Below are 53,870 nucleotides of genomic sequence, written 5' to 3' on the forward strand. Positions count from 1 at the left end.
GATGAGTCGGTGCTGATCTACAACGGGGAGCGGCCGCACTTATCCCTGAAATACAAAACGCCCGATGCGGTGCATCAGGCGTTTTGAGACTCAAACAGGTGTAAACCTATTTCAGGACTAGACAGCCGATTTATCGATATTGCAACTTCGCGGGCACGTCCACATCCCACAACACGCCTGGATCCTCCACCTGCACCTCCCGCAACGCTGCCTGGTCAAACAACAGCTTGGCACCGCGATCACCGGTCAGCGCCATCAGGTGCGGCCCGAACGCCCGGCCAAACGCGACGGGATGCCCATACTGCCCCACCTGCACCGGCACACTAATACGCTCTGCCGACACCGCGCCAATCACCTGCTCAATACTCGCTGGCTGGATAAACGGCATATCGCCCAAGACCACCAGCCAACTCTCGGCTGATGCACTGGCCGCAACCGCAGCCGCGATGCTGTCGCCCATCCCCGCTGATTGCAACAGCAAGACCTGACAGCCATAAGCCTCGGCCAAGCGGATAACCTCCACACGCCCCGGCGAGGTCACCACCCAGCGATCCACTACACTCGCCGGCAAATTCATCAGCACCTGCTCGATCATTGGCCGCGTCACGCCGTCCAGGCCGATACATTGTGCCAAGAGTTTGTCCTGACCCGTCTCGGCACGGAACCGGCTGCCCTGCCCCGCCGCCAGCACAATAGCCGTCACGGTCACTCAGCCACCGCCGGCAACGGTTTTTTCTGCATCGGCGCCACGCCGTTCTTGATCGCGACAATTTCCGCCAGCAGCGACAGCGCAATTTCCGCCGGCGTGTGACTGCCGATATGCAAGCCAATCGGCCCATGCAAACGGGCAATCGCCTCTGCCGACAGACCCAGCGCGGCGAGGTTTTCGCGGCGCTTTTGGGTATTGACCCGTGAACCTAGCGCGCCGATATAGAAGGCACTGGAATTCAACGCCGTCAGCAACGCCATATCGTCCAGGCGCGGGTCGTGGGTGAGGCAGACAATGGCCGTGCGTTCGTCGGTCTGGATATTCAGCACCGCTTCATCGGGCATGCCCGGCACAAAGCGGCCATGCTGCTCTTCCCAGCCGTACACGAACTCTTCGCGTGGGTCGCAGATCAGCACTTCGAAATCCAGCAGGCGCGCCATTTCTGCCACATAGCGCGACAGCTGCCCGGCGCCAATCAGCAGCAGGCGCCAGCGTGGGCCGTAGATGGCGCGCAGGCGTTCGCCGTCGAACGTGACCACATCGGTCTTGCTCGCGCCGCTAAGTGTCACTTCGCCAGTTGCCAGATCAAGCACCCGCGCAACAATCTGATGATCCTCGCAGCGCGCCAGCAACTGCGCGACCCAGCCCCAGTCGTCCACCCGCTCTTCGGTCAGGCGCAGCGTACCACCACAGGGCAAGCCAAAACGCGCCGCCTCATCGCGGGTGACACCGTAGGTCACCAACTGCACCGGCGGGCCGTCATCGGGCAAGCGGCCGTCCTGCAGCCGGGCGATCAAATCATCCTCGATGCAACCGCCGGAGACCGAGCCAATCACCACCCCATCTCCCCTCAGGGCCAGCATCGCCCCCGGTGGACGCGGAGCACTGCCCCAGGTCTGGACCACGCTGTACAACACCACTCGCTGCCCGGCGCGGCGCCACTCGAGCACGCTGCGCAGGACATTCAAATCCACACTGTCCATTCAGTCTCCCGCCAGCGTTGTTGATGAAGTATTCATTTACTGTAAAGCAAACCGATTCAAAAGTGGCCGGGCAGAAACGCAAACGCCCCGAACCAGTCGGGGCGTTTGCGGATAGCTATTGGCGTGGATTCACGCCATCAGCGGCTTACTTGACGACAGGTGCCGGGCCTTCGGCCACGCCCAGGTCATCGATTTCGCGGGTTTCCGAGATACCGGTACCGCCGGACGCCAGCTCGCTTTGCAGCTTGTCGGTGTCCAGCTCCTTGACCCACTTGGCCACAACGATAGTGGCAACCGCGTTACCGACCAGGTTGGTCAGTGCGCGGGCTTCGGACATGAAGCGGTCGATACCCAGGATCAGCGCCAGGCCGGCAACCGGGAGGTGGCCTACGGCAGACAGGGTTGCAGCCAGTACGATGAAGCCCGAGCCGGTCACGCCAGCAGCGCCTTTGGAGGACAGCAGCAGCACCAGCAGCAGGGTGATCTGGTGGGTGATGTCCATGTGGGTGTCAGTCGCCTGGGCGATGAACACGGCAGCCATGGTCAGGTAGATCGAAGTACCGTCGAGGTTGAAGGAGTAGCCAGTCGGGATGACCAGGCCCACTACGGATTTCTTCGCACCCAGACGCTCCATCTTGATCAGCATGCGTGGCAGCGCGGATTCCGAGGAGGAAGTACCCAGCACGATCAGCAGCTCTTCACGGATGTAGCGGATCAACTTGATCACGCTGAAACCGTGAGCGCGGCAGATACCACCCAGCACCACCAGCACGAACAGCAGGCACGTGATGTAGAAGCAGATCATCAGTTGGCCCAACTGCACCAGGGAACCTACGCCGTAGGCACCGATGGTGAACGCCATGGCGCCCAGGGCACCGATTGGCGCGAGCTTCATGATCATGTTGATGATGTTGAACATCACGTGGGCGAAGCGATCGATGAAGTCCAGCACCGGCTTGCCGTAGGCACCCAGGCGATGCAGGGCGAAACCGAAGATCACCGAGAACATCAGCACTTGCAGGATATCGCCGTTGGCGAAGGCGCCGACGATGGTGTTCGGAATCACGTTGAGGATAAAGCCGACGATGCTCTGGTCTTTACCGGCGGTCACGTAGGCCGCGACTTTGGAAGCGTCCAGGGTCGCGACGTCGATGTGCATGCCGGCGCCCGGTTGCACAACGTTCACCACGATCAGGCCGATCAGCAGGGCAACGGTGGAAACAATTTCGAAGTACAGCAGCGCGTAGCCGCCGGTTTTGCCGACCGATTTCATGCTTTGCATGCCAGCGATGCCGCTGACAACGGTGCAGAAGATGATCGGGGCGATGACCATTTTGATCAGTTTGATAAACCCGTCACCCAGCGGCTTGAGGGCCACACCGGTCTGCGGGTAGAAGTGACCGAGCAAAATACCGATAACGATTGCAACGATCACCTGGAAATACAGGGATTTGTAGATTGGCTGACGAGTCGTCATTGCAAAATTCCTCAATCGTCCCGTGTGGCAAATATCCGCCATTGCCCACGACACTTGAATTGCGAACCCTCCTGCACTGGAGGGATTTGTTGTTTGCGAAGCCTGTAGGTTCAGGCCTGCGCTGTAATCCTTATCGCAAACGTCGTGCCACTTTGCCGAAAAACGCCAAACGCCTTCAGGCATAAGGGCTGAGGGTTTTCAGGCGCCCTCCCAAGCGCCAGATCCGTTGGCGAGTTTCCGCCACTGTGCCCAATCGCGTCCTACAATTTGGCGGATATCCGCCTTGTCGCCCTGCCGGGTGCTGACTACCATCCGCCATTCCATGGACGAGGGCCCCGCATGCGTGAACGTACCATCGCCAGTCACTACGCCCGGGCCGCCCTCGGCGGTGCGCGTCGGGCCGGTTACGATTATTCGGCCCTGCTGCAACAACTGGGCATCACCCCGGAGCTGCTGACTGAACCTCGCGCCCGAATGGCGCCGGAGCAATTTACCCGGCTGTTGCAAATGCTCTGGTTGGCATTGGACGACGAGTACCTGGGTTTTGCCGACGGTCCAAGCAAACGTGGCACCTTCGCCATGATGTGCCATGCGTTGATCCACTGCCGCACCCTGGAGAAGGCTCTGGAACGCGGCTTATTATTTTATAGCCTATTCCCGCAAGGCCCGCGCTGGCAGCTGACGCGGGAAGGCGAAATGGCCCGACTGAGCCTGGATGACTCACAACTCTGGGACCCGGATCACTTCCTCAGCGAATGCCTGCTGGTGATCTGGCATCGCCTGGGCAGTTGGCTGATCGGCCAGCGTATTCGCTTGCACCAGGCCACGTTCAGCTACCCGATGCCTGCCCACGCCGGGGAATATGACCTGCTGTTTCCCTGCACCCAGGTGTTTGGCGCACCGAGCAGCAGCCTGGTATTTCCCGCCCGCTACCTGAGCCTGCCGCTGTTACAGGACGAGCGCACCCTCAAGCACTTTCTGGAGCGCTCCCCCGCCGACCTGCTGTCACGCCCGGACGAAGGCGACAGCTTGAGCAGCCAGTTGCGTCGCTTGCTGAGCCGCGACCGTACGCCCTGGCCAGACCTGGAAGCCGTTGCGCAGCACCTGCACATCAGCCCGCAAACCCTGCGTCGGCATTTGCGTGAAGAAGGCACCAGCTTTCAGGCGCTCAAGGATGAGTTGCGACGGGACATCGCCATCTACCATCTGGGACGGGCGGATTTGTCGTTGCAGGAGATTGCCGAGCAGTTGGGGTTTTCCGAGCCGTCGGCGTTTCATCGGGCGTTCAAGAAGTGGACGGGGCTGACGCCGGGGGCCTATCGCGCGCAGGAGAGTTAGGGGTGTGTTGTGTGTGAGGGCCTCATCGGGGGCAAGTCGAATCGTCGCACCGCCCCTCCCACATTTTGAATTTATTCACACATCAAACTTTGTGAACACAGTCAAAGGTGGGAGGGGCGGTGCGACGATTCGACTTGCCCCCGATAGAGCCAGCCCAGGCACTACAGACTACACTGCCGGAAAATGGATCTTGAACGCCGCCCCACCCAACGGCGAATCCCCCAAGGTCAGCCGCGCGCCGTAGCTTTCGATGATGTCCTTGACCACCGCCAACCCAATCCCCTGCCCCGGATGCTGGCGGTCCAGCCGCTCGCCCCGTTGCAGAATCCGCGCACGCTGGTCGGGCGGCACGCCTGGCCCATCATCTTCGATGCACAACTCGATGCCTTCGAGATTCTCCGTCAGGCTGACGCGCACTTCGCTCAGGCACAGTCGATAGGCGTTTTCCAGCAGGTTGCCGAGCAATTCGAGCAGGGCGCCCTTCTCGATCGGTACGTCGCAGGCGTGCGGCAACTCAAAGGACACCCTGACGCCCTTGTCGCGGTAGACCTTGCCCAGCGTATCGCACAGGCTTTGCAGCACCGGTTCCAGGCGCACCTGATGGCGTACCAGGCCGCTTTTGCGCAGGCTGGCGCGCTGCAACTGGTAGCTGATCTGCTGGCTCATACGCTCGATCTGCGATTGCAGCACCCAGGCCTGGTCGCGGTCTTCGGGGCGCTTGGCCATGTCTTCGCTCACGCCTTGCAACACCGCGAGCGGCGTTTTCAAGCTGTGGGCCAGGTCATCAAGGGAATCGCGGTACCGCGCCCGTTGTTCACGCTCGCTGTGCAGCAAGCGGTTAAGGGAACCGGTGAGGCGCAGCAGTTCGCGCGGGTGTTGTTCGGACAGGCTTTCGCGGGTGCCGCCTTCGATCTGGTCAAGCTCTTGGCTCAAGCGCCGCAGGGCTTGCAAACCCCAGGTCAGGCCCAGCCACAATAATGTGAGCAGCACCAGCAAGGCGGCACCGAAGCCCAGGTAGAGGTTTTCGCGCAGGCCTTCGAGGGTCAACTGATATTCACGCACCGGTTGCAGGGCAACGATACTGAACGCCGCGCTCTTGCCGCCGAGCAGTTTGACTTCCACGTCGTAGACGAAGAACTCCTGGCCGTCCGCCTCGCGAATCCGCGCAAACTCATTGCCGCGTCCGTCATAGCGCGGCTTGTAATTGATGTTTTCTTCCCGAGTCGCCCGCGAGCGCCACACCAGGTGGCCTTCGCGGTCGTAGATATAGCCGAGCAAGCGGCTGTCGGTGAGGTTGAAACGTTCGTCCGGCAACTGCGCCGGCATCATCAGGCGATTATTTTCGACCCGCGCGGCGGAGATCAGCGTCGTCACGTCCGACGCCAGGCGCTGCTCGATGGAATCCTGCAACGCCAGGCTGAATGCGCCCTGCATGGCCGGTAGCAGGCCGAGCATAAACAACACGGCCAAGGTCGCGGCCGCCAGCATCAAGCGCACGCGTAACGAGCGGATCAACGGCAGCGCTCATTGAACAGGTAGCCCAGGCCACGCACGGTGTCGATCGGCTTGAACCCGGCCGGGCCTTCCAGCTTGCGGCGCAGGCGACCGACCAAGACTTCAATGACGTTTGGATCGCGCTCGTCGTCATCCGGGTAGAGCTGCTCCATCAAGCGATCTTTGGCGACGACTTGCTGGTGATGGCGCATCAAGTATTCAAGGATGCGGTATTCGTAGGCAGTCAGCGCCAGCGGCTGTTCGTCGAGGGACGCTTGCTTGCGGTTGAGGTCCAGCAGCAAGGGCCCGGCAACGATGGTCGACTGGGTGAACCCGCTGGAGCGACGCAGCAAGGCGTTCATGCGCGCCTCCAGCTCTTCGAACTGAAACGGTTTGACCACGTAGTCGTCGGCGCCGGCGGCCAGGCCTTCGACCTTGTCCTGCCAGTTGCCGCGCGCGGTGAGGATCAGGATCGGAAACGTCTTGGCCTGGCTGCGCAGTTGGCGGATCAGGTCCAGGCCGCCCATGCCGGGCAAGCCGAGGTCGATGATCGCCAGGTCATGGTTGAATTGACCGGTCTGGTACAGCGCCTCTTCGGCATTGGCCACAGCCTCGACCACGTGGCCGCTGTCGGTCAGGCGGGTAAACAGGTGATGACGCAGCAGCGCCTCATCTTCCACCACCAGCAATTTCATAAGGCTCTCCAAAGCAAATCAACTGTCCGACAGGGGGACATCATAGCGGCCCTGCAGGTCTTGCGGGCGCAGTTTAATGCCATTGAACCGGCCGCTCAGGTGCGCATAACCGGTGCGGTACGCCGGCTGTGGTGCAGTAACGCCCAGTGACTGGCCCCAAGGCGTAGGCTGACTGCTTGCGTCATCAAAGCTGACGCGTTGAATCAAGGTGCTGGTTTTCTTGGTTTTCTCGCGACCGAATGCGGCAAAGTCACCATCAGAGGCCTGGACCCCGGCGGTGGCACTAAGCATGGTCAACGCCAACATCAGCTTTTTGATCGCAGTCATGGTGTTACCTCATACGCGTTTGGCTGTTGGAACCAGCCTACGCAAACGCCCCTGAACTCCCCCTGAACAGGCGGCACACCGCTGCGGGCTATCCTCTGGCGCGTCAACTCGGCAAACTACCGCCCATGAACCGTCTACCTGCTTGCTGCACCCCACTCAACGACCACTGGCCGCTGCCCGAACCTTTACCGGGCACGGTGTTCATCGGCACCCGCTTCGACCCGGCGTTGTTGGCGGCGGGTGATTTCCAGCACTGCGCCGTGCCGCCACCGGCGAGCATCCAGCGCTCGGTGGCCAAGCGCCAGGCCGAGTTCCTGGCCGGTCGCCTGTGCGCCCGCGCAGCCTTGCAACAGCTTGACCAACTTGAATGCGTCCCGGCCATCGGCGAAGACCGTGCACCGGTCTGGCCTGGACACATCAGTGGCTCCATCACCCACAGCACCGGGCATGCTGCGGCGGTTGTCGGGTACAAGGCGCAATGGCGCGGGCTGGGAATGGACCTGGAAAATGTACTGACGCTGGAACGGGCGGAGCGGCTGGCCGGGGAAATTCTGACGGCTGATGAGCTGCAACGTATGGCCAACGTGCCGCGAGAGCAGATTGCGTTGCTGGTGACGCTGACGTTTTCGGTCAAGGAAAGCCTGTTCAAGGCGCTCTACCCGATTGTGCAGAAGCGCTTCTATTTTGAGCATGCCGAGGTGGTTGAATGGACCGAGGCCGGCCATGTGCGCTTGCGGCTGCTGACTGACCTGTCCAGCGAGTGGTGCCACGGCAAGGAGCTGACTGGGCAGTTTGCGGTGGATGACGGGCAGTTGTTGAGCCTGGTGGCCGTTGGTGCCTGATCGATCGCTATCGGGTGTCAGGTTTTGTCCTGATCCCTCGGCCAACTCAGGCTGAAGCACGCCCCGCCCAGGTTGTTGCTCTTGCTGATCAGCGCCCGCCCGCCGTGCCAATAGATGATCCGTCGCACAATCGACAAGCCCAGGCCATGGCCGCCGGAAGCGCGGGTGCGGCTGTCGTCCAGTCGCAGGAACGGCGTAAAGATACGCTCCCATGCACTTTCCGGCACACCAGGGCCGTCGTCCTCCACATCGATGCGACAGCGCACCTGCCCCACCTGATAACTGATCAGCACCTGGCCCTTGGCATGGCGCATTGCGTTGCTCACCAGGTTTTGCAGGGCGCGGTGCAAATAGCGGGGCTCGGCGTCGACCCAGGCGTCGTCCCAATGGGCCGATGACAAGCAGATTCCCCGCGCCACCGCCACCTGCGCACGCAGTGGCGATAATTCGCCAATCACCTGATCCAGCAACGCATTAAGGTCGACCCGCTGAAAAGTCAGCTGCGGCGCGCCCTGTTCGAGCCGTGCGTAGGTGAGCATTTCATCCACCAGGCCATCAAGGTCCTGGATATCGCCGTCCATGCCTTCCAGGTACTTGCGCCGGGCCTCGGGTGTGGCAGCATCGCCGATCATCTCCAGGCCGAAGCGCAGGCGCGCCACCGGTGTGCGCAGTTCGTGGGACACCGCACGCACGAGCTCGCGCTGGATCGCCAGCAATTGCTGCAAGTGCTCGGCCATGCCATTGAAGGCGGCGGCGAGGCGGCCCACCGAGTCCGCGCCCCGGGCGGGCACGCGCACTTCCAGGTTGCCCTTGGCGATGCGTGTCGCCGCGGCTTCCAGGCCACGGAGCCGGCGCTCAAGCTGGCGTACCAATAAATAGACGATGAGGCCGATCAGGGTCAGGCCGATCAAGGCGATAAGGACCAGCCATTGCACCGGATACGGGTTCATTTGATACAGCGGGCCAAGTTCCAGTACCCAGGGCGTGCCAACGATGCCGGAGAACACGCGGATCGAGTCGCCGCCCTTGCCCAGGGCCATCACCGTGTCACCCTCCGACACACGACGGCGCTGGTCGTCGTCCATGTCGGCCTGATCGAGGGTCATCAGGTGCATTTCAAAGCCAAAGCCCTTGGCTTGCTTTATATCCGCCAACCGTTGCGGCTGCTCGGCCACGGGGAAGCGCACCAATTCGTCGGCCAGCAGGTAAATAGTCGCACGGGCCAGTTGTTCGCTGATCTGCTGCACCTCACCCGTCAGCACCCATTGCTCTTTATCGCTGACCAGGCGCAGCACCCGGGCGGCATGGGGCCCAGTCTGCTCGACCAGTACCTGGCCGCGTTGCAGGCGGTTGCGCTGGCTGAGGTCCAACTGCGCGTCGGTGAGGCTGCGCAGCTCCAGGGGGATGCCCAGCAAACGCTCCCACACTGCCAGGGCGCGTTGGCGTTCGATGGCGCTCATAGGCTGCAGGTTGTCGCCCATCAGGGCGAAGGTGCCGTGGGCCAGGCGCTCGCGGTACTGACCACTGCGCACCTCGTTAAGCAGGTGCAGAGCCAGCACGCCCAGCAGCGCCACCAGGATCAGCGCCGCGCACATGCCGCCATAGATGCGCAGGAAGATCGAGTTCACAGCGGCACGTCGGCGCAGGCTTCGGGAACGAACAGGTAGCCTTTGCTGCGAATGGTCTTGATCAGGCGCGGATGGATCGGATCGTCGCCGATTTTCGGGCGGATGCGTGAGATGCGCACATCGATGGAGCGGTCCTGGCCGTCATAGCCGATGCCGCGCAGGGCGATAAAGATTTCTTCGCGGGACAAGATGCGTCCGGCATTCGCCACCAGCAGCCACAGCAGGTCGAATTCGGCGCTGGTCAGTTCGATACTGCCGTCGTGCAGCCAGGCTTCGCGCAGGGCGTTGTCTACTACCAATGGGCCGAATTGCAGGCGCCGCTGGTTTTCCACAGTGGCGGGTTCGGCCGGCTCGCTGCGCCGCAGCAGCGCCTGGATGCGCGCCAGCAACAGGCGCGGGCGCACGGGCTTGCACACGTAGTCATCGGCGCCCATGTCCAGGCCCAGCACCTGGTCCATGTCGTCGGTGCGGGCGGTGAGCATCAGGATCACCCCATCGTAGCGCTCGCGTACCTTGCGGCAGATGCTCAGGCCATCTTCGCCGGGCAACATCAGGTCGAGGATTACCAGGTCGGGTTGCTCGGCGATGATCCGTGCGGCGGCCAGGGCTCCGTCGCCTTCGACCGCCACGCGCAGGCCGTTGCTTTCCAGGTACTCACGGGTCAGTTCAGCCAATCGCTCGTCATCCTCGACGATCAGGATTTGCCAGGCTTCTTGCTCCATGCGCTACCTCGATTCTAATTATTGTCATGTACGGGAAGCACACTACTGCCTCTATTGAAGGTCGATTGTAGCCATGCCCCAACCCTCAAACACAAGCCGGTAAATCCATTCGGTGATCGCGTTTTTTTGTGATAGGGTTCGCGCCCTCAAAAATCCAACCGGCTGTTTTTAACTTGGAATATTCAGTGACAAACGGCCGAATCCAGCAGCACTGCGGCCTACACGGGTGTTCTACGTTTCATACACATTTTACCCACAGCGTTATCCACAGGCAGTGCGTTGCTAAGCCCCCCAAAACGCATTATCTTGTACCTCGGCGCTAAAAAAACCCTACATGTAGGGTTTTGAGCGAAAAGACCCAACACAAATCAGACAAGAAACTCAAGCCCTTTCTTGCTCCTGTTTGGTCGAACCCAAGCATTTTTTGAAAGCCCAAACCGCTCAAGCGGATGGCAGCCGTTTTCAAGCTCCAACAGCGGAAAACGGTACGGGTGTTGCAGTGCTGGAAGCTGGCAACTGTCACCCATCAGGAATACGGCCAGGGGCATTCAAGCCCCGAACCGAAGACTTCGGCATGGAAGCGGCGCGAACAGCCCCCTTCCTCCTGTCCCGAAGTTGTTATGCCAGGCCCAGGCCTGTTGTAAATGCTTCAGGACGGAACGGTGGGCACCTTGATGGTGCCCAAATAAATACAGAATGTGGAGACAACCCCCCATGCAAACCGACACAACTCGCGAGAACCCGCAGGGCTCCGTGCCGCAGGCAGCAGATTCGAATATGGATCTGTCCGCCACTGCACCTGGCCAACTGCGCGTGATCAAGCGTAACGGCACTGTCGTTCCTTACACCGATGACAAAATCACCGTCGCCATCACCAAAGCGTTTCTTGCAGTTGAAGGCGGCACCGCTGCCGCTTCGTCGCGCATCCACGACACCGTTGCCCGCCTGACCGAACAAGTCACCGCGACCTTCAAGCGTCGCATGCCATCGGGCGGCACGATCCACATCGAAGAAATCCAGGACCAGGTCGAACTGGCCCTGATGCGTGCCGGCGAGCAGAAAGTCGCACGCGACTACGTGATCTACCGCGACGCCCGCTCCAAGGAACGTGCCGTGCGCACCCCGGCCGAAGAAGCCGCCGTGCAAGCGCACCCGTCGATCCGCATCACCCTGGCCGACGGTTCGTTTGCACCGCTGGACCTGGGCCGCCTGAACACCATCATCACCGAGGCCTGCGAAGGCCTGGAAGAAGTCGATGGTGACCTGATCCAGCGCGAAACCCTGAAGAACCTGTACGACGGCGTGGCCCTGACCGACGTCAACACCGCCCTGGTGATGACCGCCCGTACCCTGGTTGAACGTGAGCCGAACTACTCGTTCGTGACCGCGCGCCTGCTGATGGACACCCTGCGTGCCGAAGGCCTGGGCTTCCTGGGCGTGGCTGACAGCGCCACCCACCACGAGATGGCTGACCTGTACGCCAAGGCCCTGCCTGCCTACATCGCCAAGGGTATCGAATTCGAATTGCTGAACCCGATCCTGGCCACCTTCGACCTGGAAAAACTCGGCAAGGCGATCAACCACGAGCGTGACCAGCAGTTCACGTACCTGGGCCTGCAAACCCTGTACGACCGTTACTTCATCCACAAGGACGGGATCCGCTTCGAACTGCCGCAAGTGTTCTTCATGCGCGTGGCCATGGGCCTGGCGATCGAAGAGAAGCACAAAGAAGACCGTGCGATCGAGTTCTACAACCTGCTGTCGTCCTTCGACTACATGTCGTCGACGCCGACCCTGTTCAACGCCGGTACCCTGCGTCCACAGCTGTCGAGCTGCTACCTGACCACCGTGCCGGATGACCTGTCGGGCATCTACCACGCAATCCACGACAACGCCATGCTGTCCAAATTCGCTGGCGGCCTGGGCAACGACTGGACTCCGGTGCGTGCCTTGGGTTCGTACATCAAGGGCACCAACGGCAAGTCGCAAGGCGTCGTGCCGTTCCTCAAAGTCGTGAACGACACCGCCGTAGCGGTCAACCAGGGCGGCAAGCGCAAAGGCGCTGTGTGTGCGTACCTGGAAACCTGGCACATGGACATCGAAGAGTTCATCGAGCTGCGCAAGAACACCGGTGATGACCGCCGTCGCACCCACGACATGAACACCGCCAACTGGATCCCGGACCTGTTCATGAAGCGTGTCTTCGATGACGGCCCATGGACCCTGTTCTCGCCATCCGAAGTGCCGGACCTGCACGACCTGACCGGCAAGGCTTTCGAAGAGCGTTACGAGTACTACGAAGCCCTGTCCCAGTACCCAGGCAAGATCAAGCTGTTCAAGACCATCCAGGCCAAAGACCTGTGGCGCAAGATGCTGTCCATGCTGTTCGAAACCGGCCACCCTTGGCTGACCTTCAAGGATCCATGCAACCTGCGCAGCCCGCAGCAGCACGTGGGCGTGGTTCACAGCTCGAACCTGTGCACCGAGATCACCTTGAACACCAACAAGGACGAGATCGCCGTTTGCAACCTGGGCTCGATCAACCTGCCGAACCACATCGTCAACGGCAAGCTGGACACCGCCAAGCTGGAACGCACCGTCAACACCGCAGTACGCATGCTCGATAACGTAATCGACATCAACTACTACTCGGTGCCACAGGCGCAGAACTCCAACTTCAAGCACCGTCCGGTCGGCCTGGGCATCATGGGCTTCCAGGATGCGCTGTACCTGCAGCACATTCCTTACGGTTCGGATGCAGCGGTCGAGTTCGCCGACAAGTCCATGGAAGCGGTCAGCTACTACGCGATCCAGGCTTCCTGCGACCTGGCCGACGAGCGCGGCGCCTACGAGACGTTCCAGGGTTCGCTGTGGTCCAAAGGCATCCTGCCGCTGGATTCGCAACAGATCCTGATCGAGCAACGTGGCCAGAAGTACATCGATGTTGACCTGGAAGAATCCCTGGACTGGGCGCCGGTACGTGCCCGTGTGCAGAAAGGCATTCGTAACTCCAACATCATGGCCATCGCGCCGACCGCCACCATCGCCAACATCACTGGCGTATCGCAGTCGATCGAACCGACTTACCAGAACCTGTATGTGAAATCGAACCTGTCGGGCGAATTCACCGTGATCAACCCGTACCTGGTTCGCGACCTCAAGGCCCGCGGCCTGTGGGACTCGGTCATGATCAACGACCTGAAGTACTACGACGGTTCCGTGCAGCAGATCGAGCGCATCCCGCAAGAACTCAAAGAGCTCTACGCGACTGCCTTCGAAGTGGACACCAAGTGGATCGTTGACGCCGCCAGCCGTCGTCAGAAGTGGATCGACCAGGCTCAGTCCCTGAACCTGTACATCGCCGGCGCTTCGGGCAAGAAGCTGGACGTGACCTACCGCATGGCTTGGTACCGTGGCCTGAAAACCACTTACTACCTCCGTGCCCTGGCCGCGACCAGCACCGAGAAGTCGACCATCAACACCGGTAAGCTGAACGCTGTGTCCAGCGGCAACCATGGTGATGATTCGGTACTCGCTGCTCCAGCCGGCCCGGCACCTGTGCCAAAGGCCTGCGCGATTGACGAGCCGGATTGCGAAGCTTGCCAATAAGCTGAATCCGCCTTGGGCCTGATTTCCCAAGGCTGAAAAGCCCTCGATATGCCTACGGTGTATCGGGGGCTTTTTTTGCCAGATACATTTCCACCGTCCACAAAAAAGCCCCTCTTGCGAGGGGCTTTTTTGTGGAGCGTTACCGCATCACGTCATCTGAATGATGGTCTGCATGATGGTGCTCTGGGTGGAGATAGTCTTGGCGTTCGCCTGGTAGTTGCTCTGGGCCTTGATCAGGTCCACCAGCTCGTTGGTCAGGTTAACGTTGGAGTTCTCCAGGGAGTTGGCCACGATCGAACCCAGGGTGCCGGCTTGCGGGGTGTCGTAACCCGGCTGGCCCGAGGAGAAGGTCTCTCTCCAGGTAGTGCCGCCTGCCGGTTGCAGGCCCTGTTCGTTGTTGAAGCTGGCCAGGGAGATCTGGCCGATGGCCTTGCTCTGCTGGTTGCTGAACGTGGCGAACAGTACACCGTTGCCGTCGATTTTCAGGCCGGTGATCTGGCCGGTAGCGTAACCGTCAGTGGTCGGCGGGTTGCGGTAGCTGGCCGAGTTGTACTGGGTGATATTGCCCATGTTCACGGCAATAGGACCGGCAGTCGCGTCGTTCGGCGTCCAAGTGCCATCGGTCACCGACCCTGGAACCCAGCCAGTGAGTGTCAAGGTCTTGCTGCTCACGCCGCCGGTCACAACGTCCTTGAGCTTACCCGCGCCATCAAAGGTAATGGTCGACGGCACAGGAGCAGTGGTACCGGTCGTTGTCGGCTTGGAACCATCCAGGTTACGGCCGTCGATCAACGTGTAGGCGTTCCACTCGTTGGCGTCGGTTTTCACCATGTACTGCACCATGGCGTGGGAGTTGCCCTGGGAGTCGTACAAGGTGGTGCTGTACTGAGTGGTAAACGTGGTGGTGTCGGCAGGGTTGAACGGCTTGGTAGTCTGGTTGATCACCGGCTCCGACGAGTTCAGGTTACTGGTGGAGTCCACTTTGGTGGACGCCTTCGGCGGCAGGTAAGACAAGTTCAGTTGCAGGTCGGTCAAGCCGCCCTTGATGATCTTGCCGTCATCATCCGCCGCGTAACCTTGCAGGCGCGAGGTGCCGGTGTTGTTGGTGATGTAGCCGTCTTTGTCGGCGCGGAACGCACCGCTACGGGTGTATTCCAGGGAACCGTCGCTGCCCTTCTGCACGAAGAAGCCGCCGCCCTGGATCGCCATGTCCAGCACGCCGCCGCTGCCGTTGACGTCACCCTGGGTGAACTGCTGGGACACCGCCGCCAGGTTCACGCCGTTGCCGATGCTGTTCTGCCCGGTGCCCAGTTTGGACGCGGCGTAGATGTCGGCGAATTCCGCACGGGACGACTTGAAGCCAGTGGTCGCGACGTTGGCGATGTTGTTGCCGGTCACGTCCAATTGTTTGTTGGCCGCATAGAGGCCGCTAAGGCCGATATTAAAAGACATGTTTCTCTCCCTCTGCCGTAGTTAGCCGGCTCTATGTACCGATAGTCTGAATTTGCGACAGTTTGACGCTGCCCATGCCGCCTGCAAGGTTCAGCAGCATTTCGCCGCCGGTCTTGCTCAATGTAACGCTGGTCACTGTTGCAGGCAGCGAAGTGGCCAGGGCCACTGAATCGCCCTTGTCGTTCTTGGTCGTGGCCGCGAAGGTGTAGGTGCCCGCTGGAGCCACCTCACCCGCGTCGTTCTTGCCATCCCAGATAAAGTCCGAGGTGCCGGCGCTCTGGGCGCCCATGTCGATGGTGCGCACCACGTTGCCGTCTTTGTCGGTGATCTTGATGGCGACGTTGCCGGTGGCAGCAGTCACCGCCACCGAACCGTTCATGCTCTTGCTCGTATCCACCAGGGCCTTGTCGGTCTGGGTGATGATCGAACGCCCTACCAGCGACGAAGCTTGCAGCGCCTGCGAAGAGCTGAAGTTGCTGGAGATTGCATTCACCGAGTCGTTCAGGGTGTTGATGCCTTCCAGGCTGCTGAACTGAGCCAACTGGGCCACGAATGCACCGTTGTCCTGAGGCGACAGCGGGTCCTGGTTTTTCAGTTGGGTGACCAGCAGTTGCAAGAATGCGTCCTTGCCCAACGACTGATTGCCGGTGGCCGCAGAAGCCGTGCTTGCGACATTGTTTGTTGCAGTGCTGACCTTGGAATTGAAAAGGTCCTGGACTGCTGAATTAGTAGTCGTATCAACGATGGCCATTATTTGGCGCCCCTTATCACTGACCCAGGGTCAGGACCTTCTGCATCATGGTTTTGGCGGTGTTCATCATTTCCGCGTTGGTCTGGAACGAGCGGCTGGCGGAAATCATGTCGGCCATTTCCTCGACCACGTTGACGTTCGGGTAGTACACGTAGCCTTTTTCGTTCGCCGCCGGGTGGTTAGGCTCGTAGCGGGCTTCGAGGTTGCTCTGGTCTTCGACCACGCCAAGCACCTGCACGCCTTTGCCGGCTGCGTCCTGCTCCTGGAACAGCGAGTCGCTGCCGCCGTTCTGACCGGCCTGGAACATGGTGGCAAACACCGGGTGACGGGCACGGTACGTCTGGTCAATGCTCGACGACACGGTCTCGGCGTTGGCGATGTTACTGGCGACGGTGTTGAGCCGCGTGGTCTGGGCGCTCATGCCGCTACCGGCAATATTGAAAACACTGGACAGGGACATGGCTTACTCTCCACGCAGGGCTGACATCAGCCCTTTGAATTTGCTGTTGAGCAGGGTAAAGCTGGCCTGGAAGTTCACCGAGTTCTCGGCATACGCCGATTGCTCCAGCTGGGCGTCGACGGTGTTCTGGTCGATCGACGGCTGCATCGGCGTGCGATACAGCAACGACTCGTCACCACTGCTCAGGCCTTGCGCTTCGATATGACGGTTGTTGGTCATGTTCAAGGCGAAGGTGCCGTTCTTGGTCTTGTCCTGCTGTGCGGCGAGCACGGCGGAGAAGTCCAGATCCCGAGCCTTGTAGTTCGGGGTGTCGGCGTTGGCAATGTTATTGGCCAGGACTTCAGCACGCTGGGCGCGGAAGCCCAGGGCTTGTTCGTGGATACCGAGCGCTTTATCGAAGCTGATGCTCATGGCGGAAACCTTTAGGCTGACCTGCTGTTCGTTAACTGGGTTATAGCAAGGCGCATGCCAGTTTCTGAAAAGCCCATGAATCAAGGGTTTGCGAGGAGGTTGCCGGCGGCAATGCCAGAAAAGCGGCAACGGGTTTCCGCGTGGCGCCAGTAAAGCGGCAATGGGGAGTTGCCGCTTTCATCAACTTTGCCGCAGAAACAAATGTGGGAGGGGGTTTGCCCCCTCCCACATTTTTATTTGGCCTGGTAGATGATCCCCGGGCTGCACTGCACCATCTGGAAGTGATCCGGCAGGCCGTTCAGCGCCTCGGAAGCACCGAGGAACAAGTAACCGCCACGCTTGAGGGTGCCGTGGATGCGCAACAGGATGTCTTTCTTCACTTCTGCCGAGAAGTAGATCAGTACGTTGCGGCAGAACACCATGTCGAACTTGCCCAGGCTGGCGTAGCTGTCGAGCAGGTTGAACGAACGGAACTCCACGCGGCTCTTGATCGGCGCCTTGATCGCCCAACGTCCTGCCCCTTTGGGGTCGAAGTAACGTTGCAGGCGCTCCTGGGACAAACCACGGCCCAAGGCCAGGCTGTCGTACTCGCCGGTCTTGCAGTTGGTGAGCATGGTGCCGGACAGGTCAGTGGCAACAATCTGCGCCCCGGCCTTCAACTGGCCCATGTTGGTCCGCTCGAACTCATCGATGGACATCGAGATCGAATACGGTTCCTGCCCCGAAGAGCAGGCCGCCGACCAGATGCGCAAGCGCTGGCCCGGGCTGGCCTTGATGGCCTCCGGCAGCACTTTGCTCTTGAGCACTTCAAAGGGGTAGGTATCACGAAACCACAAGGTTTCGTTGGTGGTCATGGCATCGACCACCATCTCTTTGAGGCCACTGCGCGGCTGCCCCTGGATCCGTTGAACCAACTCGCCCAGGGACTTGATGCCCTGCTGCTCCATCAGTTTATTAAGACGGCTGGATACCAGGTATTGCTTGTTTTCACCGAGCAATATGCCACAGGCTTTTTCCAGGAAGACCCGGAACTGTTCAAAATCCAAATTACCCGTAGACACTGATACCGCCTCTAAAATCGTGTGATCGCCAGGGGAAAAAAGCCCTTAGCTATGATCTGCTGCCTTGATCCGGGCGACTACCCGGGATGCCAGGTCATCAGGACGGAATTTGGCCAGGAAGTCATCGGCACCGACCTTCTTGACCATCGCCTGGTTGAATACGCCCGACAACGAAGTATGCAGGATGATATGCAATTTTTGCATGCGTGGATCGCTGCGTATCTCAGCCGTGAGGGTGTAGCCGTCCATTTCCGGCATCTCGATGTCGGAGATCATCATCAAGAATTCTTCTTCCGGTTTCTTGCCTTCATCTACCAGCTTGCGCAGGTAATCCAGCGCCTGGCGGCCATCATTGAGCGCCACCACTTCCACGCCGACGGTTTGCAGGCAACGGGTCACCTGCTTGCGCGCCACCGAGGAGTCATCCACCGTCAGCACACGCAGCGAGACTGCCTTGTGCGCCGTTTCGGCATCCACCACACCCACGGAAATCGATTCCGAGGTCGGCGCCACTTCGGCGAGGATCTTCTCCACGTCGATGATTTCCACCAATTGGTTATCGACCCGCGTCACTGCCGTGAGGTAGTGGTCGCGGCCGGTGCCCTTGGGCGGCGGATGAATCTCTTCCCAGTTCATGTTGACGATGCGCTCCACCGAGCGCACCAGGAAACCCTGGGTCTTGGTGTTGTACTCGGTGATGATCACGAACGGGTTTTCGCGGTCCTGCAGGCCAGCCGAACCGGTGGCCAGGGCCAGGTCAAGAATCGGGATGGTCGCGCCACGGATGTTGGCCACGCCACACACCACGGGGCTGGACTTGGGCATGATCGTCAGCTTGGGACATTGCAGCACTTCCCGCACCTTGAACACGTTGATGCCATACAGCTGCTTGCCATCCAGGCGAAAAAGCAACAACTCCAGGCGATTCTGCCCTACCAGCTGTGTGCGCTGGTTTACTGAATCCATTACTCCTGCCATGCCCAGACTCCTACGCTAAAACCTTGAAGGTGCGACGCGCACCCAACACTAAACGGCACGAGCTTTGCTATTTATTGGCCATGGATATTAAAACGACAGTTTCCCGACGCCTTCGATTCCCACAGTACCGCAGATTGCTCTGCGCCTTGGTGGCGCTGCTTGCGTTGAGCCTGAACACCACGGCCCGCGCAGATAACGTCACCTTGCCTGATCTACTTATCGGCGTCACTCAGGGCTTTCTTGAGTTCACTGTAGAAGATTATCTGGCAACCACCCAGACACCGGGGCGTTATGAAATCCAGGTCAACCAGTTGGACCCACGGCTGCGCATGCCCATGTGCGACAAGGAATTGACAGCCACCCTGGAAAGCCCCGCCCAGCCCATCGGCCGCGTAACGGTGCGGGTGCGCTGCGACGGCGCCTCGCCCTGGACGGTGTTTGTGCCGGCTCAGGTCAAGCTGTTCCGCGATGTAGTGGTAGTGGCCCGGCCGCTCAAACGCACCGGCATCATCGGTTTTGAGGACGTTGTACTGCGCGAACGCGACATCAGCCTGATCAGCCAGGGCTACCTGACGTCTGTGGACCAGGCCGTCGGGCAAAAATTAACCCGACCAGTGGTCACCGACCAGGTCATCACGCTGGTGCATCTGGAGCAGGCCGAGGTAATTCGCAAGGGCGACCAGGTGGTGATTTCCGCCAGCAGCGGTACGCTGAACGTGAAAATGCCCGGTGAAGCGCTGTCCAATGGCGGCATGAGTGAACAGATTCGCGTCAAGAACCTCAACTCCAACCGCGTGATCAAGGCGCGGGTAACAGCCCCAGGGCAAGTCGAGGTCGCTCTATAGATGACTGGTACAGGACGCCGGGTTTTCCTACACTGTGCAGGAGGTAGCCCATACGCAGATTTATTGTCATTTGCGTCTAAAGTTTATCCGGGTATGGCCGAAAACATGGCAAGCGTCCAAATACCCAGAGGTTTTTTATCATGGTCATCGATTTCAGTCGTTTAAATAACACCCCGGCAACGTCAGGCACTACGCGTACCACCGGCACCAAGGAAAGCGTAGAAGCCAAGGCCCCGCCACTGCCCGCCAAGGCAGAACAGGCCAGCCAGAGCGGGGAATCCGTACACCTGAGCAATGAGGCTCAACAGTTGCAGAAGGTCACTGACTCGCTGCGCGATCAACCGGTGGTCAATAAAGCCCGTGTGGCCGAATTGAAACAGGCAATCGCCGATGGCAGCTATAAAGTCGACAGCAACCGTGTAGCCAGCAAGCTGCTTAATTTCGAAGCCGAGCGCTAGGCAAAGGCCTGCGCAGGGCTTTTGGACGCTTAAAACCCAAGGCCAGCCATGCATCACGACGAACATTTGCTGCAACTGATCATTGATGATCTAGCGCCGACGCAACAATTGCTGGAGCTGCTAAAAGAAGAATCACTGGCCCTTTACGGCCGGGATATGCCGCTGCTGGAAGAAATTCTGGCGCGCAAGCAGTCGTTGATTGTCCTGCTGGAACAGCACGGCAAAAAACGCAGCCAGATCCTGATCAGCCTTGGCTTGCCGGCAGACCACGATGGCCTGGCGCAGTTGGCCAGCCACTCTTCGGTCGGCGATCAGTTACTGAGCCAGAGCAAAGAACTCAATCAAGTGCTCGCCCAGTGCCAGGAAGCCAACCTGCTTAACGGTCAATCGATCCAGCTTCAGCAAGCCACGACCGCCAACCAGTTGCGTATACTCCACGGCGGCGAGCCGCCGGCACTGTATAACGCCCAAGGTTCCACCTCGCGCCTGGTCAAGCCAAGCACCCGCAGCCAAGCCTGACGCCGGTTTACCGTGCGCCCTATCCAAGGCGCGCCACATGCTGGCAAAATGCCGGTTCTTGCGTGTAGTCGTATTTTGTCTGGAGATGGAAGAACCGTGTTCAACGCCCTTAATGCGGAAGATGCCCCGCAGCCACCGAAGGTCCTCACCACGCCTCTGGAAATCGCCGGCACCTTGCGGATGCTGCAAGACAGCCATGACCCGCTGATCATCACCTTCCACGAGCGCAGCCAGCGCTTCCAGAGCTATCTGGTGGACGTCAACCGCGACAGCAACACGCTGGCGCTGGACGAAATGATCCCCCGTGATGGCGAACGCTACCTCGAAAACGGTGAACCCTTTCGTATCGAAGGCTTCCACGACGGCGTGCGCGTCGCCTGGGAAAGCAGCGGCAGCCTGACCATCAGCGAAAAAGATGGCCACCGTATCTACACCGGCAGCCTGCCGGACGAGGTGGTCTACCATCAGCGCCGCAACGCCTTCCGCGCCGCGCTGAAGCTGGCGCAATTGGTGAACATCGAACTCGGCGGCGAAAAACTCAAGGCGCCGGTCAACGGCAAATTGCTGGATATCTCCGCCACCGGCTGCAAACTGCGCTTTGAAGGCGACATCTCCGAGCGGTTGCAACTGGGCCAGGTCTACGACCGCTTTATCGCCGCCCTGCCGTTTGGCAGCATGACGACCTCGGTCGAACTGCGGTACCTGCACTTCGAAGACAAGATCAACACCACCTTCGCCGGTGTGCGCTTCCACAACATGAGCGGCCTGGTGCAGCGTCAGGTCGAGCGCTTTGTATACCAATTGCAACGTGAAGCGCGACGCTTCGACAAGGACGACGATTTTTAATCCTTGAAGATCGCGGCAAAAAAAACGGGCAGATCCTTTGGGGATCTGCCCGTTTTTGCTTTCAGGGGCGCGCCCTGCTCAAATCGTGAGGATGCTCCTCCGGCCCCAGGGGTTCCGGGGGCCCAACAAAGGCGGGCTCGTCCACCGGCGGCTGCGGATCAACTTGCGGCTCGGGGTCGGGGACAGTCTGCATCTGCTCCTGTACCACTTGCTCATCGACGCGCGGGTCAAGCGCGGCCACCAGCGGCGAACTCGACATGCTGTCGGGCATCGCCACGTGATGCAGCGGTGCGTCTTCCACCTGATGCAGGTTGGTCACCGCCTTCGGCCGGATGCGCCATACCAGGATCAACGCACACAGGCTGAAGAAGGCATACAGCATATGACTGCCGAACATCTTCATGATCACACCAGCCAGCAACGGCCCGATACTCGCGCCGACGCCGTAAGTCACCAGCAGCATGGCGGTCAGCGACACCCGACGATCGCCTTCCACATGGTCATTGGAAAACGCCACCGCCAGCGGGTACAGGCAGAACTGCACCAGGGAACACAGGAATCCCGCGACGAACAGCACTTCCAGCGGCACCTGGGTCATGATCGCCAGGGGTAATGCCGCCACCGCCAGGCACAGGGCAAAGCAACGGATCAGCAGCGCACGGTCATAGCGATCCGACAACCAGCCCAACGGCCACTGCACCAGCAGCCCGGCAAAAATGCAGCTACCCATGAACAGACCGACTTGCTCCGTCGTCAGCCCCTGCTGAGATGCATAAAGCGGCGCCAGGCCGTAGAACGAACCAACGATCAGCCCCGCGCCCAACACCGTACTCAGCGACTGCGGCACGCGCTTTATGAAGAAGCGCGGCTCCATCGGCGCCGGATGCAGGGGGGCCGGGTGAATGCGCCGAGTCATGGCCACCGGCACCAGGCACAGGGCAAAGCACAGCGCCACCAACATCAGCAGTTCAAGGCCGAGCTGGGGATGCATGACCAAGATCAGTTGACCCAGCACCAGCCCAAGGTAGGACGCGATCATATAGCCACTGAACACCACGCCCCGCTGCTTGGCATCCGCCTGCTCATTGAGCCAGCTCTCGATGACCATGTACTGGCACATCATGCCCAGGCCGACGATCATCCGCAGCACGATCCACGCCGGCAACCAGTCGACCAGGCCGTGCCCCAATACCGCGGCGCCGACGATCCCGGCGCAAGTGGCATAGGCACGGATGTGCCCGACACGGGCAATCAGGCGGTGCCCGATCTTGCCGCCCAGCACCAGGCCGAAGTAGTTGGCCGCCATCAGCGCACCGACCCACAGGCTGTCGACATGGTCGGCCGCCAGGCGTAAAGCCAGGTAAGTGCTGAGCAGGCCGGAGCCGATCAGCATCATCAAGGAGGCGAAATAAAGGGCTCGAAAAGATTTCCAGATCTGGCGCATCGGCGTTCCGAGCGGCTCCTTGCAGTGAGAGACAGGGCTATCGGCATGATAGTCCTGGGTGGCCGGTTCCGGACAGGCGGTACGAGCTGTTTCCGGGGATTATTTTGCTTGAACAGCTCAGACGACGCGGGGTGGCGTGAGAGGTACACCGTGGCGAAAAATACCCGGCAACACCTGCTGTGAACATTGATCGGCGGCAAGGTTCGATTGATGTTTGAAAAGACCGCACAGGCACAAAAAAGCCCCGCACAGAATAAGCTGTGCGGGGCTTTGAATCTGGTGTCCCAGGGCCGGTTCGAACGGCCAACCTTCCCCTTAGGAGGGGGATGCTCTATCCAATTGAGCTACTGGGACTTATGACAGCCGTCGGGCCAGTGGCGTTGTGACGGACGGCGTGCATGTTAACGGCCGAGGTCGGTTTTGTCATGTCGTCCGTGGGCTTTTTGAGTGTAGGACGAGGTGCGGCCAGATAATTGCCGTTTCGCCCCATAAATACGGGCACTTCGCCCAATCGTGCAAAATGCACTCCCCCAAAATGCCGGCATTGCAAATTGCAACCTCCCGACGCTTAAATCAAGTCTCAAGTCATTGATTATATTGAATTAATAGATTGGCACGAGACCTGCAATACTTCTCCTGCAACACCCCTTTCAACTACGGCGTTAAGCGGAGAACATGACCATGAACAGTGCCCTTCTGTTAGTCCTTAACGCCGTTGCCCTGACGGCACTGGTGACATTTCACTTTCAGTCGACTGGCAGCAACGACCCGGCTCAGATCAGCCAAGCGGTACCACATCACCTGCAACAACGCCCGCAACTGGCAGTCATGACGCCGAATGCCCAACCGCCGGTACGCTTGGCCCAAGCTACCCAGGCCGCCCCAGCCGCTGAACACTGGGTTTTCTGAGGAAACCGCTCATGACCAAATTTGCCTGGCTGTTTGTGTGCATGACCACCGTGACTGGAATCTATGGCTTGGTGGCCGACTCCCAAGACGTTCAACTCACCTCACTGATCGCCAGCGGTGTGTGCGCAAGCCTTCTGCTGCTAAGCCTGGTTATGGGTCGCCGCATCAAATTCGACCCGGTTTTGCGCTGATCCCCTTCCCCTTCGCCCTACCTTATGTCGCCTCGCCCTAGTAAATCGGCAAATTGCCACTAGTCTTAACACAAGGGCAAAAGGCCACTTTGCGATACCATGTGCGGCCTCAAAACCCCGTTGCGGCCCGGCCTGCGGGATGATCGAGTATCTGTCCCCCGCGCAGAAAAGATTTCCAACCAGTCCGCAAAAATACAAATGAGTGCTGGCATAAAGCCTTTAGGCAGTTCAATATTTGTCACAGAATTGACGCCAAGGAACTGGCAAATCTGAGGCATGATGCGGCCTCTTTGCAATTCGGGTTGAACTTTGGTCGTGAGTCTTGTCTTAACTCTCATCGCTTGCGGCCAATTCCAAAAACCGCTCCCCTGAACTAACCGGTTAAATATATGCGCCCATTGAAACAGGCAATTTATTCCAGCCGTACGGCTGACAAGTTCGTCGTACGTCTGCCAGACGGAATGCGGGAACGCATTGCCGAGGTGGCTCGCAATCATCACCGCAGCATGAACTCCGAAATCATCGCGCGCCTGGAACAGAGCCTTATTCAGGAAGGTGCGCTGGGTGACGAGCTAAGCATGCGCCTGGACAGCCCTGAGCTGTCGCTGCACGAACGCGAACTGCTGCAGCGTTTTCGTCAGCTCTCCCACCGCCAGCAAAATGCCCTCGTCTCGCTTATCGCGCACGACGTCGAGGCGGCCGCAGAAGCCAATTGATCTGCAACTGAAAGCCGAAGCCAGCCATGTGCTGGCTTTTTTTTGCCTGGGATTTAGACAGGCTTCGACAGCGTTAGCACGTAGCAGCTGTCGAGCCTTTTCGAGGCGGCATAGCGGACGCATTGACACCCCGCGACCAGCGGGGACGCCAACGCAGGGGAGACAGGTCAGAGCAGGAAAATCGTCGCCAAGCCCAGGAAGATGAAGAAGCCACCACTGTCAGTCATGGCCGTGATCATCACGCTGGCGCCCATGGCCGGGTCACGACCGAGGCGCGCCAGGGTCATGGGGATCAGCACCCCCATCAGCGCGGCCAGCAGCAGGTTGAGCGTCATGGCGGCGGTCATCACCACCCCGAGCGACCAGCTGCCATACAGCAAGTAGGCCACCACACCAATCACGCCGCCCCACACCAGGCCGTTGATCAGGCCCACAGCCAGTTCCTTGCGCAGCAGCCGAGAAGAGTTGGCAGTACTCACCTGATCCAGCGCCATGGCGCGCACGATCATGGTGATGGTCTGGTTGCCGGAGTTACCGCCAATACCCGCCACAATCGGCATCAGCGCCGCCAGCGCCACCAGTTTTTCGATGGAGCCTTCAAATAGCCCGATCACACGGGAAGCGATGAACGCCGTAATCAGGTTAACGGCCAGCCACGCCCAGCGGTTATGCAGCGAACGCCAGACCGACGCAAAAATATCTTCCTCTTCACGCAGACCCGCCATGTTGAGGACTTCGGTTTCACTCTCTTCACGAATCAGGTCGACGATTTCGTCAATGGTCAGACGGCCAATCAGCTTGCCGTTCTTGTCGACCACGGGCGCCGAGATCAAGTCGTAACGCTCGAAGGCCTGAGCCGCGTCGTAGGCGTCTTCATCCGGGTGAAAACTCACGGTATCGCTGGCCATCAGGTCAGCAACCCTTTTTTCCGGATCGTTGACCAGCAGCCGCTTGATCGGCAGCACGCCCTTGAGAATGCCTTCGTAATCGACCACGAACAGTTTGTCTGTGTGGCTAGGCAGCTCTTTCAGGCGGCGCAGGTAACGCAGAACCACTTCCAGGCTGACGTCTTCGCGGATGGTGACCATCTCGAAGTCCATCAGGGCGCCGACCTGATCCTCGTCATAGGACAACGCGGAGCGCACGCGCTCACGCTGCTGGCCATCAAGAGCCTCCATCAGCTCATGGACAACATCACGGGGCAGCTCAGGCGCGAGGTCAGCCAGCTCGTCGGCATCCATCTCCTTGGCCGCAGCCAGGAGCTCGTGATCGTCCATGTCGGCGATCAGGGTTTCACGAACCGAATCGGACACTTCGAGCAGGATGTCGCCGTCGCGGTCAGCCTTGACCAACTGCCAGAGGGTCAGTCGATCATCGAGCGGCAACGCTTCGAGAATGTAGGCAACGTCGGCGGAGTGCAGGTCATCGAGTTTGCGTTGCAACTCGACGAGGTTTTGCCGGTGGACCAGGTTTTCAACGCGGTCGTGGTTCGGACCTTCCTGGCGATGGGTAAGGTCTTCGACCACGCGCTGGCGCTGCAGCAGCTCGATGACTTGAGCCAGGCGATCCTGCAGGCTGTCCTGTGTTTTCTTTACTTCTACTTCGGTCATAGGCGAACTCCACTCCCAGCAGCGGGGCACGCCGGAAGGATCAATCAGTCAATTCATGATTGGTAAAGCGGGGTACTGAGTAACTACTGGGTAAGTCCATGGAGGTATTCCACAAGCCCCGGCGGGGCTGACGGGCGCAATGATACACCGCCCGGCCGTCTTTAACGTCAAAAAACTGGAAAGAACAAGCGCTTGCGAGCCAAAGCTGAGTATTGGCTGCATATAAGAACTGCGACGCCACCGCCTGAACGGAAAACACATGAGGAAGGAGAAAAAGATAAAGTCCGACACAAACGCCAGACGGCAAAAAGCCCGCACTAGGCGGGCTTTTTGTTTGTATGGTGCACTCGACAGGATTCGAACCTGTGACCGCTCGGTTCGTAGCCGAGTACTCTATCCAGCTGAGCTACGAGTGCAGATTGTGTTTTTAGACCAGATCACAACTGGTTGAAGCCAAGTTACCTGCGTTGCTGCAGTTAACTCTTAAATGGTGCACTCGACAGGATTCGAACCTGTGACCGCTCGGTTCGTAGCCGAGTACTCTATCCAGCTGAGCTACGAGTGCATTTGTTGCCGCGCATTATAGGCCGTTCAATCTCTATGTAAAGCTATTTTTTCGTTAATTTTCAACAACTTACCGAAAAAACCAGATTGCAACGTACTAAGCAAATAATGGCGGAGAACGGGGGATTCGAACCCCCGACACCCTTTTGAGGTGTACTCCCTTAGCAGGGGAGCGCCTTCGGCCACTCGGCCAGCTCTCCGCAACACGGGGCGTATATTAACCACGTTCCTCCCCGTTTGCAAACATAAAAAACGATAAAAATTAAAGGCTTGGTTCTTCGTCCTTCTCTTTCTTGATCCGCAGGTAGATTTCCTCGCGGTGGACCGCTACCTCTTTCGGAGCATTAACCCCGATACGTACTTGATTGCCTTTGACGCCGAGCACGGTCACGGTGATTTCGCCATCACCGATAATCAGGCTTTCTGCGCACCGACGAGTCAGAATCAGCATACCTTTCTCCTCACGCATTTCATTTCAGGAACAACAGTCTGCAAAAAAAAGGCGTTCGACCTACGACCCGAGAGTCATAGCCCCAACGGCCTAAGTATTGTCGAGCGCACGCAAAAGACCATGCGCCCTACAAAAAAAGGAAAGGCGCGGTAGACCGCGCCTTCCTGGCATTACTTCATTCGCCCTGGCGGGCCGGAGCGTCCAGCTCGAACGCGGTATGCAGCGCACGTACAGCCAGTTCCAGGTACTTCTCTTCGATCACTACCGAGACTTTGATTTCCGAGGTAGAGATCATCTGGATGTTGATGCTTTCCTTGGCCAGAGCCCCAAACATGCGGCTGGCAACGCCGGCATGGGAACGCATGCCCACACCCACGATCGACACCTTGGCAATCTTGGTATCGCCGACCACTTCACGGGCGCCAATCTCGCTCGCGGTGTTCTCCAGGATTTTCAATGCCGCATCGTACTCGTTGCGGTGCACGGTGAAGGTGAAATCGGTGGTGTTATCGTGCGAGACGTTCTGCACGATCATGTCGACTTCAACATTCGCATCGCTGATCGGACCCAGGATCTTGAAAGCCACGCCCGGGGTGTCTGGCACGCCACGGATCGTCAGCTTGGCTTCATCACGGTTGAAAGCGATACCGGAAATGATCGGCTGTTCCATGGATTCCTCTTCATCAATAGTAATGAGGGTGCCCGGACCCTCTTTGAAGCTGTGCAATACGCGCAGCGGAACGTTGTACTTGCCGGCGAATTCCACCGCACGGATCTGCAACACCTTGGAACCGAGGCTGGCCATTTCCAGCATCTCTTCGAAGGTGATCTTGTCCAGGCGCTGGGCCACGGACACGACACGCGGATCGGTAGTGTAGACGCCGTCCACATCTGTGTAGATCTGGCATTCATCAGCCTTGAGGGCCGCTGCCAGGGCCACGCCGGTGGTGTCCGAACCGCCACGCCCCAGGGTCGTGATGTTGCCGTGCTCATCCACACCCTGGAACCCAGCTACAACTACCACGCGGCCGGCTTTCAGGTCGGTGCGAATTTTCTGATCATCGATCTGCAGAATGCGCGCCTTGGTGTGCGCGCTGTCAGTGAGAATGCGCACCTGGCTGCCCGTGTAGGACACCGCTGGCACGCCACGCTTGTTCAGGGCCATGGCCAGCAAGGCGATGGTCACCTGCTCACCGGTCGACACGATCACGTCCAGCTCACGCGGCAGCGGTTGCTGGTCGCCACTGATTGCCTTGGCCAGCTCGATCAGGCGATTGGTCTCGCCGCTCATGGCCGATAGCACCACCACCAGGTCGTCACCGGCATCGCGGAATTTCTTAACCTTGTCGGCCACCTGCTCGATTCTTTCGACAGAGCCGACCGAGGTGCCTCCAAATTTCTGTACGATCAAAGCCATTTCCAAGCCGCCTCAGCCCGTAAAGGGGCGCCTAAATATCCAATCAACCAGCACCGAACAAGCCCGCGACTAGACCACGGGCCGGTTAACAATGCCTTAAATACCTGCCTCGACAAACGGCACGGTCAAGGCCAGGGCCGCGTCCAGGGCACCGGCGTCTACACCACCGCCTTGTGCCATGTCCGGACGACCACCGCCCTTCCCGCCCACTGCCGCAGCGGCTTGCTTCATCAAATCACCGGCCTTGAGTTGGCCAGTCAGGTCTTTGGTTACACCAGCAACCAGAACGACCTTATCCTCATGGACACTGCCGAGCAGGATCACTGCGCGGCCGAGCTTGTTCTTCAACTGATCGACCAGCGCCAACAGCGCCTTGCCGTCCTGGCCATCCAGGCGTGCCGCCAGGACTTTCACGTCCTTGACGTCCACCGCAGAAGCCGACAGATCGTCGCCCGCCGCACTGGCGGCCTTGGCCTGCAACTGCTCCAGCTGTTTTTCCAGCGCACGGTTGCGCTCCAGCACGGCGGACAGTTTGTCGATCAGGTTGTCGCGGCTGCCCTTGACCAGGCTGGCCGCTTCCTTGAGTTGCTCTTCGGCCGCATTGAGGTAGGCCAGGGCCGCAGCACCGGTCACCGCTTCAATACGACGTACGCCCGACGCCACACCGCCTTCGCTGATGATTTTCAGCAGGCCGATGTCGCCGGTGCGGTTGGCGTGGATACCGCCACACAGTTCCACCGAGAAGTCGCCGCCCATGCTCAGTACACGCACGTTGTCGCCGTACTTCTCGCCGAACAGCGCCATGGCGCCTTTGGCCTTGGCGGTCTCGATGTCGGTTTCCTCGGTCTCAACCGGCGTGTTCTTGCGCACTTGTGCGTTGACGATGTCTTCCAGGGCCTTGATCTGCTCTGGCTTGATCGCTTCGAAGTGGCTGAAGTCGAAACGCAAGCGCTGGCTATCGACCAACGAACCCTTTTGCTGGACGTGCTCGCCCAGCACCTGGCGCAATGCAGCGTGCAACAGGTGAGTGGCCGAGTGGTTCAAGGCAGTTGCATGCCGTACGTCGGCATCAACCTGGGTATCAACCGGTGCGCCGACCGTCAGGTTGCCCAGCACCAATACGCCGTGGTGCAGGAACGCACCGCCGGTCTTGGTCGTGTCACGCACTTCGAAACGACCCGACGTCGAGCTCAGGAACCCACAGTCACCAATCTGGCCGCCCGACTCGGCGTAAAACGGCGTCTGGTCCAGGACCACAACCGCCTCGTCGCCTTCATTCAGAACGTCGACCGACTTGCCATCTTTATAGAGGGCAACGATCTTGGCCGAGCCAACGGTCGCCTTGTAGCCGGTGAATTCGGTCGGCACATCAACCTTGACCAGGGTGTTGTAGTCCAGGCCAAAGGAGCTGGCGGAACGAGCACGTACGCGCTGGGCTTCCATTTCACGTTCAAAGCCGGCTTCATCGATAGTCAGCTCGCGCTCACGGGCGATGTCGGCAGTCAGGTCCATCGGGAAGCCATAGGTGTCATAGAGCTTGAACACCACATCGCCCGGCACCACGGTGCCTTTGAGCTCAGCCAGGTCCTGCTCCAGAATCTTCAGGCCGTGTTCCAGGGTCTTGGAGAATTGCTCCTCTTCGGCCTTGAGCACGCGCTCGATATTGGCTTGCTGCTGCTTGAGTTCCGGGAAGGCTTCGCCCATCTCGGCCACCAGCGCGGCAACGATCTTGTAGAAGAAGCTGCCGGTGGCGCCCAGCTTGTTACCGTGGCGGCAGGCCCGACGGATGATGCGACGCAGCACGTAGCCCCGGCCTTCGTTGGACGGCAGCACGCCATCGGCAATCAGGAAGCCGCAGGAACGAATGTGGTCCGACACAACCTTGAGCGAAGACTGGCTCTCATTGGCGCAACCAATGGCTGCCGCCGAGGCACTCAGCAGGTTGGTGAACAGGTCGATTTCGTAGTTGGAGTGAACGTGCTGCATCACCGCACTGATCCGCTCCAGGCCCATGCCGGTGTCCACCGACGGCGCCGGCAGCGGATGCAACACGCCATCGGCGGTGCGGTTGAACTGCATGAACACGTTGTTCCAGATCTCGATGTAACGGTCGCCGTCTTCTTCCGGCGAGCCCGGCGGGCCACCCCAGATGTCGGCGCCGTGATCGTAGAAAATCTCGGTGCAAGGGCCGCACGGGCCGGTATCGCCCATGGTCCAGAAGTTGTCGGAGGCGTACGGCGCGCCCTTGTTGTCGCCGATGCGGATCATGCGCTCGGCCGGCACGCCGATTTGCTGGGTCCAGATGTCATACGCTTCGTCGTCCGTCGCGTAGACGGTGACCCAGAGTTTTTCCTTGGGCAGCTTCAGCACGCCGGTGAGGAAGGTCCAGGCGAAGGTAATCGCGTCTTTCTTGAAATAGTCGCCAAAGCTGAAGTTGCCCAGCATTTCGAAGAACGTGTGGTGGCGTGCGGTGTAACCGACGTTTTCCAGGTCGCTGTTCTTGCCGCCGGCGCGTACGCACTTCTGGCTGCTGGTGGCGCGGGTGTAGGCGCGCTTTTCCTGGCCCAGGAAGCAGTCCTTGAACTGGTTCATCCCCGCGTTGGTGAACAGCAGGGTGGGGTCATTGCCAGGGATCAGAGAGCTGGAGGCGACACGGGTGTGACCTTGCTCTTCGAAGAAGCGAAGGAAGGCTTCACGGATTTCTGCGCTTTTCATTAGGTTCTTCCACGGAGGCTGCGGCCAAAGGCCAGTGCGCAACATCATCAGACGGAGCGACGGCAAAAGGCCGCATTATATCGGCCCTTTGCCGGTGGTACAGCGTGTTTATGCGATAGAGAGGCTCAATTAGACGGCCTGCACGGTCATTTGCGCGAAAATTCGACGAATGCCCCAAGCACCTGCTCGATCTGCGCCCGGCTGACATCCAGATGCGTGACCATACGCAGGCGCGGCGCGGCGCTCAACTTGATCCCGCGCTCGGCGGCAAAGGCCTTCAAGGCCTGGGCCTGATCGCCGATCTGCACGTAGACCATGTTGGTCTGCACAGGCTCCACCTCATACCCTGCTTTGCGCAGTTCATCGCCCAGCCACTGGGCGTTGGCGTGGTCGTCGGCCAGGCGCTGCACCTGGTGATCCAGGGCGTAAAGCCCCGCTGCTGCCAGGGAGCCGGCCTGGCGCATACCGCCGCCGACCATCTTGCGCAGCCGCCGGGCCTTGGCGATCAACGCCGTGGAGCCGCACAGCACTGAGCCGATGGGCGCACCGAGGCCCTTGGACAGGCACACCGACACCGAATCGAAATGTTGGGCGATCTCCCGCGCATCCACCCCAAGCTTGACCGCCGCGTTGTAGAGGCGCGCGCCATCCAGATGCAGGGCCAGGCCATGTTCACGGGTAAACGCCCGCGCCTTGACCAGGTATTCCAAGGGCAGCACTTTGCCCTGCATGGTGTTTTCCAGGGCCAGCAAGCGGGTGCGGGCGAAGTGGAAATCGTCCGGTTTGATTGCTTCCAGTACGTGGTGCAAATCCAGGGAACCATCCGCCTGCACTTCCAGCGGTTGCGGTTGGATCGACCCCAACACCGCTGCGCCACCGCCTTCGTATTTGTAGGTGTGGGCCTGTTGACCAACGATGTATTCCTCGCCGCGTTCGCAATGGGCCATCAACGCCAGCAGGTTGCTCATGGTGCCGGTGGGCACGAACAACGCGGCCGCAAACCCCAGGCGCTTGGCCAGTTCGGCTTCCAGCAGATTGACGCTGGGGTCTTCTCCGTAGACGTCATCACCGCTGACGGCGGTGGCCATGGCGTCGAGCATGCCGGGGGTGGGTTGGGTCACGGTGTCGCTGCGCAGGTCAATCACAGTCATGAAACAGGCCTCTAACAGATTGGATACGTCCTTTTGTCAGTGATTACTGCGGGCAACGCCACGGAATATCAAGCCCCGTTTACATTCAATCGAATACCAACCAAACAAACCGATATAGGCTATCGATACGACGCTCGTGCAGTTTTTGAAAAAGCATGTTAAAAACTCTCCGCCGCCAGGGTTCTGGTGGCAACGTTCTCAGGGCGGGGTGCAATTCCCCACCGGCGGTAATTACACGCAATGTGTATAGCCCGCGAGCGCTTGGCGCCTCGAACTGCTCACGCGGGACGGCGACAAGGTCAGCAGACCCGGTGTGATTCCGGGGCCGACGGTCATAGTCCGGATGAAGAGAGAACGGGATTGGCACCTAAGGGCCGCGCGTCTGTTGACGCATGCGTACCCTTAAATCCCATTCGATTCATAACGCCCTGTTTTTTTCTTAAACAGGAGTCAGAACATGCAACCCACCGCTATCGACAGCAAAAGCAAAAACCACCACGGCGAGCGCGTCGCGTTTATCCAGGCCTGCTGGCACAAGGATATCGTCGATCAATCCCGTAAAGGCTTCCTCGCCGAAATGATCGCCCAGGGCTACCAGGAATCGGATATCGATTTCTTCGAAGTCGGCGGCGCCTTTGAAATGCCCCTGCACGCCAAGCTGCTGGCCAAGACCGGCCGCTACGCCGGTATCGTTGCCGCCGCGTTGGTGGTGGACGGTGGCATCTACCGTCACGAGTTCGTCGCCCAATCGGTGGTCAGCGGCCTGATGCAGGTGCAGCTGGAAACTGAAGTGCCAGTGTTTTCGGTATCGCTGACGCCGCATCACTTCCATGCGGGTAGCGAGCATCATGCGTTCTTCCATGATCACTTTGTGCACAAGGGCCAGGAAGCTGCGAAGACTTGCGCCGACACCCTGCACAAGGTGCGGGCGATCCGTCGTAGCGAGCCACGTGCAGTAGCGGTCTAGGCAACACTGCAAAACAAAATGTGGGAGGGGGTTTGCTCCCGATAGCAGTGTGTCAGCCAGCTCATCTGTAGCTGGGACACCGCCATCGGGGGCAAGCCCCCTCCCACATTTGCATCTCACCAGACCTCAGGAACTAGGCCAATCCGGCCTCTGTGGTCGGCACAATCAAGATCCCTGCCCGCAAGCCATTCTTGACCTTCGGGTTGGGGAAGATGATGCGTGCGCCCTCCTCCTCGATCACCCAACGCGTCTTGGCCACGTCTTCGGCCAGCAGATAACCCTTGTCCAACTCCGAAAAGTTCTCCACGTCCGCCGGCAAGTGCAGCAGGAAAGCATCGCTGTGCTTGATGACTTCCCGCGAGACGGCGAATAGCTTCAACCCGTCCAGACTGTCAGTCTCAGGCTCGGTGCCTTCAATGATGTGCTTGAGCCGCAGCTCCAGGCGCGAAACATTGACCCCCTGGTTCTGCCCGAATGGCCGTGCCTTGCCCAGTTCCAGGGTGAAGGCCTCGGCGTCCAGCTGTTCGTAGGTAAACGCCGTGAAAGTGATCGACGTCTTGTTCTGCAGCAGCACCGCTTCCATGCCGGCAGCGTTCAGACGCGCCAGCTCATGACGCGAATGCTGGCGCCCGTCCTTCCAGGGGTACAGCGCGAACTGCTCGATCTTCGAACCACGGATGGCGGTGTGCAAATCGTAATGCAGGCGCGAACGGCCGGGCTGGCTGAAGAAGCTGCGGGCCAATTGCTCAAGCTCGGCGGCGCGCATGGCTTCGGGGCCGATGTTTTTTTCATGTCGGCCGTTGAACAGCCGGTTGACGTCCAGTTCAAGGTAACGCTCACCGCGGCGCATGGCCTCGGGGTTACCGAACAGGAACAGAATGCGGGTACGGGGTTTGATCTCCCCACGGGCAATACCATGCAACAAGCGGTCGAGCAGTTCGATCGGCGCGGTTTCGTTGCCATGGATACCGGACGACAGCAGCAGGTCGCCGCCGTTGTCCCGTGCTTCAGGCGGACGCACTTCCAGCGCGCCCTCGCTGAGCCAGCGCATCTGCACGCCGTCGACAGTCGATTGAATTTTTTGCGCCGGTTCACGACCGGCGAGGGTCAGTTCAAGCAATTTGCCGAGGGCGAGCATACGCAGCTTCCTTAGTGGTTGCAGCCTGGGCCGTGAACGTGATCGTCGTCATCACCTTCAACGTCGGCCGGTTCCATTTCCAGTTGCAGGCTCATCAGGTTGGTGGCCAATGGGCGCATCAGCAGGTTGGCGTATTCGGCGTCGCCTTCTTCAACGTCCACACCGATCAGCAGTTGGCCACGGCCGTCGTGCTGGATCCAGATTTCCTTGCCCTGCCAGACCACGGCGACGCGGGTGCAGGAGGTTTCCAGCTGGGTGCCGTCGGTGTCTTCAAGGATCAGCTTCAGGGTGTCGGTCATAAATAAAATATCTCAGCCACGTGGCGTTAATTGATCTGGAAAGGATAAACCGAGCCCAGTTTAAGGATTTGCGTCAGTTCATCCAGTGCCGTCCGGCACTCAAGCAGCAACTGCGGGTCAGCCAGGTCGGTTTCGCGCAGGCTGTCACGGTAGTGCTTGCCCACCCATTGGGTCAGGGTTTCGTACAACGGCGCGGTCATGATAACCCCTGGGTTCACGGCCGCCAGCTCGGTTTCGTTCAACGCCACGCGCAAGCGCAGGCACGCCGGGCCACCGCCGTTCTGCATGCTTTGCTTGAGGTCGAAGACCTTCACTTCGCGGATCAGCCCACCGGCGGCAGTCAGGCCTTGCAGGTACTGCCACACACGCTCGTTGGCACGGCATTCTTCCGGCACGATCAGCAGCATCGAGCCGTCAGGACGGGTCAGCAACTGGCTGTTGAACAGGTAGGAACGCACCGCATCCTCGACGCTGACCTGGGCGCGTGGCACGCACACCGACTGGAAGTTGCCCCCCAGTTTGCCTAGCTTTCCTTGCAGTTCGGCGAGCATCTGTTCGGTATTGAGGAACGCGTCCTCGTGATAGAACAGCACTTCGCCATTGCCGACCGCGATCACGTCATTGTGGAACACACCGGCGTCAATCACTGCCGGGTTCTGCTGGGCGTAGACCACGCCTTCATCCTTCAGGCCATGCAGGCGCGCAACGGCCTGGGAGGCTTCAAGGGTCTGGCGTGCCGGGTATTTCTGCGGGGCCGGGTAACGGGGATCGAACGCGCTGCGGCCGAACACAAAAAACTCGACGCCGGCCTCGCCATACTCACGGCAAAAACGTGTGTGGTTGGCCGCGCCTTCGTCACCGAACTGCGCCACGGCCGGCAACGCGGCGTGGTGGGCAAAGTGCTTGCTGTCAGCAAACATCGCCCCCAACACGCGGCTGGTGGTCGGGTGTTCGATGCTGCGATGGTATTTGCAGTTGAGGTTGGCGGCGGTGAAGTGCACGCGGCCATCTGCCGTGTCGGCGCTTGGGCTGACGGTGGCGGCGTTGGCCACCCACATGCTCGATGCCGAGCAGCTTGCCACCAGCAACGGCATGGCCTGCTTGGCCGCCTGCTGGATCACCTGCGCATCGGTGCCGCTGAAACCCAAGCTGCGCAAAGCGGCCACGTCTGGACGCTCCTGGGGCGCCAGCACACCTTGCACAAAGCCCATGTCCATCAGGGCTTTCATTTTTTGCAGGCCCTGCAACGCCGCTTCCTTGGGGTTGGAATGCTGCTGGCTGTTGCTCTGGGACGCGACGTTGCCGAAGGACAAACCGCCGTAGTTATGGGTCGGCCCCACTAGACCGTCAAAATTGACTTCATAGGATTTCATCGGCGAGGCTCCACGAACATCTGTTTTTATAGGCATCAGAATTCTTCAACACACCACAAATCCAGTGTGGGAGGAGGCTTGCCTCCGATAGCTGACTGTCAGTTGATAAATCAGGTGACTGATTCACCGCTATCGGGGGCAAGCCCATCCCACATTTAGATCAGTGTAATGCCGGGGGTTAGCGTGGCGGGGACTACCAAGCTTGGGGTCTCCAGCGACGCCACCGGGTACGCGCAATAATCTGCCGCGTAATACGCACTGGCGCGATGGTTGCCCGAGGCCCCTACCCCACCAAACGGCGCGGTGCTGGCGGCGCCGGTCAGTTGTTTGTTCCAGTTGACGATCCCGGCGCGGCTTTCCAGCCAGAACTGCTGGTAACGCGCTTCGGAGTCCGACAGCAAACCCGCGGCCAGGCCGTACTGGGTGTTGTTGGCTTCGGCAATCGCCGCAGCAAAATCTGCGTAGCGGATCACCTGCAACAGCGGGCCGAACAGTTCCTCGTCTTCGCGCTCGGTCACGCCGGTCACGTCGATGATGCCTGGCGTCAGCAAGGCGGCCTGATCCTGTGGCTGGGTCATTTCCAGCAGTGCGACAGCGCCATTCGCCAGCATCAGTTCCTGGGCCTCCATCAGGGCTTTCGCCGCACCGAGGGAAATCACCGAGCCCATGAACGGCGGCGGTTGCTGGTCGAACGCACCCACTTCGATCGTCGCGCTCACCGCCACCAGGCGCGCCAGCAGCGCATCGCCCCAGGCGCCTTCCGGCACCAGCAGGCGCCGGGCACAGGTGCAACGTTGGCCGGCAGAGATAAACGCCGACTGGATAATGGTGTAGACCGCCGCATCCACATCAGCCACTTCGTCCACCACCAGCGGGTTGTTGCCGCCCATTTCCAGGGCCAGGATCTTGTCCGGGCGCCCGGAGAACTGCTGGTGCAGGTGATTGCCGGTACGGCTCGAACCGGTAAAGAACAAACCGTCGATGCCTGGGTTGGCCGCCAACGCGATGCCGGTTTCCCGTGCGCCTTGCAGCAGGTTCAACACACCCGCCGGCAGGCCGGCGTCGATCCAGCACTGCACGGTCAGCTCGGCAACTTTGGGCGTCAGCTCGCTCGGCTTGAACAACACGGTGTTGCCCGCCAGCAATGCCGGGACGATATGCCCGTTGGGCAGGTGGCCAGGGAAGTTGTAAGGGCCAAACACCGCCACCACGCCGTGGGGTTTGTGGCGCAATACGGCAGTGGCATCGCCCAGGGGGCCACTCTTTTCGCCGGTACGTTCGCGGTAGCTTTGCACCGAGATTGCGATCTTGTTGGCCATGCTGGTGACTTCAGTGGCCGATTCCCACAGCGGCTTGCCGGTTTCCTCACCGATGCAGCGGGCAATTTCATCGGCGCGGCTCTTCAGTGTATTGGCGAAGGCTTCCAACACGCTGATGCGCTCTTCCAGCGAACGTTTGGCCCAATCCGGGAACGCCTGGCGCGCAGCCTGCACCGCGGACTCGACCTGCTCGGCGGTGGCGCCATTACCGGCCCACAACACGCCTTGAGTCACCGGGTTGCGCGATTCAAACAGCTCACCCTGGCCAGCCAGCCAGCTACCTGCGATATACAGCGAATTCATTACTTCGACTCCCGAGCAGCAGACAACGGAACAGCGCGCACTTGATCACCCACCACCAGTTGCAGGCGTTTGGCGGTCTGTGGATCGACCACCAGGGTGCCTGCCGCCAGGCGTGCCGGTGCGGCGGTGATGCGGCAGTCCTCGCGCTTGCGGTTATGGATCAGGAACGGCGTAGCGTCGTCCCCCGGCGTGCCGATGGCCAACACCAGTGACTGGCTGTCGCGCACCGCACGGATCTTGCTGGTTTCACATTCCACCGCCGGGCCGGCGTCGAAAATATCCACATAGCCCTGGTAGCTGAAGCCTTCGCTCTTGAGCATGCTCAGCGCCGGCTCGGTGTCCGGGTGGACCTTGCCGATCACGTTGCGCGCGTCTTCAGACAGGAAGCAGCTGTACAACGGAAACTTGGGCATCAGCTCAGCGATAAATGCCTTGTTGCCCACGCCGGTGAGGTAGTCGGCCTGGCTGAATTCCATCTTGAAGAAGTGCCGGCCCAGGCTTTCCCAGAACGGCGAACGCCCGGCATCGTTGGATACGCCACGCATCTCGGCGATGATCTTGTTGCCGAACAGTTGCGGGAATTCCGCGATAAACAGCAGGCGCGCCTTGGCCAGCATGCGGCCGTTGAGGCCGGTGCGGTAATCGGCGTGCAAAAACAACGAGCACAGCTCGGAGTTACCGGTGAGGTCGTTGGCCAGGAACAGCGTCGGAATCTCGCGATAGATGTTCAGCTCCTGGGAGGCGCTGACGGTCAGGCCGACCCGGAAGTTGTACCAGGGCTCACGCAGGCCAACGGCGCCAGCAATGGCAGAAATCCCCACCACGCGGCCTTCGTCGTTTTCCAGCACGAACAGGTAGTCGGCATCGCCACGCCCGGCGTCGCCGCGAAAGGTTTTTTCCGCCCAGCCCACGCGATGGGTCAGGCGCTCTTCGTTGGCCGGCAAGGTGGTGAGGCCGGTGCCAGTGCTGCGCGCCAGATCAATCAGGGCCGGTAAATCGCTGCTGCGTACGGGACGAACGATCATGCTATCTCCTCGAACGGGCCGCTGTTGTCAGCCACCCGCGAAACTCTCTTTTTAAACCGCTACCAGGCGCACACTCGCGCCTTCGCCAACGCCCAGGGCTTCGGCGGTTGCCAGGTCCAGGGTCACCGGTTTGCCGGGCGCGTAGTCCAGTTCCAGCATGACCGCGCGGTAATCCTGCAACTGCGCGTTGCTCACTAGGTACTGGCGGCCGACACCCTTGACCATCTCACCGATCTTCACCGGCACCACGCGGCTCTGGGCAATCGAGCGAATGCCTGAAACCCGTGCGTGCAGCGTCGGGCCACCGTCGAAGATGTCGATGTAATGGTCGGTCTCGAAGCCTTCGCGCATCAGGATGTCGAAGGTGATCTGCGCACGCGGGTGTACCTGGCCCATCGCCTCCTGCGCTTCGTCCGGCAACAGCGGCACGTAGATCGGGTAATGGGGCATCAGCTCGGCGAGGAAGGTGCGGCTTTTGAGCCCGCACAGGCGCTCGGCGGCGGCGTAGTTGAGGTCGAAGAAGTTGCGACCGATAGCGTCCCAGAACGGCGAATCACCGTTCTCGTCGCTGTAGCCGACAATCTCGGTCACCACCGAGTCGGCAAAGCGCTCGGGATGGCTGGCGACGAACAGCAGGCGGCCACGGGAATTGAGTTCCGACCACGGCGAACCGACCAGCTCGGGCACCACGTAGAAACTGGTGAGCAGGCTGTTGCCGGTGAGGTCGTGGCACTGGGAAAGCACGTGGATCTTGTTGTGGATCTTCAGCTCGCGGGAAGCGTGCACGAAGGTCTCGTTACGAAAACTGTAGAAAGGCTCCGAGTAACCGGCCGAGGCGACGATGGCCGAGCAACCGGCGAGCTTGCCGGTCTCGGTGTCTTCAAGCACGAAGAAATAGCTTTCTTCACCGTTGAAACTGACCTCGGCCGCGAAGGACGCTTCGCTGGCGGCGATCTTGTCGCTGAGGCGTTCGACATCATCCGGCAAGGAGGTAACACCAATCGGGCTGTCTGCGGCCAGACGCTGTACCTCGCCCAGATCAGCCATTTGCGCGGGGCGCATCACCAGCATGGTGTCACTCCTTTAACTCGAAAAACTCATAGGAAAAAATACCGGACAGCTCCTGATTCAACACAGGGCCAAAATGTGGGAGGGGGCTTGCCCCCGATAGCAGTCTGTCACTTGATAAATCTGGTGACTGATCCACCGCATCGGGGGCAAGCCCCCTCCCACATGACACAGTCCGGCAATAAATGTGTATCAGGCTTGCGTCAGCGTTTTTACAGCCCGCTCAAAACGATCCAGACCTTCAGTGATATCCGCCTCTTCCACCACCAGACTCGGCGCAAAACGCACCACGTCCGGGCCGGCTTGCAGGATCATCAGGTTTTCTTTCTCGGCCGCGTTGAACACGTCCTTGGCTTTGCCTTTGAAGGCATCGCTGAGCACGCAACCGATCAACAGGCCCATGCCACGTACTTCGGTGAAGATGCCGTACTGCTTGCCGATCTGTTCCAGGCGCGCCTTGAACTGATCGTGCTTGGCGTTCACGCCAGCCAGCACTTCAGGGGTGTTGATCACGTCGATCACTGCTTCGGCCACCGCGCACGCCAGCGGGTTGCCGCCGTAGGTGGTGCCGTGGGTGCCGACTACCAAGTGCTTGGCCAGCGCTTCAGTGGTGAGCATCGCCGCGATGGGGAAACCACCGCCCAGGCTCTTGGCGCTGGTGAGGATGTCTGGCACTACGCCGTAATGCTGGTAGGCGAACAGATGGCCGCTGCGGCCCATGCCGGTTTGCACTTCGTCGAACACCAGCAGCGCGTCATGGGCGTCGCACAGTTCGCGGGCGCCTTGCAGGTAAGCCAGCTCAGCTGGCAGTACGCCGCCCTCGCCCTGGATCGGCTCCAGCACCACAGCGCAGGTCTTGTCCGACACAGCGGCTTTCAGCGCGGCCAGGTCGTTGTAAGGAACGTGGGTGATGCCGGTGATTTTAGGGCCGAAGCCATCAGAATACTTGGACTGGCCACCCACGTTGACGGTGAACAGGGTACGGCCGTGGAAGCTGTTGAGCGCGGCGATGATTTCGTACTTCTCACTGCCGAAACGGTCGAACGCCACACGACGGGCCAGCTTGAAGGCGGCCTCGTTGGCTTCGGCGCCGGAGTTGCAGAAGAAGACACGCTCGGCAAACGTGGCGTCGATCAACTTATGGGCCAGGCGCAGGGCCGGCTCGTTGGTGAAGACGTTGGAGACGTGCCACAGCTTGTTGGCCTGTGCGGTCAGCGCACCGACCAACGCCGGGTGGGCATGGCCCAGCACGTTGACTGCGATGCCGCCGGCAAAGTCGATCAGCTCGCGACCCGCCTGGTCCCACACGCGCGAACCTTCGCCACGCACAGGGATGAATGCGGCAGGTGCATAGTTAGGCACCATGACCTGATCGAAATCGGCACGTTGCACCGGGGCTTGCTCAACGGACATCGGAGTCTCCTGAAGAGGAACGCCTGCCTGGAACTGGCGGGCGATGCAGGGATTGTAAGGACAGTTTTCAGCGCGGCCTTGCCGCCAAGCGACAACTTCTTATAGCGCAAACCCCCGTTTTTGGCGGGTTTACGCCAATGCGACAAATAGCGTCGCAAAGGCGCAGTTTAAACCGTGCAAGGGCTTCGTGGGCAGGGGATGACGGGATCTTCGCAAATACGCCAAGACTGGCCGCGCTAATTGTCTACCGCCGGCGCTGCTACCTGATCTGATCTGCTGGGCTCACTTCTAAAGCTATCAAGGACAGGCACCATGCCTTTGCAAGCTCCTCCCGACGCCCTTCACCTGACAATCCTCAGCAATGCCATCGCCCCTTGGCTGGGCGGCGCCTCTGCCGCCAAGCGCGGGGCGCTGGCAGCCAACCCGCCGGCCATTGCCGATTGGTACAGCACGATCACCGACCTGCAACATGAAAAGCTCAAACGCCTCAACGGCGAAGCCTGGACCACACAAAACCGTGTGGACCAGGCATTTTCCGTCATCAAGAGCCCCGAAGACTTCGGCGCCGAGTTACTGCAAAAGGCGCTCAAGGATGAGTTCGACCTCGACGCCAACGTACGCACCACTTACCTGCAACTCTATATCCCGCTGACTCTGGCAGGCATCACTGTTAAACCAGGCGCCGCCAGGACCTGGTCGGTCTCCCTGCTCGACGCCGCCCTGCATAACTTCGAAGCCGCTGAAGCCACCGATGGCGCCTATGAGCGCAACTCCGGCTTCACTACCGCGCCCAGCGCCACCGGCCAGTTCGTCAGCCTGCCCGGCTTCGACGAGAAGATCAGCGTGGTGCAATTCACCACCCTGTGCCGGCGCCTGGACATCGGCGGCCAGTACCGACGCTACCTGGACCAGGCCCTGGATCTGGACAACCCGGTGGCCCGCACCGCCCTGCAGTACTGGCTCAAACAAAGCCACCTCGCTGCGCTGAAGCTGGCTTTGTTCATGGCCGTGCTGAACAAGGACCTGCCCACGGACCACTACCTGAGGCTACTCAACCTGATCAATCAGGATCACCCAGGGCACAGCGATTGCCCCCATGTGCTGGGGCATGACCTGTTTATCATGGGCTGCCGACTCCCTGGCATTGTGCTGTTTGCCCAGGACCTGCAAGCCAGTCGCGGCGTGGAGCCGGTGGTCGCCTACATTCCCGACGACCCGGAACACCCCATCAAGTACTACGCCAGCAGTGCACAGTTCAGCCAGGCGCTGGCGACAAAACTGCGCTCGACGGACTATCAACGCTTCTTCAGTCGCTTTGTACGCCACGCAGATGCCGGGGTGTTCTTTGCCAACCTCAATCAGCGTCTCAGCCAGGTAGAGTGGCACCCGCACACCGTGGGCGATCCGCGCCCCAGTTGGCGTGATACGCCAGTGTCGCGCCCCAAGCTGCAACTCAGCAGCGAGAAAATCGACAGCGGCCTGTTCGAACACCTGTTCGAGATGAAACTGAGCAAGCTGCTGGACGACGCCCGTAGCCGCGCCGTATCCACCGCCACCGCCAACCAGAAGGCCCGTTGGGCGCGCTGGGCCTTGCTCCAGACAATCGGCGAAGCGCTGCTGCAAGCTATCGCCTTTGTGGCCATGCCCTTCATACCGCCCCTGGGCGCGCTGATGCTGGCGTACACCGCCTACCAAGTGCTCGACGAGGCCTTCGAAGGTGTTATCGAGTGGGCCGAGGGCCTGCAACATGAGGCGCTGGGACATGCCCTCGGGCTAATGGAACAGCTTGTACAACTGGGCCTGTTTGCCACCGGCCTGCCCATTGCCGAAGCCCTGTTACGCCAAAAACTGCCCAAGGAGCTGTTGCAGTTTATCGATCGCTTCAAGCCAGTCACGCTGCCCAATGGCAGCCGCCGCCTGTGGCGCCCCGACCTGACACCCTACCGTCAGGCACTGAGGCTGCCGGCCGACGCCCGCGCCGATGCGAAGGGCCTGCACCAGCACGCCGGTAAAACCCTGCTGCGTCTCGACGGCGAGCATTATCAAGTGCAGCAAGATGCGCGCAGTGGTCGCTATTACCTGCAGCACCCCACACGCCCCGGCGCCTACCAACCGCCAGTGATGACTAACGGCCAGGGCGCCTGGCTCACCGAGCTAGAGAATCCTCTGGGTTGGGACCGCAGCACCCTGCTGCGCCGACTTGGCGACCAGACCGAAACACTCAGCGACACACAACTGGCGCGAGCCCGTGACGCCAGCGCCACCCACGACAACACCCTGCGACACATGCACGCCACCCAGCAAACGCCGCCACCCTTGTTGGCCGACACCCTCAAGCGCTTCAAGATCGACCAGCAGTTGCAAGACTTCATTACCCAGATGAACAGCGATGATCCGGCGATTTACACCAAAGCCGATGCACAAACCCAGCTGCAACTGCTGACCAGCTATGACTGGTGGCCCACCAGCAAAACCCTGCGCGTCGTCGACACCAGGGGCGAAACCCTCTGGCAGTACAAAGGCAAGGAAGGCGCCAGCGTGGTGCAGGTGCTCGATGCCCAACTGCGCAACGGCGATTTGTTACCCACCCTAATCGAGGGCCTCAACGAAACAGAACGCAAGCAACTTCTGGAAGAGGAATTTGGCGTGCCGCCCTCTTCGCCCCGCACCCGTGCCGCCACCCTGCGCAAGAAACTGGCCAGGCTCGCCCAAGACAAGCGCTACAGCCTGTTCGACTCACACTACCGAGGCCAGAATCGTGCCGGCAACGCCCGCCTGCAAAAGATCATCGACAGTACATCACGCCCCGGCCTCCCCACCTGCATCGCCGAAGAACTGCTGGCCAATGCCACCGGCGATGAACTCAAAGCGATAGATGCCGGCAAGGTTCCGCTGCGCCTGGTGGAACTGGCCGAATGGTCGCTGCATGAAGTCCGCACTACCCGTGCCTACGAGGGGCTGTACATGGAAACCATGGAGCCCCCTGACACTGCTCGCCTGGCTCTGCATTCCCTGGAAAACCTGCCAGGCTGGCCGACCTGGATACGCCTTGAAATGCGGCAATACCACGCCGCAGGCAAACTGCTGGACGCTATTGGCCCACGTTATGCGCTGACCCAGCGAACCTTGGTGGAAATTCCCGACGGCCAGTACATACCACAGGACGATCAAGGCCCATTGTTTGGCACCACCGACCTGTACACCGCCATTCTCCAAGCGCTTCCCGATACCGCAAGGGATGCACTGGGCATTCATATCGGCCAGGGCCCACGCCTCAAGCAGGCGATTGGCGAACACCCACTGGACCGCAACATCCTGCGCCAGTTGCTGGGCAGCGACCCGCTGCTCAAACCCACCTACAACTCGAGCGTCATGCGTCTGCGGGGCGGCATGGAAGGCTATCGCCCTGGCCCTCCCGAACAACCGGGCCCCAGTCAACTGCCCTCACTTGAACAGCAGATTCAGACCTTGCGGCCCGCTCTCACCCAAGAACCGATCCGGGAGTTGCTCACCACACTGGGACGCGACCCCGAAGGCGCGCAATTGGGGCTGGACAGGTTGAGAAACGAGTACATGCGCCTGGACATCGACCTGCTGGCCTGGGAGTCGAGCACGCCCAGCGAACATCCGGAGTCCGGCGTACCGCTGAGCGATACAGACCGCGAGTACCTGCGCCGCGATCGCCAGTTATTCAGCCATCAACTGCGACGTGCCTGGCGCCAGGAAACACCCATCGACGCTTTCTACGAAACGCCAACCCTCAACGGTCACGTTCTGCGACTGACCGTGCCACGGATTGGCGAGTTACCCCATTTGAACGCCCGCTTCGATCATATCGCCTACCTGGAGCTGCAAGGCGTGAACCAGACAGTGGAGGTCAACCCGTTCCTGTCGCACTTCCCGAGACTGCGCAACTTGAGCATTCGCGACCTGCGCCTGGGCGAATTACCAGCCTCGATTTCATCACAGAGCCACCTCAATGAACTGATACTGAACAATTGCAACATCACCCTCACACCCAGCAGCCAGGCGACCCTCAATGGCATGAACCGCCTGCTCACGCTGGACCTGTACAACAACCCGCTGACGCTGCTGCCCAGCGTGGAGCAAATGCCGAACCTGAACTACCTGGACCTGGGTAATACCGGTATCAGCCAACTGCCGCCGGGCCTGCTAAACCTCAACCAACCCTCCCTGGTAATACTTTCCAACAACCACATCAGCGAACTGCCACTACCGCTTTTCGACTTGCCCACCGCTACCACCGATCACTACGTCCTGTCTGGCAACCCGTTTTCATACCAGACCCTGGAGCACGTCAAGGCTTACTTCCGACGCACCGGCAAGTACTTGGAGGCAACCCCTGATAGCGCCGATGTCGCCCAGGCCAAACGTCTGTTTCCCCGCTCGGACAACGATGCAATCAACCGTTTTATCTTCGGCCTGCCTGGAGATCTGGCGGCAGGACGAGCAGAGATGACGCAAATGGAAGCGGATCTGCTGAAGATCCGCGAAGACCTGACACCCTGGGCTGAACACAGCGAAATCGACACCCAGGAGCGAGAGCGTCGTCATTATTTCATCACTGCCCTTGAAGCCGGCTGGCGCCGTGAAATCACCTCTGGAGAGCACTTTGAGGACGGGGCTGCAAGCTACGCCTTCATCCTGCATAGACCGATAAGCGGCGAATTGCCCCGCCTGCGCACACGGTTCAACCATATCGCTGCCCTGACCCTCAAGGGCACGGGCGAAACGTTGCGCCTGGGGGAGTTCCTGCAAAGTTTCCCGAATATCAACACCCTCACCCTTGAGCACTATAGTTTGGGCGAACTCCCCGATCTCAGCCCTCTGCACCAGCTTGCCGAGCTAACCCTGAACCAATGCGATATTCACTTATCCCCCTCTTCGGCCACTACGCTGCAAAGCATGCGCGACCTGAAACTGCTGGACCTGAGCAACAACCCACTGGGGTGGGTGCCAGACTTTGGCCAAATGCCCCAACTCACCAACCTGTCATTGCACAACACCGGGCTGACAGCGTTTCCAGCGTCACTAATCGCCCCGCCAACCGTAAGGGCACGGGTAGATTTGAGCCACAACAGCATCAGCGAACTGCCGGACGAAGCGTTCATGTTGCCGGCCAGCATCAGCGCCTCATTCGACCTGGCCGACAACCCGCTGTCGCTCGCCACCTTGAACCGTGTGAAACACTACTGCCAAGCCACCCGGGAGCACTGGAACGTCAGCCTCGCGGACGGTAATTTGCAACGTATCAAGGCACTGTTCCCGATGCTGTCGGAGCAAGACGCCAAACGGGAGCTGTTTCTATTGCCCGGCGAGCTACAGGATGCCAGTGAGCACATCACCCGACTGGGCCTTGAATACGCACAGCTGGAAACCGACCTGCATGCCTGGGTCTTGGATGTGCCGCTCAGAGACCCGCTGCTCGATACCGTGCTGGATGAAAACAGCCGCGCGGAGGAACAGATCCGACGCCTGCATTTCAAGGATTTACTACTGCGTTGCTGGCGGCGAGAGGTGGAGCTGGACGACAGCGAAACGCTGCAACGGCACACCTACAAGTTGGTCTTTCACGGCCAACTACTGGGGGATTTGCCCGTCTTGAGCGCGCGTTTCGAACATGTGACGCTCCTGGAATTGCTGGGCGAAGGCACCAACCAGCAAATCGACGGGTTGTTGCGCGGCTTTCCAAACCTCAAGAGCCTGTCCGTGGAGCGACATGCCCTCACTGCGATTCCCGACAGCGTGTTCAGTCTCAATCAACTGCACCTTCTCAACCTCAGCGAAAACCTGATCCGCTTGACGCCCGACAGCACCGATCAATTGTCGCGCCTGGGCGATCTGATTCATCTGGACTTGAGCGACAACCCGCTCAACAACCGACTCGATGTGCGCAACCTGTCACACCTGACCACGTTATACCTGCACAACTGCGGGTTGACCGAGGTTCCGCTGGGCACCTTCAACCTGCCGCGACTGCGCACCCTTGACCTGAGCGACAACCTGATCGAGCACTTGCCCACAGACCTGCTGGATATGCCCCTGCCGCTCAACGATGACACCGATCTGAGCGGCAACCCCCTGTCCGCCGAGAGCCTGACGATATTGCGCACCTATTACCGTCAAACGGGCTATGAGCTGGGGGTGGAAGAGGCTATGTATGATGAGCACGGCGTGGCGTTGACGCCGCCCGGCACACCGGACCCCATGGAAGAGTAGGCTTCAACCGCGCTCGGAAGGCGCCGACGACAACTCGAACGGGCTGCTGCTGCGCCGCTGGTTGCGGTCTTCACGGGGCGTGGCACCGAAGAAGTTACGGTAGGCGCTGGAGAAATGCGGCCCCGACGAGAAACCGCACGACAGGCCAATCTGGATGATCGACTTGCTGGTCTGCATGAGCATCTGGCGGGCCTTGTTCAGGCGCAACTCCAGGTAGTACTGGCTGGGGACGCGATTGAGGTATTGCTTGAAGATTCGCTCCAGTTGTCGTCGGGATACGCACACATGCTGGGCAATTTCGTCGGTGGTCAGCGGCTCTTCGATATTGGCTTCCATCAGCAGCACCGCCTGGGTCAGCTTTGGATGGCTGGAACCCAGGCGGTTTTGCAGTGGAATGCGTTGGCGCTCGCCGCCTTCGCGGATGCGCTCCACCACCAACTCTTCGGAGACCGCGCCGGCCAGTTCGGCGCCGTGGTCACGGGCCAGGACCGCCAGCAACAGGTCGAGCACCGACATGCCGCCACAGGCGCTCAGGCGATCACGGTCCCAATCGAACAGATGACTGGTGGCGATAACCTTGGGGAAGCGCTCGGCAAAGTCGTCCTGCCAGCGCCAGTGCACGGCGGCGCGATAACCATCGAGCAGACCCAGTTGCGCCAACGGGTAGACCCCAGCCGACAATCCGCCAATTACACACCCGGCACGCACCAGTTGCTTGAGGGCGGAGCCGAGTTGCGAGGCGATCACGGTAGGCGGCTCATCGGCCAGCAGGAACAGTTTCTGGAAACCTTCCAACTTGCCGGCCCAAGGTTCGCCGGGCAATTGCCAGGCGCCGTCGGTAGCCGGCTCGGCGAGCAAAAACGACAGTTCGTAGACCACATCCGGATGCACCCGCTGGGCAACGCGCAAGGCCTCCTCAGCCAGCGCAAGCGTGAGTGCTTTTGTGCTGGGCCAAATCAGGAAACCAATTTTGTGGGCGGTCATGGAGTGCTATCCGAAGCGAGTAACAGTAATGAAGACAAAGGCCAATGCTAGCCCGTAAACCAACACAAAGCTCAAAAACTGATGAAGATCAATGTGGGAGGGGGCTTGCCTCCTCCCACAGGGAAACTATTTCAAACTACCGGACAGGAACTGCTGCAACCGCTCGGACTGCGGGTTGACCAGCACTTCGCGCGGGTTGCCACGCTCTTCGACAATACCTTTGTGCAGGAACACCAACTGATTGGACACTTCACGGGCAAAGCCCATTTCGTGGGTCACCACCACCATGGTGCGGCCTTCCTGGGCCAGGTCCTGCATCACCTTGAGCACTTCGCCCACCAGCTCGGGGTCGAGGGCCGAGGTGGGTTCGTCGAACAGCATCACCTCCGGCTCCATCGCCAAGGCGCGGGCAATCGCCACACGCTGCTGCTCGCCACCGGACATATGGCCGGGGAACGCATCCTTGCGATGGCCCACGCCGACCTTGGCCAGGTAGTACTCGGCCTTTTCGCGGGCGTCTTTCTTCGACATGCCCAGCACGTGCACCGGCGCTTCCATGACGTTTTCCAGCGCGGTCATGTGCGACCACAGGTTGAAATGCTGGAACACCATCGACAGGCGCGAACGCATGCGCTGCAACTGTTTCGGGTCGGCAGCCTTCAGGGCGCCGTCCTTGTTGGCCACCAGTTTCAGCTCTTCGTTATTGAGCAGGATCTTGCCGGCATGCGGCTGCTCCAGCAGGTTGATGCAGCGCAAAAAGGTACTTTTGCCCGAACCACTGGAACCGATGATGCTGATCACATCACCCGCCGCGGCGGCCAGGGACACGCCTTTGAGCACTTCATGACTGCCATAGCGTTTATGCAGGTCTTGGACTTCAAGTTTGTACATGCTGTCGGTTCTCACAAAAACAGGTGGTCAGTCGTTGAGCAAGCGCCCGTGCCGCAGCGCTTCGCGCCCCGCCACCTTGGCCAGCCAGAAACCCGCTTGGGCATAACGTAGCCGTTCAACGGCAAACAACACCCCGGACGTGCCCGCGCAGATCACGCTGACGCGGTCTTCCAGGGGATCAATCACTTCAAAAATCGGCTCGCCCTTCTCGATCCAGTCCCCGGCTTTACGCAGGTAACTGATCACCCCGGCGTGGGGTGCAAACAGCAATTCGGTGCCTTCGAAGGGCACGCCTTCGCACGGTTCGTGCTGCGGCGCCGGCCATTCGCCTTTGATCAGACCTTGCTCGGCGAGGAACGCGAGGATGCCTTCGGCGTGGAAGATCGCTTCGTCACGGCCAGTGTCCGCTTGACCGCCCAACTCCAGCGTCGTCGCCAGGCAGGCCAGTGGGATCTGCGCGTCGGGGAAGGCGCGGGACAGACGCAGCCACGGCAACGAGCAAGCCTCATCAAACGAGCTGCCGCCGGAGTCTTCCGCAAGCAAACCGACTTTCACATTCAAGTGCGCCGACAACGAACGCCACTGCGGCCAGTGCTGGGGCAGCGCGTACATGTGCAGCGCGGCTTCGGCGTCGCAATGCAGATCGAGAACGATATCAGCGGTGCAGGCGTGGCTCAGCAGGACGCGTTGCATGCCTTGCAGTTGACTGCTCGGCGCGGGCAAGGCGTTGAGTGCGTCGCTCATGGCCTGACGGATCATGCGCACGTTGGCGTGAGGATCATCCCCCAGCTTGCCTTGCAGCAACGCGGCGACCGGCTCACTCAACTCGACGAAATCGCGGTTGAAATTCTTGCCGCTGCCGATCTCGAAACGCCCCTGATGGCTGCCTTGCAACAGCTGGCCAAGGCCCATCGGGTTGGCCACCGGCACGAGTTCGATCACCCCATTGAGGGCGCCTTGCTGTTCGAGCTCGGTGAGGCGTTTTTTCAGCTCCCACGCAGCGCGCATGCCGGGCAATTCATCGGCGTGCAGGCTGGCCTGGATATAGGCCTTGCGCTCGCCGCTGCCGAAACGGAACACGCTCAGTTGGCGCTCGCAGCCCAGGTGGCCCCAGGGCAACAGGTGGTCGATACGTTCCATATCAGTGCTTCCGTGGAGCCAGGTAGCTCAGCCAGCGGCGCTCGGCCAACTTGAACAGGCGCACCAGGATGAAGGTCAGGCACAGGTAGAACAGGCCAGCGGTGATGTAGGCCTCGAACGGCAGGTAGAACTGCGCGTTCACCGTGCGCGCAGCACCCGTGATGTCGATCAGGGTAACGATGGACGCGAGACTGGTGGTCTGCAGCATCATGATCACCTCATTGCTGTACTGCGGCAGCGCGCGGCGCAGGGCCGACGGCAGCAGGATGCGGCGGTACAGCTTGTAGCGCGACATGCCCATGGCCTTGGCCGCTTCGATCTCACCGTTGGGCGTGGCCTTGAGGCTGCCGGCAATGATCTCGGCGGTGTAGGCACTGGTGTTGATCGCAAAGGCCAGGCACGCGCAGAAGGTCGCGCTGGACAGCAGCGGCCACATAAAGCTCTCGCGTACCGCTTCGAACTGCGCCAGGCCGTAGTAGATCAGGAACAGTTGCACCAGCATCGGCGTGCCGCGGATCACATAGGTATAGAGCCAGGCCGCGCCGTTGACGACCGGTTGCTTGGACACACGCATCAAGCCCAGGGGCAAGGCGGCAAGCAGGCCGAAGAACAGCGAGATGGCGAGCAGTTTCAGGGTGGTCAGCAGGCCGCCAAGGTACAGCGGCATGGCCTCCCAGATGACGTTGTAGTCGAAGATCATAGATCAGCCGCCCTTACGCCTACCGAGTAGCGCTTCTCAAGATAGCGCAGGGCCAGCAACGACACGCTGGTGATCACCAGGTACATCGCCGCCACTGCGAGGAAGAAGGTAAAAGGCTCGCGGGTGGCATCTGCCGCCTGCTTGGCCTTGAACATCATGTCTTGCAGGCCCACCACCGAAATCAGCGCAGTGGCCTTGGTGAGGACCAGCCAGTTGTTGGTGAAACCAGGGATCGCCAGCCGGATCATCTGCGGCACCATCACCCGGAAAAACACCTGGAAACTGCTCATGCCATACGCAAGCCCGGCTTCGGCCTGGCCCTTGGGAATGGCCATGAAGGCGCCACGGAAGGTTTCCGAGAGGTAGGCGCCAAAGATGAAACCCAGGGTGCCGATACCGGCGGCCAAGGGGTTCAAGTCGATATAGTCGTCATAGCCGAGCATCGGCGCGACGCGGTTGAGCAAGTCCTGGCCGCCGTAGAAAATCAGCAGGATCAGCACCAGGTCGGGGATCCCGCGGATCACCGTGGAATACAAGTCACCCAGCCAGGCCAACCAGCGCACCGGCGACAGGCGTAACGCGACCCCGATCAGACCCAGAACAATGGCCAAGGCCATGGACGACAAGGCGAGCTGAAGCGTCAACCATGCGCCATCGAGGATGACGGCCCCGTAGCCTTTCAACATGATTCAGGTCCTCGAAAAGGGGGATGAAAAAATGGCGCAAACCGCAGGAATTCTGTTGCTTGCGCCATTTCAGACAGACAGCTAAGACGATTTACTTGGCGTCAGGGCCGTAAATGTCGAAGTTGAAGTACTTGTCCTGGATAGCCTTGTACTTGCCGTTGGCGCGGATCGCGGCAATGGCTGCGTTGATGCGCTCCAAGTTTTCCTTATCGCCCTTGCGTACCGCGATGCCGATGCCTTCGCCGAAGTATTTAACGTCGGTGAACTGTGGGCCTACGAATGCGTAGCCTTTGCCCGCAGGGGTGTCGAGGAAACCTTCCTGCAACAGGGTAGCGTCCGCCACGGTGCCGTCGAGGCGACCGGCTTCCACGTCCAGGTAGATTTCGTTCTGCGAGCTGTAAGGCACAACGGTTGCACCTTTAGGCGCCAGGACTTCCTTGGCGAAACGGTCGTGGATCGAACCGCGCTGCACGCCGATCTTCTTGCCTTTCAGTTCGTCCAGGCTATCGCTGACGGTGGTGCCTTGCTTCATCACCAGCTGCGCCGGGCTCAGGTAGTAGCGGTTGGTGAAGTCCACAGACTTCTTGCGGTCGTCAGTGATGGACATGGACGACAGGATCGCGTCGATCTTGCGCACTTTGAGCGCAGGGATCAGACCGTCGAACTCTTGCTCGACCCACGTGCACTTGACCTGCATCTCTTCGCACAAGGCGTTGCCGATGTCGTAGTCAAAACCGACGATGCTGCCATCCGGCGCCTTCGAGGCAAACGGAGGGTAGGCCGCTTCGATACCAATTTTCAGAGGCTTGCCTTCAGCGAAAGCCTGCATGGACAGCACGGACAGCGCCAGGGCGCCCAACAGCACGAGTTTCTTCATCTTGGGACTCCATCGGTATAGGGCAAAACAGCAGTATGAGCCATGGCCCACGATGCGGCGAAGGTGAAACCGAATTGCGGTGCTGCGTCCTACACCAATTCAACAACGGCGACGACGAGCGAGTGATCGGCATTCTAACGACAGGCCGGAAGCCGATATTTCCTCAATGCGACAACAATTTACAGAAGCACCGAGAAAGCGGTTCCAGCTCATTGACAGCCTCTGAATTTTATGCAGAGACAAAAGACATTAAACCTGTAGACGCTGCAAATTGCGGGCCTATTATTCGCAAACCCTTCTGGCACGGCAAGTCTGGCGTTTAATCTTATTTATTGGCGTGTCTGGAATGGGGTTTTTCGGGGCACGGGCGTAGCGCTTTGCCTCATGTTTGGGCATGGGGTTACACATCTGCGCCGCTCGGTAACATTCGGAAACGTCCTACTGTAGAAACCGATATTTATTGGGCTGAGGGTGATGCGGGCCTGCAAACCACCCATGATGCCTGGCCTGAAATGCAATCAAATGTGGGAGGGGGCTTGCCCCCGATGAGCATAGCTATCTACACAACTCTCAAAGGCTTATACATAACTCTGTGGTGAGCGGGCTTGTCCCGCGCTGGGCTGCGCAGCAGCCCCAAAACCAGGCAACTTGGTTTTTCTGAAAAAACGCGGTGG

Annotated in this window: 45 protein-coding genes, 4 tRNA genes and 1 riboswitch; of the genes, 12 read left to right on the top strand and 37 right to left on the bottom strand. The window is 60.0% G+C overall.

The features are described from left to right. Positions 1–130: 130 nt before the first annotated feature. From EJD88_RS10365 to EJD88_RS10375, 3 genes are all read right to left on the bottom strand, one after another. On the bottom strand, positions 131–709 hold the full coding sequence (locus tag EJD88_RS10365; protein ID WP_158877900.1) for an NTP transferase domain-containing protein: 579 nt from the start codon (positions 707–709) through the stop codon (positions 131–133). Continuing rightward, entirely contained in the window at positions 706–1,692 is a 987-nt protein-coding gene (locus EJD88_RS10370; RefSeq protein WP_158877901.1) for an XdhC family protein, read from the bottom strand. Before EJD88_RS10370 ends, EJD88_RS10365 begins: the two co-directional genes overlap by 4 nt. A gap of 145 nt (positions 1,693–1,837) precedes the next feature. After that, the gene (locus tag EJD88_RS10375; protein WP_099587180.1) at positions 1,838–3,169 is read right to left on the bottom strand and encodes a dicarboxylate/amino acid:cation symporter; all 1,332 of its coding nucleotides are present in this window, start codon (positions 3,167–3,169) and stop codon (positions 1,838–1,840) included. A 339-nt stretch (positions 3,170–3,508) separates the two neighbouring features. Here EJD88_RS10375 and EJD88_RS10380 point away from each other — a divergent pair, with 339 nt between their 5' ends. Next, positions 3,509–4,507, top strand: coding sequence for an AraC family transcriptional regulator (locus tag EJD88_RS10380; RefSeq protein ID WP_099587181.1), 999 nt, complete (start codon positions 3,509–3,511; stop codon positions 4,505–4,507). Positions 4,508–4,675: 168 nt separating this feature from the next. On the opposite strand, the gene EJD88_RS10385 is transcribed toward EJD88_RS10380, so the two are convergent. The 3 genes from EJD88_RS10385 to EJD88_RS10395 are packed head-to-tail and all read right to left on the bottom strand — an operon-like array spanning position 4,676 to position 7,023. Beyond that, positions 4,676–6,022, bottom strand: coding sequence for an ATP-binding protein (locus EJD88_RS10385; RefSeq protein ID WP_112196507.1), 1,347 nt, complete (start codon positions 6,020–6,022; stop codon positions 4,676–4,678). Next, entirely contained in the window at positions 6,019–6,696 is a 678-nt protein-coding gene (locus EJD88_RS10390) for a response regulator (RefSeq protein WP_017138377.1), read from the bottom strand. The genes EJD88_RS10385 and EJD88_RS10390 overlap by 4 nt, the downstream gene beginning before the upstream one ends. 18 nt (positions 6,697–6,714) lie before the next feature. Then, positions 6,715–7,023, bottom strand: a complete 309-nt coding sequence (locus EJD88_RS10395) for a hypothetical protein (RefSeq protein WP_158877902.1) — start codon at positions 7,021–7,023, stop codon at positions 6,715–6,717. Between the two features lie 125 nt (positions 7,024–7,148). Between EJD88_RS10395 and EJD88_RS10400 the strand changes: the two genes are divergently transcribed. Beyond that, positions 7,149–7,865: a 4'-phosphopantetheinyl transferase gene (locus EJD88_RS10400; protein WP_158877903.1), complete on the top strand. Its 717-nt coding sequence runs from the start codon at positions 7,149–7,151 to the stop codon at positions 7,863–7,865. Positions 7,866–7,882: 17 nt separating this feature from the next. Here the strand turns inward: EJD88_RS10400 and EJD88_RS10405 are convergent, their stop codons facing one another. Beyond that, positions 7,883–9,493 (bottom strand): ATP-binding protein, encoded by a 1,611-nt coding sequence (locus EJD88_RS10405; RefSeq protein WP_158877904.1) that lies wholly within the window; start codon positions 9,491–9,493, stop codon positions 7,883–7,885. Beyond that, positions 9,490–10,215: a response regulator gene (locus EJD88_RS10410; protein ID WP_158877905.1), complete on the bottom strand. Its 726-nt coding sequence runs from the start codon at positions 10,213–10,215 to the stop codon at positions 9,490–9,492. Before EJD88_RS10410 ends, EJD88_RS10405 begins: the two co-directional genes overlap by 4 nt. A gap of 714 nt (positions 10,216–10,929) precedes the next feature. Between EJD88_RS10410 and EJD88_RS10415 the strand changes: the two genes are divergently transcribed. Continuing rightward, complete coding sequence (locus EJD88_RS10415; protein ID WP_099587187.1) at positions 10,930–13,824, top strand: ribonucleoside-diphosphate reductase subunit alpha; 2,895 nt, start codon at positions 10,930–10,932, stop codon at positions 13,822–13,824. Positions 13,825–13,971: 147 nt separating this feature from the next. Here the strand turns inward: EJD88_RS10415 and flgE are convergent, their stop codons facing one another. The 6 genes from flgE to EJD88_RS10445 all read right to left on the bottom strand — a co-directional run bounded on the left by flgE (position 13,972) and on the right by EJD88_RS10445 (position 18,937). Next, the gene (gene flgE, locus EJD88_RS10420) at positions 13,972–15,276 is read right to left on the bottom strand and encodes a flagellar hook protein FlgE (RefSeq protein WP_099587188.1); all 1,305 of its coding nucleotides are present in this window, start codon (positions 15,274–15,276) and stop codon (positions 13,972–13,974) included. A 31-nt stretch (positions 15,277–15,307) separates the two neighbouring features. Beyond that, complete coding sequence (flgD, locus tag EJD88_RS10425) at positions 15,308–16,027, bottom strand: flagellar hook assembly protein FlgD (RefSeq protein ID WP_099587189.1); 720 nt, start codon at positions 16,025–16,027, stop codon at positions 15,308–15,310. A gap of 16 nt (positions 16,028–16,043) precedes the next feature. Further along, the gene (gene flgC / locus EJD88_RS10430) at positions 16,044–16,487 is read right to left on the bottom strand and encodes a flagellar basal body rod protein FlgC (protein ID WP_003175632.1); all 444 of its coding nucleotides are present in this window, start codon (positions 16,485–16,487) and stop codon (positions 16,044–16,046) included. A gap of 3 nt (positions 16,488–16,490) precedes the next feature. After that, the gene (gene flgB / locus EJD88_RS10435; RefSeq protein ID WP_017529461.1) at positions 16,491–16,898 is read right to left on the bottom strand and encodes a flagellar basal body rod protein FlgB; all 408 of its coding nucleotides are present in this window, start codon (positions 16,896–16,898) and stop codon (positions 16,491–16,493) included. Between the two features lie 233 nt (positions 16,899–17,131). Continuing rightward, entirely contained in the window at positions 17,132–17,959 is an 828-nt protein-coding gene (cheR, locus tag EJD88_RS10440; RefSeq protein ID WP_032886774.1) for a protein-glutamate O-methyltransferase CheR, read from the bottom strand. Between the two features lie 45 nt (positions 17,960–18,004). Then, entirely contained in the window at positions 18,005–18,937 is a 933-nt protein-coding gene (locus EJD88_RS10445; protein WP_099587191.1) for a chemotaxis protein CheV, read from the bottom strand. Positions 18,938–19,017: 80 nt separating this feature from the next. On the opposite strand from EJD88_RS10445, the gene flgA reads away from it, so the two are divergent. From flgA to EJD88_RS10465, 4 genes are all read left to right on the top strand, one after another. Continuing rightward, positions 19,018–19,782: a flagellar basal body P-ring formation chaperone FlgA gene (flgA, locus tag EJD88_RS10450; protein ID WP_099587192.1), complete on the top strand. Its 765-nt coding sequence runs from the start codon at positions 19,018–19,020 to the stop codon at positions 19,780–19,782. A 140-nt stretch (positions 19,783–19,922) separates the two neighbouring features. Further along, entirely contained in the window at positions 19,923–20,240 is a 318-nt protein-coding gene (flgM, locus tag EJD88_RS10455) for a flagellar biosynthesis anti-sigma factor FlgM (RefSeq protein ID WP_099587193.1), read from the top strand. A gap of 48 nt (positions 20,241–20,288) precedes the next feature. Beyond that, a complete protein-coding gene (locus tag EJD88_RS10460; protein WP_099587194.1) occupies positions 20,289–20,759 on the top strand; it encodes a flagella synthesis protein FlgN in 471 nt (156 codons plus the stop codon). Positions 20,760–20,855: 96 nt separating this feature from the next. Next, on the top strand, positions 20,856–21,605 hold the full coding sequence (locus EJD88_RS10465; RefSeq protein WP_158877906.1) for a flagellar brake protein: 750 nt from the start codon (positions 20,856–20,858) through the stop codon (positions 21,603–21,605). A gap of 61 nt (positions 21,606–21,666) precedes the next feature. Here the strand turns inward: EJD88_RS10465 and EJD88_RS10470 are convergent, their stop codons facing one another. Both EJD88_RS10470 and EJD88_RS10475 read right to left on the bottom strand, forming a co-directional pair. Then, entirely contained in the window at positions 21,667–23,049 is a 1,383-nt protein-coding gene (locus tag EJD88_RS10470) for an MFS transporter (protein WP_112196513.1), read from the bottom strand. Between the two features lie 277 nt (positions 23,050–23,326). Further along, positions 23,327–23,403, bottom strand: a tRNA-Arg gene (locus EJD88_RS10475). A gap of 327 nt (positions 23,404–23,730) precedes the next feature. On the opposite strand from EJD88_RS10475, the gene EJD88_RS10480 reads away from it, so the two are divergent. The 3 genes from EJD88_RS10480 to EJD88_RS10490 all read left to right on the top strand — a co-directional run bounded on the left by EJD88_RS10480 (position 23,731) and on the right by EJD88_RS10490 (position 24,865). Then, a complete protein-coding gene (locus EJD88_RS10480; RefSeq protein ID WP_099587217.1) occupies positions 23,731–23,958 on the top strand; it encodes a hypothetical protein in 228 nt (75 codons plus the stop codon). Between the two features lie 11 nt (positions 23,959–23,969). Further along, entirely contained in the window at positions 23,970–24,149 is a 180-nt protein-coding gene (locus EJD88_RS10485; protein ID WP_099587197.1) for a PA3371 family protein, read from the top strand. 389 nt (positions 24,150–24,538) lie between these two features. Further along, positions 24,539–24,865 carry an Arc family DNA-binding protein gene (locus EJD88_RS10490; RefSeq protein ID WP_003175643.1) on the top strand — a complete coding sequence of 109 codons (327 nt, stop codon included), beginning with the start codon at positions 24,539–24,541 and terminating at the stop codon, positions 24,863–24,865. A gap of 167 nt (positions 24,866–25,032) precedes the next feature. Here EJD88_RS10490 and mgtE read toward each other — a convergent pair whose 3' ends face one another. The 8 genes from mgtE to ltaE form a co-directional block, all read right to left on the bottom strand. Next, positions 25,033–26,475, bottom strand: coding sequence for a magnesium transporter (gene mgtE / locus EJD88_RS10495; protein WP_099587199.1), 1,443 nt, complete (start codon positions 26,473–26,475; stop codon positions 25,033–25,035). Between the two features lie 339 nt (positions 26,476–26,814). Further along, a tRNA-Arg gene (locus EJD88_RS10500) sits at positions 26,815–26,891 on the bottom strand. 72 nt (positions 26,892–26,963) lie between these two features. After that, positions 26,964–27,040: transfer RNA gene (locus tag EJD88_RS10505), tRNA-Arg, on the bottom strand. Between the two features lie 108 nt (positions 27,041–27,148). After that, positions 27,149–27,239 (bottom strand) — tRNA-Ser (locus EJD88_RS10510). Between the two features lie 62 nt (positions 27,240–27,301). Beyond that, entirely contained in the window at positions 27,302–27,490 is a 189-nt protein-coding gene (csrA, locus tag EJD88_RS10515) for a carbon storage regulator CsrA (protein ID WP_003175645.1), read from the bottom strand. Between the two features lie 175 nt (positions 27,491–27,665). Continuing rightward, complete coding sequence (locus EJD88_RS10520) at positions 27,666–28,907, bottom strand: aspartate kinase (protein ID WP_090400445.1); 1,242 nt, start codon at positions 28,905–28,907, stop codon at positions 27,666–27,668. Positions 28,908–29,003: 96 nt separating this feature from the next. Then, positions 29,004–31,622, bottom strand: a complete 2,619-nt coding sequence (gene alaS, locus EJD88_RS10525) for an alanine--tRNA ligase (protein WP_099587200.1) — start codon at positions 31,620–31,622, stop codon at positions 29,004–29,006. Positions 31,623–31,768: 146 nt separating this feature from the next. After that, positions 31,769–32,773, bottom strand: a complete 1,005-nt coding sequence (gene ltaE, locus EJD88_RS10530; protein ID WP_112196516.1) for a low-specificity L-threonine aldolase — start codon at positions 32,771–32,773, stop codon at positions 31,769–31,771. A gap of 190 nt (positions 32,774–32,963) precedes the next feature. Next, a riboswitch (FMN riboswitch) is annotated at positions 32,964–33,133 on the top strand. Positions 33,134–33,230: 97 nt separating this feature from the next. On the opposite strand from ltaE, the gene EJD88_RS10535 reads away from it, so the two are divergent. Beyond that, a complete protein-coding gene (locus tag EJD88_RS10535) occupies positions 33,231–33,740 on the top strand; it encodes a 6,7-dimethyl-8-ribityllumazine synthase (RefSeq protein ID WP_101272595.1) in 510 nt (169 codons plus the stop codon). A gap of 133 nt (positions 33,741–33,873) precedes the next feature. Here EJD88_RS10535 and astE read toward each other — a convergent pair whose 3' ends face one another. The 7 genes from astE to EJD88_RS10570 all read right to left on the bottom strand — a co-directional run bounded on the left by astE (position 33,874) and on the right by EJD88_RS10570 (position 41,678). Continuing rightward, on the bottom strand, positions 33,874–34,878 hold the full coding sequence (gene astE / locus EJD88_RS10540) for a succinylglutamate desuccinylase (RefSeq protein ID WP_158877907.1): 1,005 nt from the start codon (positions 34,876–34,878) through the stop codon (positions 33,874–33,876). Between the two features lie 11 nt (positions 34,879–34,889). Continuing rightward, positions 34,890–35,177 (bottom strand): hypothetical protein, encoded by a 288-nt coding sequence (locus EJD88_RS10545; protein WP_003175651.1) that lies wholly within the window; start codon positions 35,175–35,177, stop codon positions 34,890–34,892. 26 nt (positions 35,178–35,203) lie between these two features. Next, complete coding sequence (gene astB / locus EJD88_RS10550; protein ID WP_158877908.1) at positions 35,204–36,550, bottom strand: N-succinylarginine dihydrolase; 1,347 nt, start codon at positions 36,548–36,550, stop codon at positions 35,204–35,206. Positions 36,551–36,705: 155 nt separating this feature from the next. Next, complete coding sequence (gene astD / locus EJD88_RS10555; RefSeq protein WP_158877909.1) at positions 36,706–38,172, bottom strand: succinylglutamate-semialdehyde dehydrogenase; 1,467 nt, start codon at positions 38,170–38,172, stop codon at positions 36,706–36,708. Next, complete coding sequence (gene astA / locus EJD88_RS10560; RefSeq protein WP_060757323.1) at positions 38,172–39,197, bottom strand: arginine N-succinyltransferase; 1,026 nt, start codon at positions 39,195–39,197, stop codon at positions 38,172–38,174. The genes astD and astA overlap by 1 nt, the downstream gene beginning before the upstream one ends. A 51-nt stretch (positions 39,198–39,248) precedes the next feature. Further along, a complete protein-coding gene (aruF, locus tag EJD88_RS10565; protein WP_032886753.1) occupies positions 39,249–40,268 on the bottom strand; it encodes an arginine/ornithine succinyltransferase subunit alpha in 1,020 nt (339 codons plus the stop codon). 189 nt (positions 40,269–40,457) lie between these two features. Further along, positions 40,458–41,678, bottom strand: a complete 1,221-nt coding sequence (locus tag EJD88_RS10570; RefSeq protein ID WP_158877910.1) for an aspartate aminotransferase family protein — start codon at positions 41,676–41,678, stop codon at positions 40,458–40,460. 312 nt (positions 41,679–41,990) lie between these two features. On the opposite strand from EJD88_RS10570, the gene EJD88_RS10575 reads away from it, so the two are divergent. Beyond that, positions 41,991–47,918 (top strand): dermonecrotic toxin domain-containing protein, encoded by a 5,928-nt coding sequence (locus EJD88_RS10575; RefSeq protein ID WP_158877911.1) that lies wholly within the window; start codon positions 41,991–41,993, stop codon positions 47,916–47,918. Between the two features lie 3 nt (positions 47,919–47,921). On the opposite strand, the gene EJD88_RS10580 is transcribed toward EJD88_RS10575, so the two are convergent. The 6 genes from EJD88_RS10580 to EJD88_RS10605 form a co-directional block, all read right to left on the bottom strand. Beyond that, the gene (locus EJD88_RS10580; RefSeq protein ID WP_099587210.1) at positions 47,922–48,902 is read right to left on the bottom strand and encodes a GlxA family transcriptional regulator; all 981 of its coding nucleotides are present in this window, start codon (positions 48,900–48,902) and stop codon (positions 47,922–47,924) included. A gap of 126 nt (positions 48,903–49,028) precedes the next feature. Further along, the gene (locus EJD88_RS10585) at positions 49,029–49,793 is read right to left on the bottom strand and encodes an ABC transporter ATP-binding protein (protein WP_158877912.1); all 765 of its coding nucleotides are present in this window, start codon (positions 49,791–49,793) and stop codon (positions 49,029–49,031) included. A 27-nt stretch (positions 49,794–49,820) separates the two neighbouring features. Continuing rightward, positions 49,821–50,933 carry a succinylglutamate desuccinylase/aspartoacylase family protein gene (locus EJD88_RS10590; RefSeq protein ID WP_158877913.1) on the bottom strand — a complete coding sequence of 371 codons (1,113 nt, stop codon included), beginning with the start codon at positions 50,931–50,933 and terminating at the stop codon, positions 49,821–49,823. A gap of 1 nt (position 50,934) precedes the next feature. Next, positions 50,935–51,633: an ABC transporter permease gene (locus EJD88_RS10595; protein WP_099587212.1), complete on the bottom strand. Its 699-nt coding sequence runs from the start codon at positions 51,631–51,633 to the stop codon at positions 50,935–50,937. After that, positions 51,630–52,319 carry an ABC transporter permease gene (locus EJD88_RS10600; RefSeq protein ID WP_032886746.1) on the bottom strand — a complete coding sequence of 230 codons (690 nt, stop codon included), beginning with the start codon at positions 52,317–52,319 and terminating at the stop codon, positions 51,630–51,632. The genes EJD88_RS10595 and EJD88_RS10600 overlap by 4 nt, the downstream gene beginning before the upstream one ends. 91 nt (positions 52,320–52,410) lie before the next feature. Beyond that, positions 52,411–53,196 (bottom strand): ABC transporter substrate-binding protein, encoded by a 786-nt coding sequence (locus EJD88_RS10605; RefSeq protein WP_122485095.1) that lies wholly within the window; start codon positions 53,194–53,196, stop codon positions 52,411–52,413. Between the last annotated feature and the right edge of the window lie 674 nt (positions 53,197–53,870).

The organism is Pseudomonas sp. PB105, from assembly GCF_009764655.1.
GTDB classification, from domain to species: domain Bacteria; phylum Pseudomonadota; class Gammaproteobacteria; order Pseudomonadales; family Pseudomonadaceae; genus Aquipseudomonas; species Aquipseudomonas cyclaminis.

What these genes read in the sequence shown, in the direction of transcription:
- EJD88_RS10590 (WP_158877913.1), bottom strand. Translation starts at nt 50,933, where the DNA reads ATGGAACGTATCGACCACCTGTTGCCCTGGGGCCACCTGGGCTGCGAG.
- flgA (WP_099587192.1), top strand. Translation starts at nt 19,018, where the DNA reads ATGGATATTAAAACGACAGTTTCCCGACGCCTTCGATTCCCACAGTAC.
- ltaE (WP_112196516.1), bottom strand. Translation starts at nt 32,773, where the DNA reads ATGACTGTGATTGACCTGCGCAGCGACACCGTGACCCAACCCACCCCC.
- EJD88_RS10490 (WP_003175643.1), top strand. Translation starts at nt 24,539, where the DNA reads ATGCGCCCATTGAAACAGGCAATTTATTCCAGCCGTACGGCTGACAAG.
- EJD88_RS10470 (WP_112196513.1), bottom strand. Translation starts at nt 23,049, where the DNA reads ATGCGCCAGATCTGGAAATCTTTTCGAGCCCTTTATTTCGCCTCCTTG.
- flgC (WP_003175632.1), bottom strand. Translation starts at nt 16,487, where the DNA reads ATGTCCCTGTCCAGTGTTTTCAATATTGCCGGTAGCGGCATGAGCGCC.
- EJD88_RS10520 (WP_090400445.1), bottom strand. Translation starts at nt 28,907, where the DNA reads ATGGCTTTGATCGTACAGAAATTTGGAGGCACCTCGGTCGGCTCTGTC.
- EJD88_RS10370 (WP_158877901.1), bottom strand. Translation starts at nt 1,692, where the DNA reads ATGGACAGTGTGGATTTGAATGTCCTGCGCAGCGTGCTCGAGTGGCGC.
- aruF (WP_032886753.1), bottom strand. Translation starts at nt 40,268, where the DNA reads ATGCTGGTGATGCGCCCCGCGCAAATGGCTGATCTGGGCGAGGTACAG.
- astA (WP_060757323.1), bottom strand. Translation starts at nt 39,197, where the DNA reads ATGATCGTTCGTCCCGTACGCAGCAGCGATTTACCGGCCCTGATTGAT.
- astE (WP_158877907.1), bottom strand. Translation starts at nt 34,878, where the DNA reads ATGCTCGCCCTCGGCAAATTGCTTGAACTGACCCTCGCCGGTCGTGAA.
- EJD88_RS10600 (WP_032886746.1), bottom strand. Translation starts at nt 52,319, where the DNA reads ATGTTGAAAGGCTACGGGGCCGTCATCCTCGATGGCGCATGGTTGACG.
- alaS (WP_099587200.1), bottom strand. Translation starts at nt 31,622, where the DNA reads ATGAAAAGCGCAGAAATCCGTGAAGCCTTCCTTCGCTTCTTCGAAGAG.
- EJD88_RS10535 (WP_101272595.1), top strand. Translation starts at nt 33,231, where the DNA reads ATGCAACCCACCGCTATCGACAGCAAAAGCAAAAACCACCACGGCGAG.
- EJD88_RS10585 (WP_158877912.1), bottom strand. Translation starts at nt 49,793, where the DNA reads ATGTACAAACTTGAAGTCCAAGACCTGCATAAACGCTATGGCAGTCAT.
- EJD88_RS10445 (WP_099587191.1), bottom strand. Translation starts at nt 18,937, where the DNA reads ATGGCAGGAGTAATGGATTCAGTAAACCAGCGCACACAGCTGGTAGGG.
- csrA (WP_003175645.1), bottom strand. Translation starts at nt 27,490, where the DNA reads ATGCTGATTCTGACTCGTCGGTGCGCAGAAAGCCTGATTATCGGTGAT.
- EJD88_RS10480 (WP_099587217.1), top strand. Translation starts at nt 23,731, where the DNA reads ATGAACAGTGCCCTTCTGTTAGTCCTTAACGCCGTTGCCCTGACGGCA.
- EJD88_RS10400 (WP_158877903.1), top strand. Translation starts at nt 7,149, where the DNA reads ATGAACCGTCTACCTGCTTGCTGCACCCCACTCAACGACCACTGGCCG.
- flgE (WP_099587188.1), bottom strand. Translation starts at nt 15,276, where the DNA reads ATGTCTTTTAATATCGGCCTTAGCGGCCTCTATGCGGCCAACAAACAA.
- astD (WP_158877909.1), bottom strand. Translation starts at nt 38,172, where the DNA reads ATGAATTCGCTGTATATCGCAGGTAGCTGGCTGGCTGGCCAGGGTGAG.
- EJD88_RS10395 (WP_158877902.1), bottom strand. Translation starts at nt 7,023, where the DNA reads ATGACTGCGATCAAAAAGCTGATGTTGGCGTTGACCATGCTTAGTGCC.
- EJD88_RS10580 (WP_099587210.1), bottom strand. Translation starts at nt 48,902, where the DNA reads ATGACCGCCCACAAAATTGGTTTCCTGATTTGGCCCAGCACAAAAGCA.
- EJD88_RS10575 (WP_158877911.1), top strand. Translation starts at nt 41,991, where the DNA reads ATGCCTTTGCAAGCTCCTCCCGACGCCCTTCACCTGACAATCCTCAGC.
- astB (WP_158877908.1), bottom strand. Translation starts at nt 36,550, where the DNA reads ATGAAATCCTATGAAGTCAATTTTGACGGTCTAGTGGGGCCGACCCAT.
- EJD88_RS10380 (WP_099587181.1), top strand. Translation starts at nt 3,509, where the DNA reads ATGCGTGAACGTACCATCGCCAGTCACTACGCCCGGGCCGCCCTCGGC.
- EJD88_RS10390 (WP_017138377.1), bottom strand. Translation starts at nt 6,696, where the DNA reads ATGAAATTGCTGGTGGTGGAAGATGAGGCGCTGCTGCGTCATCACCTG.
- EJD88_RS10375 (WP_099587180.1), bottom strand. Translation starts at nt 3,169, where the DNA reads ATGACGACTCGTCAGCCAATCTACAAATCCCTGTATTTCCAGGTGATC.
- EJD88_RS10595 (WP_099587212.1), bottom strand. Translation starts at nt 51,633, where the DNA reads ATGATCTTCGACTACAACGTCATCTGGGAGGCCATGCCGCTGTACCTT.
- EJD88_RS10545 (WP_003175651.1), bottom strand. Translation starts at nt 35,177, where the DNA reads ATGACCGACACCCTGAAGCTGATCCTTGAAGACACCGACGGCACCCAG.
- flgB (WP_017529461.1), bottom strand. Translation starts at nt 16,898, where the DNA reads ATGAGCATCAGCTTCGATAAAGCGCTCGGTATCCACGAACAAGCCCTG.
- EJD88_RS10460 (WP_099587194.1), top strand. Translation starts at nt 20,289, where the DNA reads ATGCATCACGACGAACATTTGCTGCAACTGATCATTGATGATCTAGCG.
- EJD88_RS10570 (WP_158877910.1), bottom strand. Translation starts at nt 41,678, where the DNA reads ATGTCCGTTGAGCAAGCCCCGGTGCAACGTGCCGATTTCGATCAGGTC.
- flgD (WP_099587189.1), bottom strand. Translation starts at nt 16,027, where the DNA reads ATGGCCATCGTTGATACGACTACTAATTCAGCAGTCCAGGACCTTTTC.
- EJD88_RS10605 (WP_122485095.1), bottom strand. Translation starts at nt 53,196, where the DNA reads ATGAAGAAACTCGTGCTGTTGGGCGCCCTGGCGCTGTCCGTGCTGTCC.
- flgM (WP_099587193.1), top strand. Translation starts at nt 19,923, where the DNA reads ATGGTCATCGATTTCAGTCGTTTAAATAACACCCCGGCAACGTCAGGC.
- EJD88_RS10415 (WP_099587187.1), top strand. Translation starts at nt 10,930, where the DNA reads ATGCAAACCGACACAACTCGCGAGAACCCGCAGGGCTCCGTGCCGCAG.
- mgtE (WP_099587199.1), bottom strand. Translation starts at nt 26,475, where the DNA reads ATGACCGAAGTAGAAGTAAAGAAAACACAGGACAGCCTGCAGGATCGC.
- EJD88_RS10410 (WP_158877905.1), bottom strand. Translation starts at nt 10,215, where the DNA reads ATGGAGCAAGAAGCCTGGCAAATCCTGATCGTCGAGGATGACGAGCGA.
- EJD88_RS10485 (WP_099587197.1), top strand. Translation starts at nt 23,970, where the DNA reads ATGACCAAATTTGCCTGGCTGTTTGTGTGCATGACCACCGTGACTGGA.